General features: G+C 71.5%; 47 protein-coding genes, 1 tRNA gene, 1 other RNA gene and 3 pseudogenes (1 of these 52 running past the window's edge). 26 read left to right on the top strand and 26 right to left on the bottom strand.

Annotated elements, in window-relative coordinates:
* From ACFXHB_RS05920 to ACFXHB_RS05905, 4 genes are all read right to left on the bottom strand, one after another.
* Nucleotides 1–18 carry the 5' end (the start) of a DUF2087 domain-containing protein gene (locus ACFXHB_RS05920; RefSeq protein WP_380572437.1) on the bottom strand. It extends 282 nt beyond the left edge of the window, so the window shows 18 of its 300 coding nt (coding positions 1–18); it begins with the start codon at nt 16–18; the stop codon falls past the left edge of the window.
* A gap of 111 nt (nt 19–129) precedes the next feature.
* The gene (locus ACFXHB_RS05915; protein ID WP_380572436.1) at nt 130–723 is read right to left on the bottom strand and encodes an HhH-GPD-type base excision DNA repair protein; all 594 of its coding nucleotides are present in this window, start codon (nt 721–723) and stop codon (nt 130–132) included.
* Nucleotides 724–1,010: 287 nt separating this feature from the next.
* Nucleotides 1,011–1,499, bottom strand: a complete 489-nt coding sequence (locus ACFXHB_RS05910; protein ID WP_380572435.1) for a hypothetical protein — start codon at nt 1,497–1,499, stop codon at nt 1,011–1,013.
* Nucleotides 1,496–2,959, bottom strand: coding sequence for a tetratricopeptide repeat protein (locus ACFXHB_RS05905; protein WP_380572433.1), 1,464 nt, complete (start codon nt 2,957–2,959; stop codon nt 1,496–1,498). The genes ACFXHB_RS05910 and ACFXHB_RS05905 overlap by 4 nt, the downstream gene beginning before the upstream one ends.
* Nucleotides 2,960–3,610: 651 nt before the next feature.
* On the opposite strand from ACFXHB_RS05905, the gene ACFXHB_RS05900 reads away from it, so the two are divergent.
* From ACFXHB_RS05900 to ACFXHB_RS05870, 7 genes are all read left to right on the top strand, one after another.
* On the top strand, nt 3,611–4,918 hold the full coding sequence (locus tag ACFXHB_RS05900; protein ID WP_380572431.1) for a multiprotein-bridging factor 1 family protein: 1,308 nt from the start codon (nt 3,611–3,613) through the stop codon (nt 4,916–4,918).
* A 107-nt stretch (nt 4,919–5,025) separates the two neighbouring features.
* Nucleotides 5,026–5,838, top strand: coding sequence for a TIR domain-containing protein (locus ACFXHB_RS05895; protein WP_380572430.1), 813 nt, complete (start codon nt 5,026–5,028; stop codon nt 5,836–5,838).
* The gene (locus ACFXHB_RS05890; protein WP_380572429.1) at nt 5,835–7,775 is read left to right on the top strand and encodes a hypothetical protein; all 1,941 of its coding nucleotides are present in this window, start codon (nt 5,835–5,837) and stop codon (nt 7,773–7,775) included. The genes ACFXHB_RS05895 and ACFXHB_RS05890 overlap by 4 nt, the downstream gene beginning before the upstream one ends.
* Before the next feature lie 5 nt (nt 7,776–7,780).
* Nucleotides 7,781–9,064 carry a hypothetical protein gene (locus ACFXHB_RS05885; protein WP_380572428.1) on the top strand — a complete coding sequence of 428 codons (1,284 nt, stop codon included), beginning with the start codon at nt 7,781–7,783 and terminating at the stop codon, nt 9,062–9,064.
* 340 nt (nt 9,065–9,404) lie between these two features.
* Nucleotides 9,405–12,023: a germacradienol/geosmin synthase gene (locus tag ACFXHB_RS05880; RefSeq protein WP_380572426.1), complete on the top strand. Its 2,619-nt coding sequence runs from the start codon at nt 9,405–9,407 to the stop codon at nt 12,021–12,023.
* Nucleotides 12,024–12,280: 257 nt separating this feature from the next.
* Nucleotides 12,281–13,078, top strand: a complete 798-nt coding sequence (locus ACFXHB_RS05875; RefSeq protein WP_380572425.1) for a VOC family protein — start codon at nt 12,281–12,283, stop codon at nt 13,076–13,078.
* On the top strand, nt 13,078–13,629 hold the full coding sequence (locus ACFXHB_RS05870; RefSeq protein ID WP_380572424.1) for a DinB family protein: 552 nt from the start codon (nt 13,078–13,080) through the stop codon (nt 13,627–13,629). The genes ACFXHB_RS05875 and ACFXHB_RS05870 overlap by 1 nt, the downstream gene beginning before the upstream one ends.
* Nucleotides 13,630–13,664: 35 nt before the next feature.
* Here ACFXHB_RS05870 and ACFXHB_RS05865 read toward each other — a convergent pair whose 3' ends face one another.
* Complete coding sequence (locus ACFXHB_RS05865; protein WP_380572423.1) at nt 13,665–14,372, bottom strand: ArsR/SmtB family transcription factor; 708 nt, start codon at nt 14,370–14,372, stop codon at nt 13,665–13,667.
* Between the two features lie 113 nt (nt 14,373–14,485).
* Nucleotides 14,486–15,418, bottom strand: a complete 933-nt coding sequence (locus ACFXHB_RS05860) for a MerR family transcriptional regulator (RefSeq protein ID WP_380572422.1) — start codon at nt 15,416–15,418, stop codon at nt 14,486–14,488.
* 92 nt (nt 15,419–15,510) lie between these two features.
* Here ACFXHB_RS05860 and ACFXHB_RS05855 point away from each other — a divergent pair, with 92 nt between their 5' ends.
* Nucleotides 15,511–17,073: an alpha/beta hydrolase gene (locus ACFXHB_RS05855; protein ID WP_380572420.1), complete on the top strand. Its 1,563-nt coding sequence runs from the start codon at nt 15,511–15,513 to the stop codon at nt 17,071–17,073.
* A 169-nt stretch (nt 17,074–17,242) separates the two neighbouring features.
* Here the strand turns inward: ACFXHB_RS05855 and ACFXHB_RS05850 are convergent.
* Nucleotides 17,243–17,533 (bottom strand): annotated as a pseudogene (locus ACFXHB_RS05850) (carboxymuconolactone decarboxylase family protein); the annotation flags it as partial.
* 21 nt (nt 17,534–17,554) lie between these two features.
* Between ACFXHB_RS05850 and ACFXHB_RS05845 the strand changes: the two are divergent.
* Together ACFXHB_RS05845 and ACFXHB_RS05840 are read left to right on the top strand one after the other, a co-directional pair.
* Nucleotides 17,555–18,004: pseudogene (locus ACFXHB_RS05845) on the top strand (cupin domain-containing protein); the annotation flags it as partial.
* 64 nt (nt 18,005–18,068) lie between these two features.
* Nucleotides 18,069–18,227 carry a helix-turn-helix domain-containing protein gene (locus tag ACFXHB_RS05840; RefSeq protein WP_380572661.1) on the top strand — a complete coding sequence of 53 codons (159 nt, stop codon included), beginning with the start codon at nt 18,069–18,071 and terminating at the stop codon, nt 18,225–18,227.
* 89 nt (nt 18,228–18,316) lie between these two features.
* On the opposite strand, the pseudogene ACFXHB_RS05835 reads toward ACFXHB_RS05840, so the two are convergent.
* From ACFXHB_RS05835 to ACFXHB_RS05815, 5 genes and pseudogenes are all read right to left on the bottom strand, one after another.
* A pseudogene (locus ACFXHB_RS05835) lies at nt 18,317–18,583 on the bottom strand (TetR/AcrR family transcriptional regulator C-terminal domain-containing protein); the annotation flags it as partial.
* A gap of 88 nt (nt 18,584–18,671) precedes the next feature.
* Nucleotides 18,672–19,799, bottom strand: a complete 1,128-nt coding sequence (locus ACFXHB_RS05830; RefSeq protein WP_380572419.1) for an NADH:flavin oxidoreductase — start codon at nt 19,797–19,799, stop codon at nt 18,672–18,674.
* Between the two features lie 495 nt (nt 19,800–20,294).
* The gene (locus tag ACFXHB_RS05825) at nt 20,295–21,020 is read right to left on the bottom strand and encodes a hypothetical protein (protein ID WP_380572418.1); all 726 of its coding nucleotides are present in this window, start codon (nt 21,018–21,020) and stop codon (nt 20,295–20,297) included.
* A 94-nt stretch (nt 21,021–21,114) separates the two neighbouring features.
* Nucleotides 21,115–21,981, bottom strand: coding sequence for a hypothetical protein (locus ACFXHB_RS05820; protein ID WP_380572417.1), 867 nt, complete (start codon nt 21,979–21,981; stop codon nt 21,115–21,117).
* Complete coding sequence (locus ACFXHB_RS05815; protein ID WP_380572416.1) at nt 21,978–22,523, bottom strand: RNA polymerase sigma factor; 546 nt, start codon at nt 22,521–22,523, stop codon at nt 21,978–21,980. Before ACFXHB_RS05815 ends, ACFXHB_RS05820 begins: the two co-directional genes overlap by 4 nt.
* 86 nt (nt 22,524–22,609) lie before the next feature.
* On the opposite strand from ACFXHB_RS05815, the gene ACFXHB_RS05810 reads away from it, so the two are divergent.
* On the top strand, nt 22,610–23,521 hold the full coding sequence (locus tag ACFXHB_RS05810) for a serine/threonine-protein kinase (protein WP_380572415.1): 912 nt from the start codon (nt 22,610–22,612) through the stop codon (nt 23,519–23,521).
* A 557-nt stretch (nt 23,522–24,078) separates the two neighbouring features.
* Here the strand turns inward: ACFXHB_RS05810 and ACFXHB_RS05805 are convergent.
* The 3 genes from ACFXHB_RS05805 to ACFXHB_RS05795 all read right to left on the bottom strand — a co-directional run bounded on the left by ACFXHB_RS05805 (nt 24,079) and on the right by ACFXHB_RS05795 (nt 27,259).
* Complete coding sequence (locus ACFXHB_RS05805; RefSeq protein WP_380572414.1) at nt 24,079–24,804, bottom strand: PaeR7I family type II restriction endonuclease; 726 nt, start codon at nt 24,802–24,804, stop codon at nt 24,079–24,081.
* Between the two features lie 13 nt (nt 24,805–24,817).
* Nucleotides 24,818–26,398: an Eco57I restriction-modification methylase domain-containing protein gene (locus ACFXHB_RS05800; RefSeq protein ID WP_380572413.1), complete on the bottom strand. Its 1,581-nt coding sequence runs from the start codon at nt 26,396–26,398 to the stop codon at nt 24,818–24,820.
* 219 nt (nt 26,399–26,617) lie between these two features.
* A complete protein-coding gene (locus tag ACFXHB_RS05795; RefSeq protein ID WP_380572411.1) occupies nt 26,618–27,259 on the bottom strand; it encodes an HAD family hydrolase in 642 nt (213 codons plus the stop codon).
* 105 nt (nt 27,260–27,364) lie between these two features.
* On the opposite strand from ACFXHB_RS05795, the gene ACFXHB_RS05790 reads away from it, so the two are divergent.
* Entirely contained in the window at nt 27,365–27,844 is a 480-nt protein-coding gene (locus ACFXHB_RS05790) for a helix-turn-helix domain-containing protein (protein WP_380572409.1), read from the top strand.
* A gap of 31 nt (nt 27,845–27,875) precedes the next feature.
* Here ACFXHB_RS05790 and ACFXHB_RS05785 read toward each other — a convergent pair whose 3' ends face one another.
* On the bottom strand, nt 27,876–28,823 hold the full coding sequence (locus ACFXHB_RS05785) for a helix-turn-helix transcriptional regulator (RefSeq protein WP_380572660.1): 948 nt from the start codon (nt 28,821–28,823) through the stop codon (nt 27,876–27,878).
* A 63-nt stretch (nt 28,824–28,886) separates the two neighbouring features.
* Between ACFXHB_RS05785 and ACFXHB_RS05780 the strand changes: the two genes are divergently transcribed.
* The 3 genes from ACFXHB_RS05780 (at nt 28,887) to ACFXHB_RS05770 (ending at nt 32,277) form a co-directional block, all read left to right on the top strand.
* Nucleotides 28,887–29,843 (top strand): alpha/beta fold hydrolase, encoded by a 957-nt coding sequence (locus tag ACFXHB_RS05780; protein ID WP_380572407.1) that lies wholly within the window; start codon nt 28,887–28,889, stop codon nt 29,841–29,843.
* A gap of 416 nt (nt 29,844–30,259) precedes the next feature.
* Nucleotides 30,260–31,465: a PP2C family protein-serine/threonine phosphatase gene (locus ACFXHB_RS05775; RefSeq protein WP_380572406.1), complete on the top strand. Its 1,206-nt coding sequence runs from the start codon at nt 30,260–30,262 to the stop codon at nt 31,463–31,465.
* A 560-nt stretch (nt 31,466–32,025) separates the two neighbouring features.
* The gene (locus ACFXHB_RS05770; RefSeq protein WP_380572405.1) at nt 32,026–32,277 is read left to right on the top strand and encodes a hypothetical protein; all 252 of its coding nucleotides are present in this window, start codon (nt 32,026–32,028) and stop codon (nt 32,275–32,277) included.
* An 89-nt stretch (nt 32,278–32,366) separates the two neighbouring features.
* Here ACFXHB_RS05770 and ACFXHB_RS05765 read toward each other — a convergent pair whose 3' ends face one another.
* The 6 genes from ACFXHB_RS05765 to ACFXHB_RS05740 form a co-directional block, all read right to left on the bottom strand.
* Complete coding sequence (locus ACFXHB_RS05765) at nt 32,367–32,945, bottom strand: DUF5994 family protein (RefSeq protein ID WP_380572404.1); 579 nt, start codon at nt 32,943–32,945, stop codon at nt 32,367–32,369.
* 213 nt (nt 32,946–33,158) lie between these two features.
* Nucleotides 33,159–34,427, bottom strand: a complete 1,269-nt coding sequence (locus ACFXHB_RS05760) for an ATP-binding protein (protein ID WP_380572403.1) — start codon at nt 34,425–34,427, stop codon at nt 33,159–33,161.
* 388 nt (nt 34,428–34,815) lie between these two features.
* Complete coding sequence (locus ACFXHB_RS05755) at nt 34,816–36,474, bottom strand: hypothetical protein (protein WP_380572402.1); 1,659 nt, start codon at nt 36,472–36,474, stop codon at nt 34,816–34,818.
* Nucleotides 36,471–40,115, bottom strand: a complete 3,645-nt coding sequence (locus ACFXHB_RS05750; protein WP_380572401.1) for an AAA domain-containing protein — start codon at nt 40,113–40,115, stop codon at nt 36,471–36,473. Before ACFXHB_RS05750 ends, ACFXHB_RS05755 begins: the two co-directional genes overlap by 4 nt.
* A 227-nt stretch (nt 40,116–40,342) precedes the next feature.
* Nucleotides 40,343–40,912 carry a peptide deformylase gene (locus ACFXHB_RS05745; protein WP_380572400.1) on the bottom strand — a complete coding sequence of 190 codons (570 nt, stop codon included), beginning with the start codon at nt 40,910–40,912 and terminating at the stop codon, nt 40,343–40,345.
* Nucleotides 40,909–41,880, bottom strand: a complete 972-nt coding sequence (locus tag ACFXHB_RS05740; RefSeq protein ID WP_363648464.1) for a helix-turn-helix transcriptional regulator — start codon at nt 41,878–41,880, stop codon at nt 40,909–40,911. The genes ACFXHB_RS05745 and ACFXHB_RS05740 overlap by 4 nt, the downstream gene beginning before the upstream one ends.
* Before the next feature lie 143 nt (nt 41,881–42,023).
* On the opposite strand from ACFXHB_RS05740, the gene ACFXHB_RS05735 reads away from it, so the two are divergent.
* The 4 genes from ACFXHB_RS05735 to ACFXHB_RS05720 are packed head-to-tail and all read left to right on the top strand — an operon-like array spanning nt 42,024 to nt 46,001.
* Nucleotides 42,024–43,178, top strand: coding sequence for a glycosyltransferase (locus tag ACFXHB_RS05735; protein WP_380572398.1), 1,155 nt, complete (start codon nt 42,024–42,026; stop codon nt 43,176–43,178).
* On the top strand, nt 43,175–43,879 hold the full coding sequence (locus ACFXHB_RS05730; RefSeq protein ID WP_380572396.1) for a hypothetical protein: 705 nt from the start codon (nt 43,175–43,177) through the stop codon (nt 43,877–43,879). Before ACFXHB_RS05735 ends, ACFXHB_RS05730 begins: the two co-directional genes overlap by 4 nt.
* Nucleotides 43,876–45,111, top strand: a complete 1,236-nt coding sequence (locus ACFXHB_RS05725; RefSeq protein ID WP_380572395.1) for a glycosyltransferase — start codon at nt 43,876–43,878, stop codon at nt 45,109–45,111. The genes ACFXHB_RS05730 and ACFXHB_RS05725 overlap by 4 nt, the downstream gene beginning before the upstream one ends.
* Nucleotides 45,108–46,001, top strand: a complete 894-nt coding sequence (locus ACFXHB_RS05720; protein WP_380572394.1) for a glycosyltransferase family 2 protein — start codon at nt 45,108–45,110, stop codon at nt 45,999–46,001. Before ACFXHB_RS05725 ends, ACFXHB_RS05720 begins: the two co-directional genes overlap by 4 nt.
* On the opposite strand, the gene ACFXHB_RS05715 is transcribed toward ACFXHB_RS05720, so the two are convergent.
* The gene (locus ACFXHB_RS05715; RefSeq protein WP_380572393.1) at nt 45,959–46,459 is read right to left on the bottom strand and encodes an AAA family ATPase; all 501 of its coding nucleotides are present in this window, start codon (nt 46,457–46,459) and stop codon (nt 45,959–45,961) included. The genes ACFXHB_RS05720 and ACFXHB_RS05715 overlap by 43 nt on opposite strands.
* A 104-nt stretch (nt 46,460–46,563) precedes the next feature.
* On the opposite strand from ACFXHB_RS05715, the gene ACFXHB_RS05710 reads away from it, so the two are divergent.
* Together ACFXHB_RS05710 and ACFXHB_RS05705 are read left to right on the top strand one after the other, a co-directional pair.
* Nucleotides 46,564–47,481, top strand: a complete 918-nt coding sequence (locus tag ACFXHB_RS05710) for an FkbM family methyltransferase (RefSeq protein WP_380572391.1) — start codon at nt 46,564–46,566, stop codon at nt 47,479–47,481.
* 89 nt (nt 47,482–47,570) lie between these two features.
* Nucleotides 47,571–48,047 (top strand): NUDIX domain-containing protein, encoded by a 477-nt coding sequence (locus ACFXHB_RS05705; RefSeq protein WP_380572390.1) that lies wholly within the window; start codon nt 47,571–47,573, stop codon nt 48,045–48,047.
* Between the two features lie 689 nt (nt 48,048–48,736).
* Here the strand turns inward: ACFXHB_RS05705 and ACFXHB_RS05700 are convergent.
* A complete protein-coding gene (locus ACFXHB_RS05700; protein ID WP_380572389.1) occupies nt 48,737–50,218 on the bottom strand; it encodes a DnaB-like helicase N-terminal domain-containing protein in 1,482 nt (493 codons plus the stop codon).
* A gap of 337 nt (nt 50,219–50,555) precedes the next feature.
* On the opposite strand from ACFXHB_RS05700, the gene ACFXHB_RS05695 reads away from it, so the two are divergent.
* From ACFXHB_RS05695 to ACFXHB_RS05685, 3 genes are all read left to right on the top strand, one after another.
* Nucleotides 50,556–51,077 carry a helix-turn-helix domain-containing protein gene (locus ACFXHB_RS05695; protein WP_380572387.1) on the top strand — a complete coding sequence of 174 codons (522 nt, stop codon included), beginning with the start codon at nt 50,556–50,558 and terminating at the stop codon, nt 51,075–51,077.
* Nucleotides 51,078–51,404: 327 nt separating this feature from the next.
* Nucleotides 51,405–51,710 (top strand): helix-turn-helix domain-containing protein, encoded by a 306-nt coding sequence (locus ACFXHB_RS05690; RefSeq protein WP_380572386.1) that lies wholly within the window; start codon nt 51,405–51,407, stop codon nt 51,708–51,710.
* A 10-nt stretch (nt 51,711–51,720) separates the two neighbouring features.
* Nucleotides 51,721–52,965 carry a tyrosine-type recombinase/integrase gene (locus ACFXHB_RS05685; protein ID WP_380572385.1) on the top strand — a complete coding sequence of 415 codons (1,245 nt, stop codon included), beginning with the start codon at nt 51,721–51,723 and terminating at the stop codon, nt 52,963–52,965.
* A gap of 99 nt (nt 52,966–53,064) precedes the next feature.
* On the opposite strand, the gene ACFXHB_RS05680 is transcribed toward ACFXHB_RS05685, so the two are convergent.
* Together ACFXHB_RS05680 and ACFXHB_RS05675 are read right to left on the bottom strand one after the other, a co-directional pair.
* A complete protein-coding gene (locus ACFXHB_RS05680) occupies nt 53,065–55,281 on the bottom strand; it encodes a protein kinase (protein ID WP_380572383.1) in 2,217 nt (738 codons plus the stop codon).
* A 218-nt stretch (nt 55,282–55,499) separates the two neighbouring features.
* Nucleotides 55,500–55,587: transfer RNA gene (locus tag ACFXHB_RS05675), tRNA-Ser, on the bottom strand.
* Nucleotides 55,588–55,731: 144 nt separating this feature from the next.
* On the opposite strand from ACFXHB_RS05675, the gene ffs reads away from it, so the two are divergent.
* Nucleotides 55,732–55,822: signal recognition particle sRNA small type (gene ffs, locus ACFXHB_RS05670), an RNA gene on the top strand.
* Nucleotides 55,823–55,838: 16 nt separating this feature from the next.
* The coding region (locus ACFXHB_RS05665; RefSeq protein ID WP_380572382.1) for a DNA polymerase III subunit gamma and tau at nt 55,839–57,308 on the top strand (1,470 nt) is incomplete at its 3' end.

The raw sequence follows: 57,308 nt of genomic DNA, 5'->3' as shown, positions 1-57,308 counted from the left end.
GCGGTCGGTGTCGGTCATCCGTCGAGCCTCGCCCGGGCAGTGGTGGGCGGGCAACACGTTTTCGGGGCCGCGGGTACGGGGGCGGCGGTCGGTCGTCCTGGGCCGGGTCCGGCCCAGGACGACCGGGCGTCAGACCTTCGCAGTCCTGGCCTCCTTGGCGGCCGCCTTCACCTCCTGCTTGTGGACGCGCACCTTGTCCAGCGATTCCGGGCCGGTGATGTCCGCGACCGACCGGTACGCCCCCTCCTCGCCGTACAGGCCCGCGGCCTCGCGCCAGCCCTCGGGCCGTACGCCGTACTGCTTGCCGAGCAGCGCCAGGAAGATCTGCGACTTCTGCTTCCCGAAGCCGGGCAGGGCGTTGAGGCGGCTGAGCAGCTCCCGGCCGGTCGCGACATCGCGCCAGAGCGCCGCCGCGTCGCCGTCGTACTGCGCCACCAGGAACTGGCACAGCTGCTGCACCCGCTTGGCCATCGCCGCCGGGTAGCGGTGCACGGCCGGCTTCTCGGAGAGCAGGGCGACGAACGCCTCGGGATTGTGGACGGCGATCTCGTGCGCGTCGAGGTCGTCCCGGCCCAGGCGCTGCGCGATGGTGAGCGGGCCGGTGAACGCCCATTCCATGGGCACCTGCTGGTCCAGCAGCATCCCGACGAGCGCGGCGAGCGCGCTGCGCCCGAGCAGGTCGTCGGCCTCGGGCTGCTGTGCGAGCCGGACGGTGACGTTCATGGGCAAGCCCTCCTCGGATCGTGGAGACTCGGATCGCCGCCCAGTCTGCTGGACGGGGGAGGAGTGATCGGCGTCAACACGCCCGTAGGGGTGGATTGGTTGCGTTGGCGGGCCTTGTCCCGGCTGGTTGGTTTGTGTTCGACCCTTACTGGTCGGCCGGACCGCCGCGCCCCGTCACCCGGCGGCGGTCCGGGTCAACGGCCCTGTTCCTCACGGGCCGTGGGCCCGCGCCGGGCCGGGCCCGGCGCGGGGATCGGCGTGCCGTCGGCGCACCGGTCGACGACCGGTCAGCTCCCCGCGATGGCATGCGCGATGGCGAGGGCGGCCACCTCGACACCGATCCTGCGCGCGATGGTGAGGGCCCAGCCGCCGGCGGCCTTCAGATGGGCGAGCGCCCCGGCTTCGTCGCCCTGCTGGGCGGCCATCTCGGCCTGGGCGACGGCGCCGACGGCGCCGTCGTGCTCGGGAGTGGTCGCCTCCTCCTTCAACGCCGTGCGCAGGGTTTCGAGTTGGCCGGCGAGGGTGGGCAGGTCGACGGCGCCTCCGTCGGCCGAGCGGAGCTGGGTGAAACTCATCTTGCTGGCCTTGGCGTTCGGGCCGACCGCACCGGCCTGGCCGTCGACGTGGTAGGTGTCGCCCATATTGAATCCTCCTTCGAAGACCACCGCCGTCGGTCGCTGCACCGTCAGTTCGCGCAGCAGGGCGGTGAGATCGGTGGTGTCGTTCTCGCTGAGCTCGATGATGATGATCCTGGTGCGGTTGGAGTCGCCGGTCACCCGCGGTCTCCCGCGGCCCGCTCGCGTTCGATGGCGGCGACGGCCCGCCGGCTCGCGACGGTGGTGGGGTGCTCCGGCCCCAGGACGCGGGTGCTCTGCTCCAGGACGGTCCGGTGCGACGCGAGGGCCTCGGTGAGGCGCCCGGCCGCGTGGTAGGTGGCGGCGAGGTCGCTCCGGCAGGCCAGCGTGAGCAGATGCGTCGGGCCGAAGAGCCGTTCGTACTGGCCGAGGGTGGTCGACAGCAGCGCGAGGGCCGGTTCGAACCGGCCCGCGTCGCGGTAGGCGATCGCGAGGTCCCGTCGGGTGGCGAGGACGGTCGGCTGCGTCGGCCCCAGAACCTGCTCCTGGCTGGTCAACGTGGCCTCGTAGAGCGGGACGGCGCGGTCGAGGTCGCCGGCGGCCCGGTAGGCGCCGGCCAGGTTGGCGCGGGCGGCCAGGGAATCGGGGTGGTCCGGTCCGAGGATCCGTTGGGACGCGGCGAGGTTCGCTTCCAGCAGGGGGACGGCGCGGTGGAGGTCGCCGGCGGCGCGGTAGGCGCTGGCCAGGTTGTTGCGGCTGGTGAGGGTGGAGGGGTGGTCCGGTCCCAGGACGCGGTCGCGGTCGGCGAGGGTCTCCTCCAGCAGGGGGACGGCGCGGTGGAGGTCGCCGGCGGCGCGGTAGGCGCTGGCCAGGTTGTTGCGGGTGGTGAGGGTGTCGGGGTGGTGGCGGCCCGACACCCGCTCGAAGGCGGCGAGCGTGGACTCGAAGAGCGGCACGGCGAACTGCAGTGCCCCGGCCTCCTGGTAGGCGCTGGCGAGGTTGTTGCGGGCGGCCAGGGTGTCGGGGTGGTCCGGTCCGAGGAGCCGCTCGGACTCGGCGACGTTCTGCTCCAGGAGCGCGGTGGCCTGCTCCAGGTCCCCGGTCTCCTGGGCCGCGATCGCCTCGTTGTTCCGCAGCGACAGATCGCCGTCCGTCCCCCGTGCCGAGGGCCGCCCGGTGGTCTCCGGGGGGCGCGGCAGGGCCGCGCTGTCCCCGAACGCGAGGCCGGTGAGATGGCCGCTCTGGATGACGACGCCGTGGAACGTCCCGCCGGAGACGCTGTTCTGGATGGTGTGGGCGGCGATCGACCGGTCGCCCTGGGCGGTGATGGTCACCGTGCCGCTGGGCTCCGGGAGCAGGGCGGACCACTCGCGGTAGAGATCGACGTTGTCGCGGAGGGCGCGGCGGACCTGGGAGCGGAGCGCGGCCAGGGCGTCGGGGTCGTCCTCCTCGACGTCGATGTCCGCCAGCAGCTCCTCCAGCGTGGTGCGGGCGGCGGGCCCGAGGTGTCGCCAGACCGCCCGGAGGAGCCGCCGGCCGGTGTCCGCCGCCTGGTCGCCCGTTTCCTCGGCCTGGGAGAGCACTCGGTGACCGAAGGTGCTCAGGGCGGAGGACAGCAGGGGACCGGCTTGCAGGACCAACTCCGAGATTCCTGCGCCCACCTTCACCTCCCTTGTAGGGCAGGGCAGTTGGCGGAAGCGTAGCTGTTCGGCGCCCGCTGGGGTGCGGGGAATCCGAATTCGGTGGTGCGCTGCGGTGTCGTGCGGTGCGGTGTCGTGGGCCGCGGTCTCGCGCGGTGCGTGGTGCGCTGTGGCGTGGCGTGGCGTGGCGTGGCCTGGCCCGGTCGGTGCCGGCGGCGGCGGCCGCCCGGTCGTCCCGGAAGTCGCCCGCTCGCGGGTCGGGGCTCCCTTCTCGGGGATTCGCGGCGGCTCCGGCGTGCCGGTGGGTTCCTTTCCGTTTCCGCGGAACGGATCGCCCTCGAACAGGGTGATCGGAGCGGGCGGACAATCGCCGTCGCGGTGAAAGTCGCCCCGCCGCTTCCGGTGACTTCCGCCGGCTCCGGGGGCCCGGTGGGCGGCGCTCGGGAGGCGGGCAGTCGTCCTGTCATATCAGTGGACTTGTCGCTAACTCCCTTTGTCCTCAGGTCGAGTAGCCGCCACATCGCCACCGGTGAAAGAGGAAACGGGAAACAGCGCCATTCCCCGTTCACCCCCCTCGTCCGCATGCCAATATTCATGCCGAGACGGGGGGAGATTCCGTCTCGGGCCCACGACGCAGGAGCACGGGCAGACGGTTCCAGAGAGGGGGTTGGCATGCGCACGCCCAAATCGCCGGACGCGGCCGGCGAGTTCGGGCCGGAACTGCGCAGACGGCGGATCGCCGCCGGACTGACGCTCACCCGGCTGGCCGAGTTGCTCAACTACAGCAAGGGCCACCTCAGCAAGATCGAACGCGGCCACAAGACGCCGCCCCCCGACCTGGCCCGCCGCTGCGACGCCCGGCTCGGCGCCGGTGGCGAGCTGGAAAGACTGGTGCCGTCCGCGGCCCCCGAGCCTGGAACGGGGGTGGACGGCGCCACGGTCGACGACGAGGCATGGCTGCTCCGGGTCGGCCGCGACGGCGTCCGCTGGCCCGGGGGCCTCGGGCGGCGCCAACTGCTCGCCGTCGGCGCGACCTCCCTGCTGGGGGCGGGAGTCGCCGCCGCCGTGGTGCCGCGGCAGGCGGCCGCCGAGACCGCGCCGGTGGACATCTTCCGCCTGCAGTTCGACCAGATGCGGACGCTCGGCCAGACCACCGACCCCGGGGTGCTGCTGCCACTGCTCACCGTGCAGACCCACACCCTGCGCGAACTCGCCGTCCAGGCCGGGGCGTCCAGCCGCCCGACGCTGCTCGCCCTCGCCGCCCGCTACGCCGAGTACGCGGGCTGGATGGCCCAGGAGGCCGGCGACGACCCGGCCGCCCTCTGGTGGACCGCCCGCGCCGTCGAACTCGCCGAGGCCGGCGGTGACCGCGACCTCGCCTCCTACGCACTCGTCCGGCGGGCCCTGGTCACCCTCTACGCGGGGGACGCCGCCCAGACCGTCGAACTGGTCGCCCGGGCCCAGGAGGGCCGGCTGCCGCCCCGGATCCGCGGCCTCGCCGCCCAGCGCGAGGCCCAGGGCCACGCGCTGGCCGGCGACCACGCGGCGAGCCTGCGCGCCCTCGACCGGGCCCGCGAGCTGCTGGCCCGGGCCGCCGCGGAGGACGGTGCCGGCCCGCCCGTGCTCGGGACGAGCACCCTCGCCGACCCCGCCGCGATGGTCACCGGCTGGTGTCTGCACGACCTCGGCCGCCCCGCGCAGGCCGCCGAGGTCCTCGACCGCGAGTACCCGCGGATCCCCGCGCACGCCGTCCGCAGCCGCGCCCGGTACGGCCTGCGGCGCGCCCTCGCGCACGCGGCCACCGGGGAGATCGAGCACGCCTGTGCGCTGGCCTCCGAACTGCTGCCGCTCGTACCGGCGTTGCGGTCGGCGACGATCAGCACCGACGTGCAGCGGCTCGCCCGCGAGCTGGCCCGGTTCCGGGCCAACCGGGCGGTGCTCGACCTCCAGCCCGCGCTCGCCGCGGCGCTCCACCCGTAGGCCCCGGCCCGCCCGGTCCCGTCCCCGGTCCCGTCCCCGCTTCCTGTCCGGCCTTTCCCCGGCGTCCCCCCGCCCTGCCCCGCAACTCCCTGGAGAGGTGATCCGTCATGCCCGACATCTTCGTGAACTACCGCACCACCGACGAGGACACCGGTGCCACCCTGATCGAGCGCGAGCTGTCCCGACGGTTCGGCAGCGAGCGGGTGTTCCGCGCCAGCAAATCGATCAAGGTCGGCCGACGCTTCCCGCAGGAACTGCTGACCGCCGTGCGGCGCAGCAGCGTGCTCATCGCCGTCATCGGCGACCGCTGGGCCGACGCCCGCACCGCGGACGGCCGGCGCGCACTCGACGACCCCGAGGACTGGACCCGGCGGGAGATCGTCGAGGCCTTCGAGAGCGGTGCGCTGGTGGTGCCGGTGCTGATCGGCCGGGCCACCCGGCTCAACCGGCGCGACCTCCCCGCCGAACTGGGGGAGTTGGCCGACTGCCAGTACCGGCGGCTGGACACCCGCAGCGCCGATGCCGACCTCGCCCGGATCGGCGACGACCTGGCCGAGGCGCTGCCCCAACTCGCCGAGGCACAACGGCAGCTCGCGAAGAGCGAGGCGGAGCAGCCGGAGAGCCGCAACCGGGTGGGCCGGGTGGACGGCAGCGTCGTCCAGGCCAGGGACTACACGCACCGGCAGAACGGCGGCATCGGCAACGTGGGCGGCGACGTGGGCACCTTCATCAACACGGCGAACGGGCCGCTGCACACGGGGAGCGGGGAGCAGCGCAACGAGATCCGCAACGGGGGTGTGCAGTTCACCGGTGAGGGCGCGAACTACCTCGAACGCGGCGGCGTGAGGCAGGAGTTCGGCGACCGCCGGGAGCGCGAGGGGCGCGACGGCCGCGACGGGAATGAGGGCCGGCACCGGTGACCGAGACCCGCATCGGGGATGCGCACGGGCCGACGCACACGGGAACCGGGGACCAGCACTTCTACTACCTGCTGGCCGGTGAGGACCGCCTGGTCCGCACCGGTATCGATCCACTGCGGGTGGCGCTGGAGCACCGCCGCTGGCTGAGCAGCCGGTTCGTCCCGCCGCGGGGCTACGGCGACGCGGCCGAGCGGCTGGAGAAGCCCGGTACGACGGTGCTGCTGGCCGGGTCGCCCGGGAGCGGGCGCCGGACGACGGCCGTGGTGCTGCTGCACCGGCAGGGCGCCGACGCCGACCGGTTCCGCGATCTGTCGTTGGCGGACCAGCGCACCGAGGAACCCGAGCCGGCCGAGGGGGACCGGATCCTGCTCGACCTCTCGGGGGCGTCCGAGCAGGAGTTCGCGGGTGAGCAGCAGTGGCTCTCGGCCTACTGGGACAAGGTCGAGCGCTCCGGTGCGCGGATGGCGGTGGTGCTCCCCGACGGGTACGACCGGCTGCTCCGGTCGGACCTCCGGCCCCTGGTGGTGCCGATCGAGCGCCCGCGCGGTGATCGCGTGCTGGCACGGCACCTGGCGCGGGCCGGCATGGACGTCCCGGCGGCGGAGTTGCGGGAGTCCGCGCTCGGCGAGTTGCTGGAACGCTCCGCCATGCGGGACGTGCAGCGGCTCGCCGAGCTCATGGAGCAGGCCCGCTCGACGGGCGGCGACCTCGCGCTCTGGGCGCGGAGGGCGGCGCAGGCGCTCCGGGACCGGAGCAGGGAGGTGGCCGACCAGGTCGCCGGCCTCGCGGAGGGCCGGCAGCGGGCGCTGCTGCTGGTGGCGGCGATGCTGAACGGGGCGCCGGCCGACGTGGTGTTCCACCAGGCCGAACGGCTGCTGGCGAAGCTGAAGCACCCGCCGGAGGACAAGCCCAGGCTCGACCGGACCGACCTCACCGAGCGCCTGGACGACCTGCGGGTGGCGGTCGACCGGGACGGGCGGATCCAGTTCGACGCGCTGGCCTACGACGCGGCGGTCCGGGCCCACTTCTGGACGTACTACCCGGACCTGCGGCCGGCGTTCGGGCAGTGGGTGGGGGAGACGGTCAGGTCGGGGCGCCTCGGCCCCCAGGACCGGCGGCTCCTGGTGGCCCGTTTCGCGGAGCAGTCGCTGCGGGTGGGCAGGACGCGGCCGCTGTTCGAGCTCGCCGAGTTCTGGGCGGCGGAGACGAGGCTGCTGCCGGAGGCCATCGAGGTGCTCGCCTGCGGGCTCGCGGACGAGCGGTTCGGCCCGGCCTTCCGAGCACGGGTCTACGACTGGGCGACCACGGCGCGGCTGGACCCGAACCTCGTCCGGGTGCTGGCGCGGATCTGCCTCGACGTGATGGCGCCCACCCACCCCGACCAGGCGCTCGTCCGGCTGCACCACCTCGCCCGGGGGGCCGCCGAGGGCGGGCCCCCGGACGCGCGGGAGGCGCTGTTCGTCCTGGTCCGGCGGGACCGGCGGCTCCACGCGAAGCTGATGGCCCGGCTGTGGGACGCGATGGAGACGCGGCGGGTGGACTCGGCGGACGTCGGGATCTTCCTCGGCCTGATGGACCCGTTGTCGTGGGCGCCGGACCGGTCCGTCGTCCGCGGTTGGCGGGCGGTGCTGGCGGTGGCCCCGAGCGGGCGGTGGGAGCCGGTGGTCGGGCGGTGGCTGTCCACGGCCCTGACGGCGCCGGCGGCCCGGGGCGAGCGGCTGATGCGGGTGCTGGTCGAGGCCGCCGAGGACCGGGCCGATCTGCTCAGCCGGCTGTACCTGGTCGGCTACGACTGGGCGGCCACCGGCGGGGACTCCTCGCAGCGGCCCGGGCGGGACGACGTGGCCCGCCGGTTCTGGCAGTTGATCGATCGTGCGCAGGGCATTGAACCGACGGACCCGCCCCGGGCGCGTCCGTCCGAGGAGAGGATCGCGTGAGCCCCATGAGCAACGCCCGTGTTGCCGCCCTCGCCGTCGCGGCGGGCGCCGTGCCCGTGGCTGTCGGGCTGCTGGCCGAGTGGCCCGTCTGGTTGTGGGCGGGGGCGGCGGCCGCGGTCGCCCTCGTGGTACGGCGGTCCGCCGGGCGCCGGGGCGCGCCGGTGGTGGAGACGCCGCGCGGGCCGTACCCGCCGTCGGCGCCCCCCGGCCACCCGCCGGTGGTCGAACTCCCCTACCAGGAGACCCGGGTGGAGGGCGTCGCGCTGCCCAGCGGGGTGCCGGACTACGACTTCCTCTTCTCGGCGACGGTCTGGTGGCGGCCGGTGCAGAACATCGGCGGCCTCGTCCACGCCAACCCGGCCGGCCTCGCGGTGGAGACCGTCCTGGCCCGGGCCCGGGCGGTGACCGAGCGGGAGCACCCCGGTCGGCTGGACCTCGTACGGCACCGGTTGGAGGGGACGCTCGGCACGCAGGGCCCGGACGCCTCCGGGCTGCTGGTGGCGATGGGCGGCCGGGTCGGGCTCGGCCTCCCGGAGGCGGATCGGGAGCGGCTCGGCAAGCTGTCCGAGGTGCGCAAGGCCGAGGAGGTGTGGGAGCACGAACGGCGCTACGAGCGGAGCAGGCGGGCCTACCTCGGCGAGGACGTGCTCAAGTCCCCCGGCAGTGCGGTGGTCTGGTGGTTGGCCCGGCACGACGAGGAGGCCAGGGAGGCGGTCGGCATGATCGGCCCGCTCGCCCAGCTGTCGGCGGCGGCCAACGACCGACCGGTCGACGACCTGTACGAGCACCTGGTCACCCGGCCGGCGCGGCAGTCGCTGCCGTTCCTGGACGCGGTGGCGCCGGGCCTGGTCTCCGCGCTGCACCACCCGGACGTGGACACCGGTCGGGTGGCGACGGGACCGGTGGCGACGGCGGACGGGCCGGGGGAGCCGGAGCGGCGCGGTCCGGCGGTGGTCGGCCCGCTGAACGCCCTGATGGACGACGCCGACCTCGACCGCGCGGAGGGCGAGCGGACCGTCTACGCGCTGCGGGTGGCCGGGATCACCGAGGCCATGGGGCACCCGGAGGCGGCGGCCCTGATCCGGGCGAGCCTGGCGGAGCCGCCCGAGGACGGTGCGCCGGTGTCCGGCGCGTTCGTGCCGGGACCGGTCCGGCCGGCGGACGGGACGGGCTCGGCGGGCCCCGGGGCCGAGGTGCCCGCGCCGGGCGGTCCGGAGGAGCCGGACGAGTCGGTGCCGGCGGCCTGGGAGGTGTACATGCGGGACTCCGTGAACGGCAGCGGGGGCTGAGCGGGACGGCGAGGCCCGCGGGGCGGTGAGGACGCCGGGGAACTCCTTCGGCCGTGCTGTCACACCCGGGCCGCGTTCGTGGTGGAGCCGCTCGCCGCGTACGGCGTGCCGGGGCGTTCCGGGGGCCGGCCCGGATCCGTACAGATGAACCAGAACGGTCCGTCGAGTCGGGCAGGAGTTCGATCCAAGTGGGTTATCTCATACGACTGTTCCGGTTCTCCGGTGAAGATCGCGGGACGGGGGTAATGCTGAGCCGACCGGGTGGTGGGCGCGGTGGACCGAAGGCTCCGCTCCGCCGTGCCGGTCGGCCTCCTCGACACGTCCAGAAAGGCTCACCCCGGTGACTCAGCCGTTCGAACTGCCCTCCTTCTACGTGCCGCACCCGGCACGCCTCAACCCCCACCTGGACGAGGCCCGTGCCCACTCCACCGGCTGGGCGCGGGAGATGGGGATGCTGGAGGGGTCGGGCATCTGGGACCAGGCCGACCTGGAGGCGCACGACTACGGCCTGCTCTGCGCCTACACCCACCCGGACGCCTCCGCCGAGGCGCTGTCCCTGGTCACCGACTGGTACGTGTGGGTCTTCTTCTTCGACGACCACTTCCTGGAGATCTACAAGCGGACCAACGACCGCGAGGGCGGCAAGGCCTATCTGGACCGGCTGCCGCTCTTCATGCCGGCCGACCCGGCCACCCCGGTGCCCGAGCCCGTCAACCCGGTCGAGGCGGGTCTGGCCGACCTCTGGCGACGCACCGTGCCCTCGATGGGCGAGGACTGGCGGATCCGGTTCGCCGAGAGCACCCGCAACCTGCTCAACGAGTCGCTCTGGGAGCTCGCCAACATCAACGCCGGGCGGATCGCCAACCCGGTCGAGTACATCGAGATGCGCCGCAAGGTCGGCGGCGCGCCCTGGTCGGCCGGGCTGATCGAGTACGCGGCCAACGCCGAGGTGCCGCGGGAGGTTTCCGGCTCCCGGCCGCTGCGCGTCCTGATGGACGCCTTCTCCGACGGCGTCCACCTGCGCAACGACATCTTCTCCTACCAGCGGGAGGTCGAGGACGAGGGCGAGCTGAGCAACGGCATCCTCGTGCTGGAGACCTTCCTGGGCTGCACGACGCAGGAGGCCGCGGAGGCCGTCAACGACCTGCTCACCTCGCGGCTCCAGCAGTTCGAGAACACCGTCGTCACCGAACTGCCCTGGCTGTTCACCGAGACCGGGCTCGACCCGGCGGGCGTCGCCCGGGTGCTGGCGTACGTCAAGGGGCTCCAGGACTGGCAGTCGGGCGGCCACGAGTGGCACATGCGGTCCAGCCGGTACATGAACGGCGGCGGCACGGCCGCCGCCGCGGCCAACTGGTGGGACCCGTACCGGATCGGCGGGATCGGGACCTCGGCACTGGACCTGCTCCGGGTCGGCGCGGGCCGCGCACTGCCGGGCGGGCTCGGTGAGTTGGGCTCGCTGAGCGGGGTCGACACGCTGGACGGCACACCCGGCTCGCCGGGCGGCGTCGACCCGGCGGTGCGGCGGGCACGGTCGCACAGCCACCTGCCGTTCCAACAGGTCGGGCCCTCCCTGCTGCCGGAGTTCGAGCTCCCGTTCACCGTGCTGCCCAGCCCGCACCTGGAGGCCTCCCGCCGGAACACCCTGGAATGGGGGGCCCGGATGGGCATGCTGGAGGCGCGGCCGGGCGTGCCGGGCTCCGGCATCTGGACGGCCGAGAAGCTCGCCGACTACGACTTCCCGCTCTGCTCGGCGGGCATCCACCCGGACGCCACCGCCGAGGAACTCGACCTCACCTCGGCCTGGTTGACCTGGGGGACGTACGGCGACGACTACTACCCGGTGGTCTTCGGACGGACCCGCGACCTGGTCGGGGCCAAGCTCCTCACCGAACGCTTCTCCGCGTTCATGCCGGTCGACGGCGGCCCGACACCGGTGCCGGTGAACGCCCTGGAGCGAGGCCTGGCCGACCTCTGGGCACGGACCAGCGCCCCGATGACGGCGGACGCCCGGCAGAAGTTCCGCGCCGCCGTCGAGGACATGACGCTGAGCTGGGTCTGGGAGCTCAACAACCAGGCGCAGCACCGGATCCCCGACCCGGTGGACTACATCGAGATGCGCCGGAAGACCTTCGGTTCCGACCTCACCATGAGCCTGTGCCGGCTGTCCCACGGCCAGGCCGTCCCGCCGGAGGTCTACCGGAGCGGGCCGATGCGCTCGCTGGAGAACGCGGCCGCCGACTACGCGTGCATGATGAACGACCTGTTCTCGTACCAGAAGGAGATCGAGTACGAGGGCGAGGTGCACAACGCCGTCCTGGTGGTGCAGAACTTCTTCGACTGCGACTACCCGGCGGCCGTCCGGATCGTCGACGACCTGATGCACTCGCGGTTGAAGCAGTTCCAGCACGTGGCGCAGAACGAGTTCCCGGTGCTCTACGACGACTTCGAGCTGGGCGCGGAGGCCCGGGAGCTGCTGGACGGGTACGTGAAGGAGCTGGAGAACTGGCTCGCGGGCATCTACGTGTGGCACCGGGACTGCCGGCGGTACGGCGAGGCGGACCTGCGGCGGCACTTCGGGCGGGACGAGGCCTGGGCGGCACCGGTGGCGCCTTCGGTGCCGGTTCCGTCGGTGCCGGTGGAGCTGCCGGTGCCGTCGGCGCCGGTGGCGCTGCCGGACGGACCTGCGGAGGGGACCTCGCCGGCCGCGCCGGTGCCGGTGGAGCTGCCGGTGCCGGCCGGCGCGGGCGCCGCGCTCCCGTTCGGCGCGTCCGGACTGGGGACGTCGGCGGCGCGGCTCGCCCTCGTGGCGGCGCCGGGGCAGGCGGCCGCGGGCGCGGTGGAGCAGGCGCCGCGCCCGGGGCTCGTGCCGACGGGCCCGGTCGGCTTCGGGACGGCGGCTGCGCGGCCGCCGCTCGCGGGGGCGGTCCCGGCGGCGCCGGGGGCGGGACAGGGGTGAGCGGATAGCGGCGGCCGGCCGGTCCGGTCCTGTGGCGGCCTGCCGGGGTGCTCCGGCGGGCCGTCGTCGTTCCGGGGCGCGTTCCGGGGCGCGTTCCGGGGCGCGGACGGGGGCCGGGTGAGGCTCCGAGTGGGCGAGGCCCCGGGTCGGCGGGGCGCGGCCCCCTCCGGGCGGGGTGCGGCCGCTCGGGGCGCGGGCGGGCGGGTCACTGACTACTGTGACGAATCGGGACAAACCGCTACCTGGAGGGCAGGATCATGGCCGTGCTACCCGAGGGCACGCCCTGTTGGGCCGACGCGATGTTCAAGGACCTGGACGCCGCGAAGACCTTCTACGGGGCGGTGCTGGGCTGGACCTTCGGCGAGAGCGCGTCGGAGTTCGGCAACTACACGACGGCGTACTCGGACGGCAAGGCGGTGGCCGCCGTCGTCCCACCGATGCCCGAGGAGGAGGTGAAGTCGGCCTGGTGCCTGTACCTCGCCTCACCGGACGCGGCCGCCACCGTCGAGAAGATCCGGGCCGGGGGCGGCGAGGTGCTGATGGGCCCGATGCGGGTCGGCGACTTCGGCTCGATGGCGATCGCCAAGGACCCGGGCGGCGTCACCTTCGGCGTCTGGCAGGCCGATCGGCACGAGGGCTTCGAGAAGCAGAACGAACCGGGCTCGTACACCTGGGCCGAGGTGCTGACCCGTGAGCCGGGCAAGGCGGACGCCTTCTTCCCCGCCGTCTTCCCGTACACCACCAAGCGGATGGACGCCGACCAGGTCGACTACAAGATCTTCCAGATCGACGACCGGCCCGCGCTCGGCCGGATGAAGGTGGGCCCGGACGACCTGCCGCCGGAGGCGCCGTCGTACCTGAGCGTCTACTTCGCGGTGGACGACTGCGACGCGACCATCGCCAAGGTGACCGAGCACGGCGGGCAGCTGTTCTTCGGTCCGATGGACAGCCCGTTCGGCCGGTTCGCGGCGGTCGGCGACCCGCAGGGCGCGGCCTTCGGAGTGATCGACCTGGGCACGACCGCCGGCGACATGCCCGTCCTGGCGGACGCCTGATGAGTGACGTGGACCGGGTCGGCGGCGAAGACGGCGGCGGGGAGCGGGCGGGTGGGGAGCGGGCCGGTGGGGAGCGGGCCGATCTGCTCCAGACGCTGGACAAGCACCGCGGCTTCCTCCGGTACACCGTCCGCGACCTCGACGACGAGCAGGCCGCCCGCCGGACCACGGCGAGCGAGTTGTGCCTGGGCGGCCTGATCAAGCACGTCACGGGCGTCGAGGAACGCTGGATGCGGTTCGCGGTGGGCGGGGCGGAGGCGATGGGGCGGGAGTCCGTCGACTGGGAGGGCCAGTTCCGGATGGCGGACGGCGAGACGCTGGCCGGTCTGCTCGCCGGCTATGAGCGGGTGGCGCGCGGGACGGGCGAGCTGCTCTCGACCCTGCCCGATCTGGACCTCGTCCACCCGCTGCCGCAGGCGCCGTGGTTCGAGCCGGGCGCGGTCTGGTCCGTGCGCCGGGTGCTGTTGCACGTCATCGCGGAGACCGCGCAGCACGCCGGGCACGCGGACATCATCCGGGAGTCGCTGGACGGGGCGAAGACGATGGGATGACCCCACGGTGGGGTGAGGGTGACGGGCCGAGCCGGTCACCCCGCCGCCGGGTCGAGGGCCACCCCGAGCAGCTCGCGCAGCGCCCGGTCGCCCGCCGGCGTCACCCGCAGGGCCCGGCCGGAGCCGATCCGCTCGACCCAGGCCCGGTCCAGCGCGGCCCGGCAGAGCACCGCGCCGAAGACACCGCCCAGGTGACCGCGGCGCTCCGTCCAGTCCAGGCAGCCGCGGACGAGCGGCCGGCCGCCGGGGCGCCCGGCGTGGACCGGAAGCCCGACGCCGAGGCCGGCCAGCCACTCCCGCCCGGCCGTCGTGACCGCGAGGCCGCCGTCGTCCGCCACCAGCCCGCGCGCCAGGACGGCCTCGGTGACCGCCACCCCGAGCCGGCCGGCCAGATGGTCGTAGCAGGTCCGTGCCCGGGCCTCGGCGCTCAGCCGGGTGGACTCATGCAGCGTGCGCGGTCCGGGCCCCGCCGGGCCGGTGCCCGCCGCGAAGGCGGCGAGGTCCTCGATCAGGGTCGCGGCCGCCGGGTCGGCCAGCCGGACGTACCGGTGCCGCCCCTGCCGCTCCTCGGCCAGCAGGCCTCCGGCGACCAGCCGGGACAGGTGCTCGCTCGCGGTGGACGGGGCGACGCCGGCGTGCCGGGCGAGTTCACCGGCGGTCCAGGCCCGACCGTCGAGCAGGGCGGTGCAGAACGCGGCGCGGGTCGGGTCGGCGAGCAGTCCGGCGAGTTGGGCGAGCGACATGACCCCATGGTGCCCCCGGGACGGTTCGGCGGGTGCCGAAACGTCCCCGGGGGGCGGCGTGACGGCCCCCGCCGGCGTGACGGCCCCGGGGTCCCGGGTGCCCGGCCGCCCGCTCAGGCCGCGGCGTCGGCGAGTTGGCCGGCCAGGGAGGTGCGGAGCCACTCGTGGGCGGAGCCGGGTGTGATGGCGGGCGGGCCGTCGGCCGGGGTGGCGAGTTCGGTGGCGAGTTGCCAGTAGCGGTCGATCACCGGGTCGGCGGTCTGGTCGAGGACGTACCCGAGGTGGTGACGGAACTCCGAGGTGTCGCGCAGGCCGTTGGAGTCGGCGTGCGCGGCGACGAAGCAGTCCAGCGATTCGCCCGCGTGCGACGCCCCCCGCGCCATCTCCGCCGCCGCCAGCTCGTACGCGAGGCCGAGGCCCTGGTAGAGCACCGCCGGCCGGTAGTGCGCACCGGGGTCGCGGAGATCGGGCCGGCAGACGTCGATGCTGAGCCGGCCGGGGGCGGTGAGCGCGTGCATCCGGGCGAAGGTCAGGACCTGGGCCGGGGTCGGGTCGTCGGGGGGCGTCGGGACGGCCGCGTCGACGACCGCCGCGAGCAGCCCGGCGGGGAGCCGAGGGGGCAGCACGCGGCGCCAGAAGCGGGCCATCACGGTGGTGTCGGGCGGGCCGGCCACCAGGCCGATCAGGCGCAGCCGGTCGGCGCGCTCGGCGGGGGTGCAGTCCTGGAGCAGGTGGAGGGCGGCCTCGCGCCAGCGCAGGGCGGCCAGCTGCGACCCGACTTCGGCCAACTGCCGGGCGACGGCGTCCTCCAGGGCCGACTCGTGCTCCAGGACCCGGCCCACCTCGGGGACGGGCAGGTCGAGCGTGCGCAGCGAGCGGATGAACTGGAGCCGGTCGAGCGCCTCCGGTCCGTACCGGCGGTGCCCGCCGGAGCTCCGGCCGGCTTCGGGCAGCAGGCCGCGGTCGGAGTAGAAGCGGACGGTCTTGACCGTGACGCCCGCGCGTTCGGCCAGTTCCCCGATGCTCCACATGACGTCGGGCGACAAGACTTGAACCTCCCTCAGGGGGAGTTCCTACCGTACCTGTGTGCGGGCGGCCGGAAGTCGTCCGGGCGGACGATGCGGGTAAGGAGACGATCATGACGACGTTCGTGCTGGTGTCGGGGCCCTTCACCGACGGCCGGGTCTGGGGTGAGGTGGCCACCAGGCTGCGGGAGTCCGGGGCCGAGGTGCACCCGGTGACGCTCACCGGCCTGGGGGACCGCCGTCACCTGGCCGGTCCGGACACCGGCCTGGAGACGCACATCGACGACGTGGTGCGGCTGATCGACGCGGTGGACGCGCCGGAGGTGGTGATCGTCGGTCACGACTACGGCATCCACCCCGTGCTGGGCGCGGCCGACCGGCGCCCGGAGCGGATCAGCCGGATCGTCTACCTGGACGCGGGCCTGCCCCAGGACGGTGACGTCGCGCTCCAGCTGGTCCCCGACGAGGAGGTGCGGGGCCGGCTGCTGAGCCCGGCGGGCCCGGACGGGGACGACGGGTGGATCGCGCCGCCGGCCGCCGACGGGTGGCAGCGCTGGGGCAGCACCGCCGGGCTCACGGAGGAGGCGCTGGCCGACCTGACCCGGCTCGCCTCGCCGCAGCCGAGCGCCACCTTCACCCAGCCGCTCAGGCTGTCGGGGGCGCTCGCCGCCCTCCCGACCTCCGGCATCTTCTGCACCGCGGGCGGTATGAGCATCGCCAAGCTCGAAGGCCTGATGACGCTCGGCATGCCGCAGTTCAAGGCGCTCGCCGACCCCCGGGTGGGGTTCTTCGACCTGGACACCGGCCACTGGCCGATGCTCTCCCGCCCCGAGGAGCTGGCGGACACCCTGCTCGGCGCCGCCGCCGGTGAGGGCCATCGGCTGGCCGCGCCGGCCGAGGAGCTGCCCGGCTACCTCCGCCCGTTCGTGGTGGACGTGCCCGAGCAGACCCGCGAGCGCGTCGGCCGGCTCGACCTCTACCTGCCGTCGGACCTCGCGGGTGCGGTCGCCGGTGCGGGTGCGGACGCTGGTGCGGACGCGGGCGCGGTGGAGCCGCGTCCGGCAGTGCTGTTCGTGCACGGCGGCCCCGTCCCGGAGAGCGTGCGGCCCACCCCGCGGGACTGGACGACGTACGTCGGCTACGGCCGGTACGCGGCGAGCCAGGGCGTGATCGGGGCGACCCTGGACCACCGGCTGCACTCGCTGGCCGACTACCCGCTCGCCGCGGCGGACATCGCCGAGGCCGTCGAACTGCTCCGCGCCGACCCGCGCGTCGACGGGGACCGCGTCGCCGTCTGGTTCTTCTCCGGTGGCGGTCTGCTCTCGGCGGACTGGCTGTCCGCGCCCCCGGCCTGGCTGCGCTGCCTCGCCGCGACCTACCCCGTCCTTGCGCCGCTCCCCGGCTGGCCCACCGTGGAGAGCCGGTTCCGTCCGGCGGACGCCCTGGCCGGGGCCGGCCGGTTGCCGGTCGTGCTGACCCGGGTGGGCCTGGAGGTTCCCGAGATCGCCGCGACCGTCGAGGCGTTCGTGACCGCGGCCGAGGCGGAGGGGGCGGACCTCGAAGTGATCGACGTCCCGCACGGCCATCACGGCTTCGACACCGTGGACCCGACGGACGAGTCCCGTGCGGCCGTCGAGCAGGCCTTCCGCGCGGTCCTCGGGCACCTGCGCCCCTGACCCGCTCGGCGCGGCGCCCGCGGGGCGCGGTCGAGGACCCGGCCCCGCGGGGGTGGCGCCGGGTCCTCGACCGACGTCGGCGGGTCGGGTGCCGGGCCTGTCTGGCCCGTCGGCGCCGCAGCCCCGCGTCAGTGCCCCGGTGTCAGTGCCCGGTGTCAGTGCCCCGGTGTCAGTGCCCCGCGCGCTCGTCGGTGCCGGGGACCTTGGCGGTGCCGAGGGCGATCCGGTTCCAGGTGTTGATGGTGAGGACCAGTGCCAGCAGCCGGGCCAGTTCCTCCTCGGTGAACTGGGCGGCGGCCCGCGCGTAGACATCGTCCGGCAGGCCGGCCTGCCCGATCAGCGTGACGGACTCGGTCAGCGCGAGGGCGGCCCGTTCCTACTCGGTGAAGAAGTGCGCGGCGTCCTGCCAGACGGCGACCAGGTGCAGCCGCTCCTCGCTCTCACCGGCCTTGCGGGCGTCCTGACCGAGGCGCTGAGCTCGATGCGGACGGGGCAGCCCACGTCCGTACGCACCGAGGGCCGCGCCCCCTGGGGCCTGTGTCTCCCCCCGGTCGCCGGTGCCGGGTTCCACGTGGTGCTGTACGGGACGTGCTGGCTGGTCCCGTTGGAGGACGCGCCCGGCGCGGAGCCGATCGCGCTCAGCCCCGGCGACGTGATCTTCCTGCGCGACGGCCGCGGCCACATCCTCGCCGACGACCCCGCCACCCCGGCCGAGGCGGAGCGGCCCGACCAGTACCGGCCGGGCTCGCCGATCGGCATGGTCACCCTCGGCGGCGACGGCCCCCGCACCAGCCTGCTGTGCGGCAACTACCACCTGGACCAGGGCCGGCCGCACCCGCTGGTCCGCCAACTGCCCGAGGTCATCCACCTGCCGACCCGGCACGGCCGGCACCCCGAGCTGAGCGCGGCGGTCCAACTCCTCGGCACCGAGCTGGAGAAGCCCCGGATCGGCTCGGCGGGCATCGTTCCCGCGCTGATCGACTCGCTGCTGGCGCCTGACCGCCGCCGCCACCCTCCTGCGCGAGTCCGAGGCCCCGCTGACCACCGTCGCCGCCCGGACCGGCTACGGATCCGAGTACGCCTTCGCCAAGGCCTTCAAGCGGGAGTACGGCCAGCCCCCCGGCAGCTACCGCCGCACGGCCCGCGCCGCCTGAGGGCTCCGGGGCGCCCCGCCGGGTCGCACCGGTCGCGGGGCCGTCGGGGCCGTCGGGGCGGCACACCGGACTCACCGTCGAGCGGGCGGCTACCGGCCGCGGCCGGTTCCCTCGGTGGTCCGCAGGCGTTCGAGTCCGTCCAGGAGCAGGTCCAGCGCGAACTCGAACTCGGCCTGGTCGTCGCAGGTGCCGACGGTCGACGCCGCGTCGTGTCCGACGGCTCCGGCCAGTTCCGCGATGTGGGGGTAGGCGCGCGCCGGCTGCCGGAGGAGCGCCGGGTCGGGGGCGGCGGCGGTGTCGTCGAACAGTTCCTGGCTGAAGCCCAGCAGCCGGCTGCCCATCGCGTGCATCGCGTGGTCGTCGCCCGCCGGGGCGCCGCGCCGGCGGGGAGACGACGAAGGCCCGGAGCGTCGCGACGCTCCGGGCCCGCCCGCGCCGGAACCCCTAGCTCAGGGTCTGCAGGGCCGCCGGGTCGTACGACCGCAGCTCGTCGAACCGGCCCGCCAGCACCTTCGCCGCCCACCGCGGGTCCTGGAGCAGCGCGCGACCGACCGCGACCAGGTCGAACTCGTCGCGCTCCAGACGGTCGAGGAGGTTGTCGATGCCCTGGACCGGGGCACCCTCGCCCGCGAAGGCCCGGAGGAAGTCGCCGTCGAGGCCGACCGAGCCGACGGTGATGGTGGGCCGGCCGGTGAGCTTCTTCGTCCAGCCCGCCAGGTTGAGGTCCGAGCCCTCGAACTCCGGCTCCCAGTACCGGCGGGTGGAGGCGTGGAAGACGTCGACGCCGGCCGCGGCGAGCGGCGCCAGGACCGCCTCCAGCTCCTCCGGGGTCTCGGCGAGCCTGGCGTCGTAGGCCTCCTGCTTCCACTGCGAGTAGCGGAAGATCACCGGGAAGTCGGGTGCGACGACCTCGCGGACGGCGGCCACGATCTCGGCCGCGAACTTCGTGCGGTCCACGTGGTCGCCGCCGTAGGCGTCGGTCCGCCGGTTGGTGCCCGCCCAGAGGAACTGGTCGAGGAGGTAGCCGTGGGCGCCGTGCAGCTCGACGCCGTCGAAGCCGGTGCGCTCGGCGGCCGCGGCGGCCTCGGCGAAGGCGCCGATGACGTCGTCCAGGTCCTCCCTGGTCATCGCCCTGCCGGTGCCCTCGGTCCCGTCGATGCGCAGGCCCGAGGGGCCGACGGCGGGGGCGTCGGCGAACGGCGGCTGGCCCTGCTGGCGGACCATGCCGATGTGCCACAGCTGCGGCACGATCGTGCCGCCCGCCGCGTGGACGGCCTCGGTGACCTCCGCCCAGCCCGCCAGCTGCTCCTCGCCGTGGAACCGCGGGATCCGGTCGCTCTGACCGGCCGACGCGTGGCCGACGTAGGTGCCCTCGGTGATGATCAGCCCCACCCCCGCGGCGGCGCGCCGGGCGTAGTACGCCCGCACGTCCTCGCCGGGGACGCCGCCCGGGGAGAAGCTGCGCGTCATCGGCGCCATCACGATGCGGTTCGGGACGGTCAGGCCGTTCAGCGCCAACGGCCGGGCGAGCAGCTCGGCGGCGCGGGAGGCGGAGGACGCGGTGGTGGTCATGGAAGTCCCTCGTTGCCAGACGATATGTGCACGTGCATTGAATGTCTGAAGGTGCAACCACTTCGCCCCCCACGGCATTTCGCCCGTCCTCCGGGCCCCCGTGTGATCCCGGCCACGCGCTCGATGTCCCGATGCCTCGATGTCCCGGGGGCGGAGACGACCCCGGCCCGGCCCTGTCCGGAGATTCGCTGTTCGCCTTCGGCCTCCATCGGCACCTGGACGGTTCGGCGGCCCTTGTCGCGGCCACGGGACCAGGCCCTGCGGCGAGTTCGTAACGCCGTTCACCACGGCGAGCGGCGCGACCGGGCGAAGGGAGTGGAGGACTCCCGGGGGAGCTGCCCCGGGCTCGACGCCGGCGGTGGTCACGCCGGTGGAGTGCGCGTGCGGAGTGCGCGTGCTCACCACCGGCCCTCGGGCGCACGACCTCCGGCCCGTGCGGCCCCGTCGACGGTCGGGGCGGCTCCGCCCGGCGGCGCGGGCGGAGCCGGACCGCCGTCAGGAGGAGAGGCGCTTCAGCGCTGCGGTGACGAGGCCTTCGACGGAGCTCGGGGCGGCGGTGGGCCGGCCGGTGAGCTCGACGACGGCGACCCTGGTGCCACTGCGCAGGACCGCGACCGCGCCGCCGGCGCTGCCGTCGCCGCCGTAGGACGGGTACCAGCGGGCGGTGCCGCCGGCGGCGGTCAGGGTGTGGGCCGCGCCGTAGTGCCAGTGACCGGCGGGCTCGTCCTGGCAGTCCTCCACGAGCGCGACGAGCTGCTTCTCCCAGGTGGTGGCCAGGCCTCCGGCAGGGGCACTCGCGGCCGACTCGATCAGCAGGCCGTCGGTGTCGAAGGTCCAGTTCACCGACGCGTACGCGGTGGCCTTGTCCTTGGTCAGGTCGCGCATCGTCTGCTCGCCCGAGCACGCGGAGAGCCCCTGGCGCCCGGTCAGCGTGACGGTCGCGCCGACCGGGTTCAGGCCCCGCTGGAAGTAGTCCTCGCTCTGGACGAGGGCGGCGGAGCCGAGTCCGGGCGCGGCGACCGCGGCCGGCGTGGCGGTGACCGGAGTCGGCGTGGCGGTGACCGGGGCGGCGGCGACCGCGGTGCGGTGCGCGGCCCCGTCGGCGGTGGCCGACTGGGTGCCGACGACGCCGACCGTGACCAGTGCGGCGGCGAGGAAGGCCGCGGCGGCGACCCGGTCGCGGCGAACGGACTTCTGCTGGACGGCCTGGTTCTCGGTCATCTCATCCCCCTGCTGGTCGGGACGCCCGCTGCGTCCTCGTACAACCGGGGAGATGCCGCCGGCGGAGGGAAAGTTGGAGCCCCGACCGGCTGTTTCACAGCTGTGACAGAGCGGTCCTGACGACCCGGTTCATCGCGGCCGTCCCCAGGCACGCGTGGACCTCCAGCACCCCGTAGTGGGTGCCGCTGCGCAGCACGGCGATGCCGCCGCAGGGCTCCGTGCCCTCGGGGGCGGTGCCGGTGGTGTTGAGGGACCCCGGGTAGGCGCCCATCCAGCTCGCGGTGACGTCCGGGGCGAGCCGCAGCGTCGTGGTCCGTCCGTAGACCCAGTGCCCCGGCACCGCCTCCTGGCAGGGCACCTCCTCCAGCAGCAGGCGGTCGGCGAAGTTCTGCGCCAGGGAGGCGCTCGGGGCCTCGGCGGCGACCTCGCGGGCGACCTGGTCGACGCTGTTGTCGGCCAGCGTGGGGTCGTCGCGGTCGGTGCGGGTGCCGGTCGTCAGTCCGCGGAAGTGGGCACCGGGCCCGCCCAGGGTCTGGGTGAGGGTCTTCTCGCCGGAGCAGGCCGCGTTGGCGTACGCGCCGTCGCCGTACCGGTCGGTGATGTGGATCTTCCCGATGCCGGCCTCCGGGCCGAACGCCGCGGCGTCCAGCAGACGGGCGGTCGTCACCGGCCCGGTCGCACCCGCCGGTGAGCCGGAGGCCGAGCCGGACGGCGACGACGCGGCCGAGGACGCGGGCGTCGGGAAGGACGCGCCGGCCGTCGCGAGCGGGGAGGCGCCGCCGGAAGCCCCGTCTGCTGCGGCACCCGACGGCCCTGCCGGCCGCGCGCTGGCGCCGGGGGGCGGTGGCAGGACGAAACGGCCGGCCGCCAGCCCGAGCGCGGCGGCCGCCACCAGGGCGGCGACGGCGGACCGGAGCCGGACGACGGCGTGGCCGCCACCCGCCGCGGGGGTCCCGTTCACAGAACGCCGACCAGGCGCTCGCGCATGAAGCGCCGCGCCTGGTGGATGCGGTCCTTGACCGTGCCCAACGGGACGTCCAGCTCCTCGGCGACCTGGACGTAGGTCAGGTCGCCGAGGTCGCGCAGCACGAAGGACTCCACCAGGGTGGGGTGCCGCTGCTCCAACGCGGCCAGCGCCTCCATCAGGTCGAGCCGGGTCCCGGCGATGACACTGGTCGTGCGCGGGTCGACGGACTCGGGGAGGTCGGCGTGGCTGTCCTCGGCGCGCCGGCGCATCGAGCGGTAGGTGGATCGGGCGGCGTTGGACGCGATCACCGTCACCCAGCCCAGGAAGGAGCCGCGACCCCCGTACTCGCCCAGGTGCGTGCTGATGGACAGCAGCGCGTCCTGCGCGGCCTCCTCGGCGTCGGCGTGGTGGGGCAGGAAGCGCGAGCAGCGGCGCAGCACCACCGGCCGCAGCTTGGCCAGCAGGTACGCCAACGCCCCCGGGTCCCCCGCCTGCGCGGCCACCACGAGCCGTTCCAGCTCGCCTTCCTCGAACACCCGGAGCCCCCCGTTCCGTTCCGTCGGCCTGCCACGCGTCGAACGGGAGTTTCGCCCTCCCCCCGACTCCGGCAGAATGCTGCCACATGCGCAAGCTCGGTCGTTACCTTCTCGTGGAGCGGATCGGTGCCGGCTCCTTCGCGACGGTCTGGAAGGCCTACGACCCGGAGCTCGACACCGAGGTCGCGGTGAAGGTGCTGGCCGAGAACTGGGCCGCCAACGCCGATGTCCGCGAACGGTTCCTCGCGGAGGCGAGGCTGCTGCGCCGGATCGCCAGCCCGCGGGTGGTCCGGGTGCACGACGTCGGGGTGCACGAGGACCGGCCCTACTTCGTCATGGACCACGTACGCGGCGGCACGCTGGCCGACCGGGTCGGGCAGTGCGGGCCGCAGGAGGCGCTGCGGCTGGCCGCGGAGGCGGGCCACGCGGTCCAGGTCCTGCACGAGGCGGGCGTGGTGCACCGCGACATCAAGCCGTCCAACCTGCTGCTCGCCGCCGGCCCCGATCCCGCCGGGGTCCTGGTGGCGGACCTGGGCAGCGCGAAGCAGCTGGCCGACGCGTCCGGACTGACGGTGACCACGGGCACGCCCGCGTACATGGCGCCGGAACAGGCCTTCCAGACCGGCGGCTTCGACGGGCGGGCCGACGTGTACGCGCTGGCCGTCGTCACCTACGAGCTGCTGACCGGCCAGAAGCCGTTCGGCCCGGGCGGCCGCGCCACAGCCCTGATGACGGACCAGCCGGCCGCGTCGACACTGCCGGCGCTCCCGGCGGGCCGGGAGCTGCCGCCGGGGGTGGACCTGCTGCTGCGCTCAGCGATGTCCGTCGACCCGGCCGACCGACCGCCGACCGCCCGGGCCTTCGCGGAAGCGCTGCTGGCCCCGGCCCCCCAGCCCCGGCCCCGGGCACGCCCCGGGCGGCTGCCCCTGCGGGTGGTCGTTCTGGCGTCGGGCGCGGTGTTCACGGCGACGACCCTGCTCAGCTGGCTGTACCGCTGAATCCGACAGCGACCGGGTGAGCGGCCCGCGGCAGGGCCGGTGCGTGCGGTCGTCGACGATGACGACGGTCCGCTCACCGGTCCCGCCGGCCACGCGCACACGAACGGGACCGGAACCGGGACCACGAGACGACGAAGGCCCCGACCGCCAGGAGGTTGGGACCTCGTGCTGCCATGGCCGACAGAGGCGGAGGACACGAGATTCGAACTCGTGAGGAATCGCTCCCAACACGCTTTCCACCTGTTCGTCCGGTTGTCCGGTGGGGTCCGGGAGCGCCCTGACCTGCGGCGGAGCGTCTCTCAGGTGGGACTTTGGACGGTGCTGAACGGACACGAATGCAATTGGAACTGCAACTGCCCCGGAGTCTGTCGGTCCTGGCCTGAACTGGGCATTCATCGACCTCCGGCCGATCCGGCAGTGCCGCGCCCGCTGCGCTCCGTCCGAGCTGGCGAGGTGGATTGCCCTCTGCCCGTCGCTGTGGCTTCCAGCCACGCGGACCCCCGGCGGGGGCTCCTCCGGACCCTGCCCCCGCCGGCACGTTCAGCCCCCGAGGCCGCTCAGCCGGGCAGGCCGAGCTCCTTCAGATAGGTGAGTCGGGCGTTTATCCCAGCTGCGAAGTGCCTCCAGTCGAGGCTCTCCACCAGCTCGATGGGCTTCGGATCTTCGGCGGAGGATGTGACGTAGCAGGCGGAGTCGTAGAGCTGTTCGCCCAGCAGTCGCTCGCAGAAGATGCCGAAACGGTCCTGGTACGAGGTGCCGTGCCAGATCTCGTCGGCGGGCAGGGCCCCCTCGGCGATCCTGACGGGGCGCCGAGAGCCTTCGCCGTCCTGCATGATGAAGAAGTAACCGAGCCAGGGCTTCTCCTTCGGGAACAGCTCTGCGAGGGCGGCACGGCGGAGGTCAACCGCACTGCCGAGCGCCTCTTCGACTCGGTTGTTGTAGTTGTTGCCGTAGGACGGTCCCCCGAGCGCCTTCATTTCGAAGGCCGCGACCAGCACGTTCTCGTGGACAACGACGAGGTCCCACTGCTTCTGCGGGCGGTAGTAGCCGGGCAGCTCCAGGCCCTGGCCCTTGGTGACGCGAATGCTCTCCGGTGGGTAGCCAGCCTCCAGGAAGAACTTCGACAGGAGGATCGTGATCGCATCGAAGTGCTTACCGCTGCGCACTGACCCGGCGGTGCCGGCGCCGACCGCGTTCTTGATCGCAGACTGCTCGTCCTGCAACTGCTTGACACCCCAGTACGCCGCTATGGCGTCCTCGAAGTCCTGACGGGTAACCGTCAAGGTCTGTTCCTCTCTAATCCGGCAGCTCGGTGAGTCCATAGACGCGAAGGGCGGCCTCTGTGGCGGCCTTCACGTCACGCTTGTCGAATGCGTCGGCAAGGGCGGCCCGGTCACTCTCGCGGATGGTCGCAGGGTCGGGCACGCGAATCTTGCGCAAGTACTGCGCCTGGAACCGCAGGGTTCCCCCGCGCATCTTGACCGCGTACGCCTCTACGAACGCCCCCGCGACCTTGGACAGGAGCAGGCCCCCGAGCACGCGCATGTCCCAGACATCCGAGACGATGAAATACAGGTTGTGGTGAGGGTACAACCCACCCTCGTCGATCACCGGATGGATCGTCAGCTTCATGTCTGGGAAGAGGAGTTTGGGCCTAGCCGTCAGCCGGTGGTCGACCTTGTCGATGGTCTTGTACCACCGCTCCGGCTGCTTGACCGCCACGTATCGCTTGCGCAGTGCGCCGCCGTGCTTGCGGAAGTAGGCCGCGAGCAGGGGGTAGCGGGTGAGGTCGACCAAGTCACCCTGGGTGTTCCACGGGTTGACCAGATACGAGCCGTTCCAGTGGATGGTGCCGCTGGTGGTGTCGCGGACCATGGCCATCGGCAGAAGCCGGTCCTCCTCGACGAGCTTCTCGTCATCGGTGATGAAGACCTTGTCCGCGCCCGTGGCGATGCCGATGCCGACACGGGTTCCTGTCGTCTCGTCCTCCAGCAGGCCGAAGCGCTCGCTGAGGTCTTCGAGGACGGCGAGCCTGGCCGGTGAAGCAGAGGGCCACGAATCCTCTTGGGGGAACCAGTGCGGCAGGCGGGCGGCCTGCAGAGCGTTGGTCGTGATCGGTTCCGGGGAGCCGCCTTGATACCAGGAGAGGAACTCGCGAGATTGGGCTTCCCCGAAGGCACGGGTCGTGTCGGCGGCGACAGCTCCGCCCTGCTCTCTGCGTGAGATGACCGTAATCGCCGGGTAGGCCGAGACCTGATCCTGGAACGCATCCACGTCGTGCATGACCAAGGACAGGTCCATGCTGAAACGGCGCGTGACCAGCTGTCGCAGCTTGCGGCCGTACTGGTTCCGCATCCAGCGGTCGGCGCAGATGAATCCGAGCTGGCCGCCGGGCTTGAGGCTCCGCAGGGCCACCTCGTAGAAGCCGATGTAGATATCGGCTCGACCACCCATTGTGGAGCAGGAGTTCCGGTAGGCGTCCATCCGCTCGCTGGGGACATCCTCAAGCCGGATGTAGGGCGGGTTACCGACGACGATGTCCGCGAGGTGCGCCGAGTCCGGCTGAAGCAGGTAGTCGCCCGGCTTCACCCAGCCGGTCGCCACCTGCCGGGCATCCTTACGCCCCCAGCCGTCGGCGTACAGCTCCTGCTCGACGAGCCTGCGGCTCAGTGCGACATTGCGGTCCAGGAGGTCAAAGGCCCGGAGCGCCCCCGCTGCGTCGGTGATCGGGCGTCCGCGGGCTCGGCAGGAGGCGCTGATCCGTGAGGCGATCACGCCGAGGAACGCCCCCGCTCCGCAGGCGGGCTCGACGACCGTCAGTTCCGAAAGGTCCTTGTCGGACGTATAGCCGAGAAGATCAAGGATCAGCTCGACCACCCAGCGCCGCGTGAAGACCTCACCATGCTCGACTGCCTCCGACGGGAGGTCGGGGAGAGCCGTAGGGTCGACGCTGAAGAGGGATAGAGCTGTCACGACTCGACACTACAGGGGCTCCTGTGGTGCCGTTCTGGCCAGACACGAATGGGTGGCCCGCCGCTACCAATCTCGACGAGCGGCTCCCGGGCAGCTGGGTCCCATGTGCTTCGAGGGCGTCGTCTACGAGAGCAGAGGAGCCAGATCGGTGATCGAGTCGACCTGCCAATCAGCGTTGGCCTTGAGAGCTGGGTCGTCTGCCTGGAGGTATCCCCAGGGACCTCGGCGGAGGTGCGCGGTACGCAGGCCGCTGGCCTTGGCGGCGATGATGTCGTTGTCGCGGTGGTCGCCGACGTAGACGATCTCGTCCGGGCTGCCGGGTGCCCAGTCGACGACGCGGGCGAAGAATCCCGGGTCGGGCTTCGCCACACCCCACTGGCCGGAGGTGGCGATGGCGTCGACCGGGAGGTCGAGATTGGCGAGGAGCTCCGCGGTGCGTGCGGTCTGGTTGCCCGCGATGCCCACCCAGAGGCCGGCGGAACGCAGGGCGTCGAGGCCGGGGCGAGCGTCGGGGTAGAGGTCGGCCTCGCTGATGGACTCACCCTTGCCAGCGTCTTCGCGGGCCTGACGCTCGGCGACTAGGTCGAAGCCTGGCCGGACGAGTCGCAGGGCCTCGGCGTTGTCCTGGCCGAGAGCGGTGACCGTGCCGACGAGGACGGCGAGCGTGTGCCGGGGGACACCCAGCCAGTCAGCCCAGGAGCCCCAGAAGGTGGTGTCGTCCATGAGCGTCTCTCCGACGTCGAACACCACTGAACGGATCGGCATGTGTCACTCCTCTCAGATTGCGGATGGCGTCAACTAGGCCCGGCCGACGCGCTTCTGGGGCGAGAATACGTGGCACGCGACGTATCGGTCGGGCAGGAGTGCCATGTGAATGCATCCACCGAGCATCTCGGGCAGCGCTTACGCGAGCTGCGGAGCCTGCACGAGCTCACCCAGCAGGAACTGGCGGATCTCGCCGGGGTGTCGAAGTCGCTGGTGAGCAAGGTCGAGTCGGGTCAGCGGCCGGGGAGCTGGTCGCTGGCGGTCGCGGTGGCCGGTGCCCTGAGGCTGGAGGTCTCCGTTCTTCTCGGTGAGGGGCAGGACGGAGGGGCAGTGGCGAGCCGAGGTGGGGCATGCCTGCCGGAACTGCGGCGTCTGGCGGCGGTGTACGACTGTCCGCCGGAGCTTGGGCGCGAGCTCCGGCCGCTGCCGGAGCTCGCGCGGGATGTCGCGCGGGCCGGGCATCTGCGACTGCAGTGCCAGTACGGAGCGCTGGGCGAGATCGAAGGCGCCGTCGAAGCCGTCCGCCCCGTGCTCGACCTACCCCGCGTCCTCCAGCCGATCGGCCCGGCCGAGCCCCGGAAGTGATCGGCCTCGAATCAGCTCGGTGGATCCGGGCTCAGCGGTAGCGCTCGACGAGCGCGTCGCCGATCGAGGCCAGGCGGGCCCGCACGTTCGGAGGGCCGGTCACCTCAAGCCATTCGACGAGCCCGGCGAGCTCGCCGGCGAGGGTGTACTCGTCGCGGCCGCGGATGACGACCTCGATGCGGCCGTCGGTCGCGGTGCCTCCCACTTCGAGTCGATCGCCGAGTCCGATCCGGAGTATGCCGATGCCCTGGGGCGTGCAGAGCGCCTGGATCTCCAGGGGAGTTCGCCTGCGTTCGACCTCCTCGGCGATCTCGCGCCAGCTCCCGGCGAGGTTGAAGTCCTCGGGCCGGTCCACCGGATCGTCGGTCGGATCGGCGGACGACACGCGGTCGATCCGGAAGGTCCGTCGGCCGGTCTCGGTACGGGCGACGAGGTACCAGGCCGGGCCTTTGGCGACGATGCCCAGCGGGTGGACGGTTCTGTTCGTTCCGGCGCCTCTGCCGTCGACGTATCCGAGCCGCACCTGGACGCCGCGGATCACCGTGTCCTGGAGTGCGTCGAGGAAGCGGGGTGGTGGGTGCTCGGCCCGGTTCGCCCCCCATTGTCGTGGGTCCGTCACCAGTGATGCCGCCGCCGCTTCGGCCTGCGCGCGGAACGGCTCCGGCAGGGCGTGGACGAGTTTGCGCAGAGCCGCTTTCACCGCCGGTGCCGCGGCCGAGGCCGGGCCGGCGAGCAGGAACAGGGCACGGGCCTCACCCGCGGTCAACCCCGACAGGTCGGTGCGGGCGCCGCCCACCAGGCGCCAGCCACCGCCTCGGCCTTGCATGGAGTAGACGGGTACCCCGGCCATGGCCAGGGCGTCGAGGTCGCGGCGGGCGGTGCGCTCGGAGACCTCCAGTTCCCGGGCGACCTCCGCTGCCGTCACCTGCTCGCGCCGTTGCAGCAACAGGAGGATGGCCACTAGCCGGTCGGTCCGCACGCCCATAAAACTCCCACGCAAACCGGTCACGAGGTGACCGGTTTCGGGACACAGGATGGCGGCATGACCTCAAGCGATTTCCCCGAACCCACTCTCGTCCCGGTCAACGGCGTGGAACTCGAAGTCTTCGAAACGGGCCGGGAGAACGCGGGAAAGCCCATCGTGCTCTGCCACGGCTGGCCGGAGCACGCCTTCTCCTGGCGCCACCAGATGCCCGCCCTCGCCGCGGCCGGCTACCACGTCATCGCCCCGAACCAGCGAGGTTACGGCCGCTCGTCCCGCCCGGTCGACGTGGCGGACTACGACATCGCACACCTGTCGGGCGACCTCGTCGCGCTCCTCGACCACTACGGCTACGAAGACGCCACCTTCGTCGGCCATGACTGGGGCGCGTTCGTCGTCTGGGGCCTGACGCTCCTGCACCCCGACCGGGTGAACAAGGTGATCAACCTGAGCCTGCCCTACCAGGACCGCGGAGAGAAGCCCTGGATCGAGTCCATGGAAGCCGTGCTCGGCGGCGACTTCTACTTCGTCCACTTCAACCGGCAGCCGGGCGTCGCGGACGCCGTCTTCGACGACCACACCTTCCAGTTCCTCCGTAACCTGTACCGGAAGAACGAGCCCCCCGCGGAGCCCCGGCCGGGCATGGCGCTGATCAATCTCGCCAGGGCGGAAACACCACGCGGAGAGCCCGTCATGAGTGACGGCGAACTGGCCGTCCTCGTCTCCGCCTTCGAAACTTCCGGGTTCACCGGCACCATCAACTGGTACAGGAACCTAGACCGCAACTGGCACCTGCTTGCGGACGCGGACCCGGTCATCCACCAGCCCATCCTCATGATCTACGGAGACCGGGACCTGGTCGCGAGGGCCGAGAACCTGGCCGAGTTCGTCCCCAACGTGGAAGTGGTCAGCCTGGACTGCGGCCACTGGATCCAGCAGGAGAAGCCCGAGGAAACGAACCGGGCGATCACGAAGTGGCTGGAACATCAGGACCGGCCGAGCAGGCGGACCGGCTGAGCCGAGGCCTCAGCCAATCCAGACGCCACACGTGAAACCCCGCGCGCGAGGCATCGGCCGGCGGAGGATACGGGATTCGAACTCGTGAGGGATTGCTCCCAACACGCTTTCCAAATGTTCGTCCGGTGGTCCGGGAGTGTCCGCAGGCATCCTGACCTGCGCCGGAGCGTCCCGCCGGTCGATGACCGCACGGTGCTGGACGGGGGTGAATGCAACCGGAACCGCAACCACGGTAGGGCTCTGCCCCGCCCGACCCGGCGGGCGACCCGGCGGGCGTACCGGCGGGCGACCGGGGGCGCGATGCACTGCTGTCGGGCGTAATGGAAGGACCCGCCCCGGCGAACGGCACAGGGGTTTCGGGGTCGATCGAGCCGGTGCCGAGTGCCGTGACCGGAGGAGGACGGCGGTGAGCGAGGATGCGCGGTGAGCGTTCGTCCGGCGCGGCGGGGCCGGACCGGTCGGAGGGGCGCGGCGAGTGTCTGCTGGGCGCGCTGCTCGATCGGGCCCACGAGCTGCAGCCCCAGCTGATCGCCCCGCTGGTCGCCGACGTGGTGCGCGGGCTCGGCGGTCGTGACTCGGCGCTCCTGCTGCAGGACTACGGCCAGCTGGCGCTGGTGCCGCTGCCGGAGCGGGGGCCGGCGGCCGGGGAGCCGGTGCCGATCGACGGCTCCCCCGCGGGTACGGCCTTCCTACACGGTGCCCTGGTCGAGGAGCCGCAGGTCGACGGGGTGCGGGTGTACCTGCCGTTGCTGGACGGTGGTGACGAGGTGGGGGTTCTGGCCCTCACGCTGGACGCCGTCGATGACGACGACCGGCGGTTGTTGCGGCGCCTCGCCGCCCTGGTCGCCGATCTGCTGATCACCAAGAGCGGCTACACCGACCGGATCTTCCAGGCCCGGCGCCTCGAACCGATGAGCGTGGCGGCCGAGATCCAGTGGTCGTTGTTGCCGCCGATGTCGATGACCGTCCAGCGGGTCGCCGTGGCCGGCATCCTCGAACCCGCCTACCAGGTGGCCGGTGACAGCTTCGACTACGCGCTCAATGACGACCTCCTGCACGTGGCCACCATCGACGCCATGGGCCACGGGCTCGACGCCGCGACCATGGCGACCGTCGCCATCGGCGCGTACCGGCACGCCCGGCGCGCCGACATCGGGCTGGCCGAGATCTACGCGTTCATGGACCGGGCCATCGCCGAACAGTTCGGTCCGGACCACTTCGTCACCGCTCAGATGATGCGCCTGGACACCCTGACCGGCCACCTGCAGTGGGTCAACGCCGGCCATCCTCAGCCGCTGCTGATCCGCGACCACGTCGTCATCGAGCGGCTTGAGAGCGAGACGACCCTGCCGGTCGGTTTCGGCGGCGAGGAGCCGGTGATCAGCGAGCGGGTGTTGCGGCACGGGGACCAGGTGCTGTGCTTCACCGACGGCCTGATCGAGGAGCGCGAGCCCGGCGGGGAGCAGTTCGGGGAGGAGCAGCTCATCGACTGGGTCAACCGGGTCGAGCGCTCGCAGGCCGGAGTGCGGGCCGTGGTGCGGGCGCTCTCCAACGTCCTGAAGGAGAAGCGGGGCGGGCGCACGAGCGACGACGCGACCCTGTTCCTGATCGAATGGCGCTGAGAGGGGCGGCACCCCCGCGCCGGCTCTCCTTGCCGGTCGGCAGGCCGGATCGGCGAGGTGCGGCGGACTACCGTGGGGACATCGGGGCGGTCCAGCTGCCGCTCCCCGACCGTCGGCCCTCGTTCGGTGGGGCTGGTGTGTGTCCACACACAGGTGGCGAGCCATGTCGGACGAAACCGGCGTGAAACTCTCGGCCGACGCCGGGGCGTCGGCGGAGCCCTCGAAGGGGCCGCTGGACCTGCGGTACGAGGACGGCGCGGACGACGGCGTCACCTTCGAGTACGACCTGCACGCCGGCGGCGCGCTGCGCATCCTGCGGGTCTTCGAGGACACGCCGCACCGGATCGAGGCTTGCTCAGCCCGGGGCGTGGCTCCAGGTCGCGGACACCTACCTGCGAAGCGGCTCCGAGTACTGACGACGATCCGTTCCGCGGGAACCGCAGGCCCCGGCGGCGGTTCCCGGGACGGTCGGCGGTGGCCGGGCGGATCACCGGTCGCTGTTGATCGGCCCCGCCCGTACAGTCGTGTCCGGGGGCGGGATCGTCGTCGCGGGAGGCCAGATGCGGCACTACCGATGGGTTCTGGAGACACAGGACGACGACGGCCGGTGGTCCCGGCAGGACGGGGCTCCCCCGCAGGACCCGCTGGAGTACGACGGGCCGCCCCAGCAGGCGGCCAACCACCTGCGGGAGGTGTTCGTGCGCACGCTCTCCCGGCCCGTGCCCGGACCCCGGGCGATCAGGATCCGCCTCTGGGACGGGGCCGACATCGCCGGCCGGCCCCTGGCCGAGGCCGAATGGTCACGCGAGTGACACACCCGGCCCGCGGCCGTAGGGCCTGTCCGGCGGCGGCTTCCGTTCCGCCGGGCTACGCGGGTGTGGCCGGCTCCCGTTCCGCCGGGCTACGCGGGTACCGGCCAGGAGGCGGCCCGGCTGCGGGCGACATCCGCCCGACTGCCCGCCTCACCGGCACCCTCGGAGGGGGCGACGGCCGACGGCAGGAAGTCGGAACGGGACCGCGACCCCTGCGTGCCGCCGCCCGTCTCCACGGCGAGTAGACCGCTCGCGGCCGTGGTGTTCGCGGGGCCGGCGGCTTCGGCCATCAGTCGGGCGGCACTGACGGCATCCGTCTCCGGCGGGACGACCAGCAGGTTCAGCCGGCGCGGGGCGTACGAGAACACCGCGATCGTGTGCTCGTCCTGCTCGGTGGTGAACCAGCCCGCGTGGACGGTGTGCCCGGTGACCGGGATGCGCGGGGGGATGACGGGCCACTGCGCGGGATTCACGGTGATCCGGGTGACCCGGCCCCACCGCTCGTCGATGTCGGCGGCCAGGGCGGGGAGTTCGAGGAGAAGATCACGCGAGCGGGGCCACCAGGCTCCGTCCAGGGGGCCGGGCCGCACGCCACTGGGCGTGAGCGAGAGCCGTGCGGTGGAATCCCGGGCGGCGGGCGTCGTCGCACGATCGAGCATCGTGGTCATGATCAAGAAACCTGTCCCCGGGCCCGGTCCACGAGACCGGGTCCGGTGTCGCCGTGCGCCGGAGACGACGCCAGTATCCGGTGCCGGCATGCGAAGTGCCTTCGGTGATCTCCAGGTTACTCTCGCTCCGGCCCGGGCCCGGTACGGTCGCGGCGGTGAGGATTCCGCCCGACTCCTCCGGACGGAAACGGCGGAACGGGTGAGGGCGGCCGCTCAGACCCGCCCGTAGCGGACCGCCTGGTCGGCGAACTCCCGGGCCATCTCCTCGGAAACGGTCGGACGGGTGCGGTGGATGGCGTCCAGGTAGTCCTGGGTGCCGGGTTGGGTCCGTTCCCCCGTGTCGAGGGTCTGCTCGAAGGTGATCTGGGCGACCGCCATGGCGACCTGCCTGATGTCGGCGGGAGTGAAGCCCCGGCTGGCTTCGGCGAGCACCGCCGTGTCGGCGGCGGTACCCGTCTTCGCCGTGTAGCCGGCCCACAGCGCGTCACGGGCCGCGGAGTCCGGTGGCCCGACCGGCAGGACGTAGTCGAACCGGCCGTGCCGCAGGAACGCCGGGTCCAGGGCGGCCACCGAGTTGGTGGCGCAGACGAGGAGCCGTCCGTCGCGGTCACGGAACCGCACGATCGACTTGAGGAGTTCGTTGACCACGCCGACCGCCGCGGGGGCGGCGAGGCTGCGCGTACCGGCGACCTCCTCGACCTCGTCGATGAAGAGCAGCACGTGGTCGAGTTGCGCCACCTCTTCGAAGCGGCGGCCGAGTCCGGTGGCCAGCCCGTCCTCGGACGCGATCCGGGAGGGGAAGAGCTCGATGAACGGCCAGCCGAGCCGGCCGGCCACGGCCTTGGCGAACGTGCTCTTGCCCGTGCCCGGCGGACCGAACAACACGACCGCGCGGGGAGGTTCCACTCCGTGGGCGTCCGCCAGCTCGGGGTTCGCCAGGGGCAGCACCAGCCGCCGCTCGATCAGCCGCTTCTCGTCGGCCATGCCCGTGAGCCGCTCCCACAGGCGGGCTTCGGGCATGACCGCGCCCAGCATCGCCAGGACCGTCGGGCCCTGGGTGCCGACGACCTCCGACTTCTCGAAGTACGTGAGCCCGCGGTGGGGGTGGAACCCGGAGTTGACCAGCGCGGTGGCGCCGGTCTCCTCATCGGGCAGCACCGCTGCGACGATCCGGGCACCGGCGTCCCGCAGACGGCGCTCCAGCGCGGACAGCAGGGCGGTGCCGATGCCCAGGTTCCGCCAGCCGGGATGCAGGGCGATGCGCAGCACCCAGGCCCGGTCCCCGTCCACCCGGCCCACCGCCGCGCCCACGAGACGCCCGTCGGCCACCACGACGACGCTCGGATCACGTGCCTGCAACGCGGCGACCACGTCGGAGAGGCGGAAGACGGCGGCGCGGTCCGTAGTGGCACTCTCCGTGTCGAGTCGGACCACCGCTTCGAGGTCGTCCGGTGTGAAGTCCCGGACATGCCATACAGCCATACGCCGCCCTCGAACGTCGTGGGCCCCCGGATCTCCATCATCGGTCGGCCCCGGTGCGACCGCCTGCCCGGAGGAGCGGGGGACCGGAGCACGACGAAGGCCCCGACCGGCGAACCGGTCGGGGCCTTCGTGCTGCCATGGCTGGCAGAGGCGGAGGATACGAGATTCGAACTCGTGAGGGATTGCTCCCAACACGCTTTCCAATTCTCACGAACGGGGTCCGTCGGAGTTCATGCCCGTTCTGACCTGCGGCGGAGCCGATCGAGGCTCAGACTCTGGACCCGATTGAACGGGGGTGAATGAGACCAAAACTGAGACCAGTACCCGGAGGGGTACCCGCGCCAGGAGCCTCCCTCGTCGCCGTGGTGGCGGCGAGGGATGATCACTCTCATGGGATGGTCAAGGTCTCTGGGTGGCGGATCACCGCAGAGATGCCGCGGATGCCCGCTGCAGACCCGTTCTCGTGCCGACGTGCGCCGCCAATCCGCAGGGCGTTGGCTTGGGAGCCCTGCAGGACCTGGGCGTGTTCGTCGTCCACAATCAGCTCGGCGAGGACCTGGTCCTTCAGAAGGTCCCCTCGAGCCGCAGAGACGGCGGTGTCGTCCTGGCAGCGGTTTGCCACGCGCCGCCAGCGGTCGGCGGAATCTTGATCACCGCTCCACGTCCACAGACCTGCGGCTGCCCGTGCCACTTGGGCCATGAACTCGGTTCCGCCAATGTGGACGGAGTGTGCCCGCTCCGGCCCCTGCGACCCGACCCACGCGTAGTTGCCGATGATTGCTTCGAGTGCCCCGTCCCTCCCATCGAAGATCAGAAGGCCGGCACCGCTGCCTGTCGGTCCCTTGGCTGGCTTCAGGAGGTCCCTGCCCAGACGTTCCGCAGCGTGGTAGCCGATCCGGTTAAGCAGGTCGACGACATCCTGCGGGCTGGTTCCGTCGTCCGTGTCGCCATAGAGGACGTCCACGCGCACCCCGCGCGTCACCGCAGCCTGGATGGCGGTTCCGAGCCTCGACAGGCTCTCCACATTCACTGTGGGTGAGGCGATCAGGATGTGGTTCGCCGCTGTGGCCAGTGCTTCAGTGAGGAGGATCTGGTGGGACTCCTCGCCGGACACCTCCGAGAACAGGATCGCTTCGGTCGACTGGTCCGTGAGGCCGTCACCGCTGCTTCCGACAGGATCAGCTTCCTCCAGCCATGGAAAAGAGGCATCCGTCTGGGCCGCCGCCGAGGTCCCGGGTGCGGACGCCGATGGCTTTCGCCCCGGGATGCTCAGTGGTGTCGGCCGGTGCCCGGGGCCGGCGGTGGGCATCCGAGCCGAGACCAGGGGGGCCTCCTGTCCGGCGGTCGCCTGTCGCGCCGGCTGGAGGTCTGGGGCACCCTCCAGCTCCTCGTTCCTGGACTCTGCCACTTCCAGGATCTCGGCCGACAGAGCCTGGTGCCAGCCCCGAGGAAGTCCCCTTATTTCCCGGTCGGCCAAGTCGACACGAACGGGGAGGTAGCGCCTGAACGTCACGAGCCTGGGCCGTCCGATGCTGCGCACCCACTCTCCGCTGGCCCGTGGCAGCAGTTTCTGGATCTGGGACTCGTCCAGCGTGGCGCGCAGGATGCGCACGGGAGTAGTCGGGTTGAGATCCAGCCGTGCGTCCTGCTTCGAGACCGTTTGCACTTCACCACGCCTGGCCAGCTGTCCCGCCGTCCGATCGAAGACCACGGTGCAGGGTGCGGCCGGAGCCACGACGACCGATGCCGGGTCCTTTCCGGACGAACACGCCTGTTGCCCTTCGTCGGTGAGGACGAACGCGGCCTCCCGGCCGCTGGTGACGGCGACCCACCCGGCACCGACCAGGGTCACTACGGCTTCTACCATCAGCCGTTCGTGGACCCGGAAGGTGTCGCAAAGCGAGGTCAGGGTCGCGCCCTGGTGGGGGGCGACACCGGCCCGGGCGGCGATCTCCTCCAAGACTCGGCGTTCCAGACGGCTGTACGGGCGGCCCCGCGCCACGCTGAAGTTGATGCTGAACATGCTCACAGGTACGAGGACGATCACGAGTTCTCCCTGAGGTCAGCTGGGATTCGCACGGCCCTTCCGTCCTGGAACCATTCGTTGAGCAGGGTGACGATCTTCTTGAAGGACCACAGGGGCTGGGACTCGTCCGCGAGAGGTACTGCTTGCACCTGGTGGATGAAGAAGTCCCAGGATCCGACGAGAATCAGCAGGCGCTCCGCCCGCGAGAGGAGGACATTCATGCGGCCCGGGTCGTCCAGGAACCCTAGGCCGCGGCCGATCTCCTCCTCGTTGTTGCGGACCAGGCTGATGGCGACGATGTCCGCCTGGTTGCCTTGGAAGGAGTCAACGGTGTGGGTGGGGAACCGGTTGCCGTCGATCGCTTCGGCTTTGAGACCGAGCTGGACCTGCAGTCCGGCGGGCAGGGGCGTGCCCCGCAATTGCTGGCCAAGCAGACTCACCTGCCGGGCGTACGGGGCCAGCACCGCAAGCGTGCCCTCACACCCGCCGTCCGGTCCCAGAGCCCGGAGGAAGTTGGCGAGCGCGCGCGCCTCCGCCGGATTGGTATACGGCGACTCGCCGCTGTTCGGGCCTACCTCACGGGTGGTGGCGTCGTTGCGGCACCACGGTACATCGAGCCAGACTACGGCCCGGTCACCGATGCCATGCGGGGTGTGGAAGCCGTGGCGCACGCGCTCCAAGGGTTCGTCGTTCTTGTCCAGGGTGCGGTTCACCAGTCGCCCCTGGTAGTAGGCCTCGGAGATGAGTCGGCCGATGTCCGGGTGCATGCGGTGCTGGCCGATCAACTGCCCCGCAGATGCTCCCTTCGCCTCGGTGTCTGTGACGAGGCGGTCGGCACCCGCGGCCACGGCGCAGTACTCGTACAGGCGGTGGAAGGTCTTCAGCCATTCCTTGGCGTACTCGCGGAACTCATCCCGCTCCGTCTGACTGCGCCGCTCCCACGAGTCGAGCCAATCCTGGTCGAGCATGCCGGATGCCCTCGACTTGAGGCGGCTGAGTGTCTGGGCCACCGGGTCCAGCTTCTCGATTCCCTGCTGGTAGTCCTCATACCGGTAGGGATCCAGTTGTTTGTGGTCGCCGATCAGCAACCAGCGGTGACCTGCTTGCAGCGGCAGCGCGAGGTCAAACGCGTGCGCCTTGCCCGCCTCCTCGACGATCGACCAGTCGAAGGCCTGACCTGCGGCGAGGGCGACCAGGTCGCCGGCACTGGTGGTGCAGTATGTGAGGTTCGCGCCGCGTTTGACCAACTCGACGAAGTCCGACGAGCGGTGGCCGAGCTCGCCCTGCTCCTGCATCATGTTGATCTCACTGACCATGGCCTTCGCGTCCTCCAACCAGGCGAGCTGCACCTCGCTGGGGGAACTCATGGCACTGAGCTGGGAGATGCTGCGCTGGAGCACCTGCCTGGCCACGCCCTCGACGCCGTCCTCCGGCAGTATGGCTCCAGCCTTGTGGGGCCCCCGCAGCCGGATCTGCAGTGGCCTGTCGGCTTCGGGTACGTCCTGGAACGCCTCACCCACCTTCGACCGCAGCACGTCGACGGCTCCGTGCGCCTGGGCCGTGACAAGTACCTGGACGACAGGATCCTCCGTGAGGATCTCGCGCAGCAGCCAGGCGACGAGGGTGGTCTTGCCCGTGCCGGGAGGCCCTTGCAGCGTGTAGATGGGTCGCACTCGGAGGATGTCCTCGATGCTGGCCCGTTTGGGTTCGTCGACCAGTTCGAGGTCGAGTTCGACGGGAAGTTCGGAAGCCCCCGTATCCATGCGGACGTGGCTCGGCATGGCCAGCGACCGCAGGAGGTATCCGTGCTGATCGAGGGCGTCGATGGCCTTCTTGCGACGCCGGAACAGGCTGATCTGCCCGGGCATGCCGGCGCTGCGAAGGAACCCCTCCTTCTCCAGCTTCACCCGACCTTTACTCAGGCCGGGGCGGCTGAGTGTGACGAATTCGGTCGCCTGGTCCATGGCATCGACCTGCCAGACGTTGCCGTCGTCGTCGGACTGGGGGTCCCGGGGTGGGAGTTTTAGGCGGTCGCCGCCGCGGGCTCCCGACAGGATGACCCTGGACCGGTCGCTACCCCGTACCTCCTTCTGTAGAAAGTCGATCAAGTCCACGCGGAACGCCTCGAAGACTTCGTGTCCTTCGGGACGCTCACGCTCCTTGACCACGGCCCACTCCACGCCGTCCTTCAGCCACGGACCCTGGACGACCTCGTACGGGAAAATCTGCGAGTCGAGGAGGAGCAGCTCGATCTGGTTGCTCACACGGACGAATTCGTGGAACCGGCTGAGCTCGCGTGAGATCTGCGCGCTGCGGTCGATCTTCGGCAGTACGGGCTCCCACGATGTGGCGTTCTGCGCAATCGTACGGTCATGGGCAACCTCGTCCTTGGCGTAGGCGAACACGCGGCCGGGCGGGAGTTCGCGGAAGCTGTCGTCGCCCTCACTGAAGATCAGTGGCTGAGCGGATCGGCAGTCCGCGATCTGCCAGCTGGACGTGCCGTCCTTCCCTCGATGTGCCGTGATCTTCAGGCTGAGCCTGCCGCCGACGAGGATGAAGTACGACATGCCGGGGACGGCATACAGAAGAGGCTTCTGGAGGTCCTGGCGGACGAACTCGCATGCCTCCCTCCGGTGAACCGGATCCCCGGGGATGAAGGTCCCCAGGGGGTCAAGCTGAAGGTGGTCACGCAGCCCGCTGTCCATCAGGTGATCGATGAACTCGTGCCGCCGCAGATCGAGGGCCAGGACGTACTGTGCGTCCTCCTGCTGCGTGCGCAGGGGGTTCGCCAGGTCCCGCGTGATGTCCTGGATCCGACTGATGATGTCGTACGGCGTGGTCAGGCGCTCCAGTGGGTCCTGGGCGACGAGGTCCAGCAGCAGCTTGCGCTCGGCCTCGGTCAGCTGTTGCTTGGCGGTGTCGATGCTCTTGAGCACCCGCACGTGCCGCTCGTGCGGGGGATTGGGGCTAAAACGTTCGAGGTCGAGCAGCAGCCGTGCGCAAAGGATGCCGAAGGCGAACCAGTCGTCGTCCTGACGCCACGCTGTCATGCCTCCAGTGGTGCGCTCCGGCGGGACTGGCCAGCCAGCGAGAGGCTGTGTCCCTACTGGACGACCCAGCTTGACGGACCATTCGAAGCCGCCGAGTCGAAGGGATTCGGCGCCGAGGTCCGCGTCGAAGAAGAGGGAGTCGACATCCACGCCACGGTGCAGGACTTGGCGTTCGTGTAGCAGGTTCAGCCCTGTGGCGACGCGACGTAAGCCGCTCCACAGCTGTTTGCGTGCGTCACTTCCCCGGTTCGAGAGCCACGGGTAGCGGGCCCGGCGCCTCAGTGCGTCAGCAACGCGCTCATAACCCGGCGCCTCCAGGACCATGACAAAGCAGTTGTGTTCCCGGTCGAGCCCTGCGTCCTTGAGTACGACCAGCGCGTCGTCCGACCTCGGGCTACTTGCGACCTTGTACAGGGTGCGCAGTTCCTGGTCCCACAGGGCGCGCTGCACCCGGTCCGGCTGCTCGCCCTCGTACGTCCACGTCTTCAGGAGGTAGGTGTAGCCGTCGCTGAACGCCTCCCATGCCTGGGATTCGCCATCACCTGCGTGTGGACCGCTGGTGATTTCGTACCTGTTCCGCAGAAGAAACGTCCCGATGGAAGGAGTTGTCATCCATTCACCTTCACGAGCTGGAGAGCGGGTGATGTAGACACCGCGGCGGCCCGACCCGGCCACGGATCAAACGTGATCCTACTCACGTTCACTGAACCGCTGTGGCTGTTCCAGACACACGCTCGTGCAACTAGGTACGGAAAGCCCCTGCGGCCCGGAGTTCCTCCATCCGAGCAGCATGCCGGGCGGCGGTAATTGCTCACGGCAGGCGGAGGGGCTCGATTCCGCTACTGCTCGTAGGCCCATGCCCTCCCGGTCAGCCGGTACTGCTCGACAGGGATGGGCTCGACGCCGGCAGCCATGCGTGCGGTGTAGAGCAGGCCGTCGAGGTGATCGATCTCGTGGTGGATCAGGCGGGCGAGGCCGCGTTCGTAGGTGGTGGTGGCCACCTGGCCGCCCAGGGTGGTGGTCTCCACGGTGATCTGCAGCGGCCGGGGGACCAAGCCGCGAACGTCGAAGAACGACAGGCAGCCCTCGAACTGCTCGTCCATCTCGTCGGAGCGGTCGGTGATCCGCGGGTTCAGCAGGACGATCGCCGGAGCGTCCGGGGAAGCGGGCTGGACGATGGCGGCGGCCCGGCCGATGCCGATCTGTGGTGCCGCGATGCCCATGCCCTTGGCGAAGGGGTGGACCTGGCCGATGCGCTCCATCGCGGTGAACAGCTTCTCGATGACCTGCTCGGCGGCCTCGCGCTCGGTGGGCAGGTCGAACGCTCGGGCGGGCTCGGCGAGTACGGGCTCGCCCTCCTGCACGACGCCGAGGTCACGCATCTGCTCGCTGGGCCGCACCTGGATCACCTGAACTCCCCTTGGGTCGTGTCGCGTTCGGGTCGGGCCCGGAACCGCCATTCGAGACGGTACCGGGCGTGGAGGTCCGGCGTGGACGTGCTCCAGGAGAAGACGCGCATGCCGCCCTCCTCGCGCCGGATCGGGGCGGTCCGAAGCGGTGCCGCTTCGGCGGTCATGGACGTCTCCATGCCCCACACGGCGGGGTCGAGGGCGGCGGGGAAGACGAGTTCGACTTCGAGGTGTTCGGTGGGCAGGCGGACCGCGCGCTGGAACCAGCGGCCCCACTTCTCCTCGCCGACCGAGTAGGCGTACTCGATCCAGACCTCCTCGCCGGGGTAGAGCGGGAAGCGGCCTTGCTCGTTCTCGAACAGCAGCCACACCTCCTTGAACGCGTCGCGGTCGTGCTTGGTCTGCCAGTTCATCGCCTCCCCGCGGCATGTCGCGGTCAGCGCGAGTTCGTCCCAGGTCAGCGGGTGTTCGCGGTAGTGGGCGTTGGAGCGCTCGGGCTCACCGGGGTAGCGGTCGACGCTGATGCGGATCAAGTAACGGGTGATCGGCTCGCTGCCGGTGTTCCGCAACAGCCGGCGCATCGTCAGCCGGTACTGGGAGCCGTCGAAGTCCAGGCGCGCGCCGTCGTGCGCCACGATGATCGCCGAGCCCGTCGCGTACGGCTGCTCGGGGCGGCGCGGGGCTGGCGGAGCCGCAGCCGGGGCTGCTCGGTTCTTGGCGGCCTCATAGTCCAGCCAGCGCTTCCAGACGGCCTTGCCCGCGTTGAGGGTCTCCTCCGAGCGACGCGCGAAGTCCTCGGTCGGCTTGTGCCGACCGGATTCCACGTGGCTCACGTACGACGGGTCGAAGCCCATCTTGAGGGCGAGTCCCCGCTTGGACAGGCCGCGCACCTCGCGCCAGTACGAGACCTCCGCTGCGAACGCCTCGGCGGCTTGCTCAACGGTCGGGCTGTCGTCGCGCTCGTCCATCAAGGCCCCCGCCCTGGCTGCTGGATGAGATGAATGAACCGTGAGTGATCTCGATTCATCATTCTGTCACGCTCCTGGTCGCCGGTTTCCTTCTTTTGCCAGCCCGGGTCGACACCCGGGCCGAGAGAGGGAGGGCCCAAGCGATGCGCCTGCTGTACCTGCTCAACGTCTCCAACTCCAGCCAGCTGACTGCCGACTCCGGCTACACCTTCGCCGACATGCTCACCCCGGCCCTGGCCGATGCCGGGGTCGAGGTCACAGTGGCCGCTCCCGTCCCGGCCGGCGACGACCGCGTGCAGTTCGTGCGGACCACGTCGCCCTCGACCAAGTACCGGGCCCGCTTCAACCCGGGTGTCGGCGGCCTGGTGCGGCTGTTCCGCCGCCAGCAGCCCGAAGTGGTCGTGGCCAACCAGATCGAGGCCGCCCCCGCGATCCGCGCCGCGCTCCTGGAAGCCGGAGCGGACGCGCGGATCGCTGGCTACTGCCACTACCTGCCGTTCTCCTTCACTGACACCGGCCAGCTGGAGCTGGACCCCGCGATGGACGACGGCGGGTTGGGCCGCAGCGTGCTGCTGGCCTTCGCCGCCGGTCTCGCGGCCTGCGACCGCGTCCTGGTCCACTCCGGCACCGCCGCCTCGTGGACCGCCGCTGCCGCCGCCCGCACCGGCGTCGAGCTCACCGACAAGTTGCACGTGGTCCCCGCCCCCAGGGACGTGCGCCTGGTCCGCGACCCTGCCGAGATCACCCCGCCGGAGGGACGGGCGGTCGGCATCTACAACCACCGCCTGTACGCCCACTACGGCACCGCCCGCTTCACCCAGCTCGCCCGCCACCTCGTCACCGAGGCCCCGGTGCGGCTGACCGTGATGGACCTGTTCGGCACCCGCAGCGCCGAGCGGATCCGCCTGGATCCCAGCCCCGAGCGGAACCTGGAGGAGCTGGCGGCCGTGGACGGCGTCGCCATCGCCTCCGACCGCGGCGACCGGGTCCGCTACCGCAACCTGCTGGTCGGCGCCCACTTCGGCATCGCGCCGTTCCGGCCCGGCTGCCCCTGGTCCATGTCGGTCATCGACTGCCAGGCGATGGGCCTGCCGGTGATCGGCCCTCGCATCGGCTGGCTGGCCGAGCACCTCGACCCGGAGCTGGTGTTCGACACCGACGACCAGGCCGTCCGGATCGCCGAACGCCTCGCCACCGACCCCGAGTTCTACCTCGTGCACGCCAAGCGCGCGCTCGCCTCCACCACGGACCTGACGCCCGCTGCGGTGGCCGCACGCTACCTGGAGGCGATCAAGTGACCGGCTTCGACGCGGTCCTGCTCTCCTACGACGAGCCGCTGGCCGACTCCCTGCACACCCGCCTGGCCCGCGTGCTGGGCGGAACCGTCAAGCGTCTGCACGGGGTGCGCGGGATGCGCCGCGCTTACCGGCTCACGGCCGAACTCGTCGACACCGACCAGTTCTTCCTCGCTGACGGCGACTTCGCCATCGACCCCGCCTTCCCCGCCAGCGCGGTGGAGCCGCTGGCTGACGGGGTGTCGATGCGGGTCTGGCGGGCCGTCAATCCGGTCAACGGGCTCACCTACGGCTATGGCGGCCTCAAGCTGATCCGCACCAGCGCACTGCGGGAGATGGGCCAGGCCGTCGACGTGCTGGCCGCGCTGCCCGGGCGGGTCGAGTTCAGCCCGCACACTGCCGGGACCACCCTGTTCAACCAGACCCCGTTCCACGCCTGGAAGGCGGGCTTTCGGGAGTGCGCGATGCTCGCGCGCGGCAGCGAGTACGGCATGACCGACGCCTCCGCCCAGGAACGCATCGACGCCTGGACTGCCAGCAAGGACGGCGACTTCGCCGACTACGCGGCAGCCGGGGCTCGTGACGGCTTGGAGTTCGCCCGCACTGCAGCCCGCGACCCCAAGCGCTTCGAGGCGCTCAACGACCCGCCTTGGCTGCACCGGCACTTCATCACGCTGCACGGCGAGCAGGCGGTCGCCGGATGAGCACCCGGTTCGAGCCGCTGGTCCTGATCGAGCCGCAGGCGCACCTCGGCGGCGGGCACCACCAGCGCACGCTGACGGCGCTCGCCGCCGCCCGCCCAGGTGCCGTGGTCATCACCCCGCAGGGGATCGCAGACGGCCCCGGTGCGCTGCTGCGGTCCGGCGCCTTGATCGCCGCCGGACCGGTGGGTCCGGCGGCGAAGGCCCTGCTGGCCGCAGCGCGCGCGGCGGAACGCGTTTCAACCGCTGGCAAGCGGGCCTTCCGCTCACGGCGCTGGCCGTTGCCGCTCCGCCGGCTGCCGCACCAGGTCACCCTGATCGCCCGCTGCCTGACCGAAGCCGGATGCCTGCGTACCGCCCGCCGCCTCGCCCCTCAGCCGGCGGCCGTGGTGATCCTCAGCGCGAGCGAAGCCCTGCACGGCATGGCCGCCCTGCTCGGCGGCACCCCGCACCTGCGGTTCATCCACGAACTGGTCACCACCGAAGACTCGCCGGTCCGGCTGCTGGGTCGGCTCGCCCGGCGGAGCGAGAAGCACGTGGTCGCCCTCTATCCGACCACCGCCGTCCGCGACCGGCTCTCCCCGGCCTTTCCGCGCCTCTCGGGCCGGGTGCGGGCGTTCGCGGTCGACGACGGCCGGCCCCTCACGGCCGCCGAGCGCGAGGGTGCCCGCGCCGCCTTCACCATCCCCGCCTCGGCGACGGCGGTCTGCCTGGTCGGCGGCTGGTGGCCCTACAAGGACCTCACCACCGTCGACTCCGCCTTGGACCGCCTCACTGAGCCGCTTCACGTCCTGGTCTGCGGCACCCCGCTGGACGACACCGTCCTCGAGCGCTGGCACCGCCTTCCCCGTGTCCGGGTCCACACCGTGCCCGGCCCGGTCAGCGAAGACGTCCTTCGGCTCGTCTACGCCGCCGCTGATGCCGCCCTGGTCGCACGGCGTCCCGGCACCGGTAAGGAGTCCGGGCTGGTCATGGACGCCGCCCGGCTCGGTGTCCCGCTGATCGTCTCCGACCACGACCCGGACCTGACCGAGCAGCTGGCCGGGCAGCCGTGGACCCGGCTCTTCCAGGCCGGCGACCCGGACGCCCTGGCCAAGACCCTGGGCCAGCTGGCGGACAGGCCGCCCGCCCGGCCAGGACTGCAGGCCCCCGCAGTGCTGGACATGCTCCCGGCCTCCGAGCAGGCCGCCTACCTCATCGACACCTACACGGACCTGGCCAAGGAGTACCGATGACGCCCGCCCCGCCCTCGCTGGTCGCCGTGATCGGCCCGGTCGAACCGGCCCTTCTGACCGCCTGGACCGCCCACTACCGCGCGCTCGGCGTCGAGCGCTTCCACCTCGCCTTCCACTTCCCCGACCACGTCCACGACGCATGGCGCCGCCAGCTGCTGGACACCGCCCGACAACTCGACCTGCCCTTCGGCCAGGTCACTACCGGCCCGTGGCACGAGCACACCAACACCGAACTGCGCGACGCCCTGCGGGAACAGGCCGGCGCCGGCTGGCACCTGCTCGCCGACTCAGACGAGTTCCACACCTACCCGGCCCCGCTCGGCGAGGTCACCGAGGAGGCCGAGGAGAACGGCCGGGCGGTGGTGGGCGGGCTGATGCTCGACCGGGTCACCGCCGATGGCCGCCTCGCCCTCTGGCGCCCCGAGAGCGGCCTCGACCGCGCCTTCCCTCTCGGCGGCCACCTCACCCACCGCCTCCTGCACGGCGACCCCCGCAAGATCGTCCTCGCGCTCTCCGACGTCACCGTCGCCTCCGGCAACCACCGTGCTCCCGGACGCAAGCCCGACCCGCACACGCTCGCGTGCGTCCACCACTTCAAGTGGCGCGCCGGTGTCCTGGACGACCTGCGGCGCCGCGTCGACCGCTTCGCCTCCGGCGCCTGGGCCGAGGACAGCCCCGCCGTCCGCAGCGAGGCGTCCCGCCTGCTCCAGCACGTCGACCGCCACCACGGCCGCATCGACGTCTCCGACCCGCGACTCGCCTTCCGCCAAGTCACCCTCGACGGCCTGCCCAACGGCTGGGCCGCCGAAGCCGCCAAGATCACCACCGCCTGGCGCCCGCCGACGCCTCAAAGTCGGTCCGGCTCCACGATCTCCTCGCCCTCGCCCTGAGGCGCCTCGAACCGCGCGAAGAAGTCGTCCAGCGCCTCAGGGGTCACGATCAGGGCATTCGCGTCGCCGCGCTGGTTGCGCTCGGCCAGCCTGCGCAGCAGCTCGTCCCGCTCGACGGGGAAGTAAAGCAGCCGCCACCGACCGCCGGCCGACTCCACCAGCTCCTTCATCGCGTCGCGGTCCTTCCGCTGCCACAGTCCGTGGTCCCACACCACGTCCCGGCCCTCGGAGACCAGCTCGACCAGCCGGGAGTGCAGCTCGGCGACGACCGGGGCCTCCTTCTCGAAGTAGGTGTTCTCCGGATAGTCGATCCCATACCGGCCGTGCCGCTCGTGGACGGCCTCGTCCACCGACAGCCGCACCGCATTCTGCGGCTCCAGCTCCCGCTGGGCGTAGGTCGTCTTCCCCGAACCGGTGAGCCCCACCAGCAGGAACACCACCGGACCACTCTCGGCCACCGACAACTCCCCTCACCACCAACAGCGTTCACCGGCAAGTCTGCCACCGCGGCCGGCTCCGGGAACCGCGTTCCGCACCCTCCGCCACCTGAAGGAGTACACGCGTGCCCGCCTCCGCCCTCGCCCGTCTGCTGCGGGCCTACGTCCGCCACGCGCCCGGAACTGTCGGCAAGGCCCAGCTCGTCGACCGTTTCCTCGACGACCACCTGCGAACCCGTCCCTTCCACACCACTGCCCGGTTGCGCTCGGGGGACCAGGTCACCGTCACCACCAGCGACGTCATCCAGCGCTACCAGTACCTCTTCGGCGCGTGGGAGCCGAACCTGAGCGCCTTCCTGCGCGACCGCCTGCGGCCCGGGGACACCTTCGTCGACGTCGGGGCCCACCGTGGCGCGTTCAGCCTCCTGGCCTCCCACGCAGTCGGACCGACCGGCCGAGTCGTCGCCATCGAGCCCACCCCGCTGTTCCATGACGACCTCACCAGCGCGGCCATCGCCAACCACCGGGTCAACATCCGCACCGTCTGCGCCGCCGCCTCCGACCTCACCGGCACGCTGACCCTCTACCTGGAGGACCCGGCCAACCTCGGTCACACCACCGCCATCCGACCCCGCCACTTCCACACCACCTTCCACGTGCCGGCCGCACCGCTCACCGAACTCCTCGGCCAGGCCGAACTCGACACCGCCCGAGTCATCAAGATCGACGTCGAGGGCGCGGAAGCGGCGGCGGTCAGGGGACTGCTGCCCGCGCTCCCGCACCTGCGCGGGGACGTGGAACTGGTCGTGGAAGTCACCCCCAAGCTCCTGGCCAAGCAGGGCGAGAGCGCCGCCGGCATCATCGACGCCCTGCACGAGCACGGCTTCCACCCGTACACGCTCACCAACGACTACGACCCGGCTACCTACCCCCAAGCCATGCTCCGACCGAAGTCGCCCGTCCGGTGCACCGAGACCCCGGAGCACATGACCGACCTGGTCTTCTCGCGCACCGACGCCGACCGGCTCACGCTCGGGCGCTGAGCACCCACGCCGCCCTAGCTGCGGAGCCAGTCCCAGCCACCCGGCCGGACCACCGAGATCCTCCGGCACTTCAACAAGGAGTGGGCACCGTGACCACGACCAGCGTGATGAACAGCCGAAATGCGGTCAGCGTGATCGTTCACGACAAGGACACCGACGCGGTCGCCGCCGTGCTTTACACCGCTCGCAACTGGTCGCCGCAGCCGGCCTGGACCATCCCCGGTGGCAAGGTCGAGCCCGGTGAAGCCCTGGACGTGGCCGCCGCCCGCGAGCTCAACGAGGAGACCGGCCTGCTCGTCGACCCGGCCGATCTCGAACTCGTCCACGTCATCCACGTCGAGCAGGGCTTTGACCAGGCCGGGCAGCTCGTCCTCTTCGTCTTCGCCACCGACAGGTGGACCGGCGACCTGACCAACACCGAGCCGGACAAACACCTGGCCGCCCAGTGGGTCGAGGCGGATCGCTTCCCCGAGCCCACGTTCCCGACCTCCGTGCAGGCGTTGGCCGCCTACCACGATGGAGGTCCCTCCTTCTCCCGCCACGGATGGCCGGTCGCCACGGTGTGAGGGGGCGAAGTTGGTTGGACATCCCCCGCTCGGAAGCCGCCACCGAGCGGGAGGACGCGGGTTCCCGCATGGCGGCCGGCTGCGTTGCCCTCGCACCCCTGGGCGAGGGCAACTGCTCCCCCAAGGGGAGCGGGTGGGGTAAGGACTCCTTGCTCCGCCTTGGCGGTGCCGGGGCTAAGCAGCGCTTACCCCACAACTTGCTCCGGCTCCAGACGGCTTGACGGAGGCTTGGACGATGAGGCGTCCACGCCGGTGCGTACACGCGAGCCCCCTTCTAAAGGGGGGCTCGCGCGTGAACGCTGGGTCGAGTGGACGGCGTGTACGACTTCGTGATCGCTTCACCTGCGGTTTCTGCGCTCCGCGTGGACGCTGTGAGCGGTTGTCGCCACGCTCAGCGCGAGAGGGCTGCGTGGACGGCCCCGTGAACGGGAGCACGTCCCGCCACTGCCGCCTGGGAGCGTTGGTGATCCGCCGCTGACCGGCGGCAAAGGCTGCGACTGGTGCGGTCGGCTGCGCCGGTTGCCACGTTTCGCAGGGGCGCTGACCGATGCGGTCACTCCGGTCAGTTCGGTCAGTGGGAGTGACCGACTGACCGACCCGCCGGTCACTGTCCCCGGTCAGAACGACGGACTGACCGGGGACAGCGGTCAGTGCACTGTCCCCGGTCACCTCGGTGACCGCTGCGGCGGTCAGGAGACGGCGGTGATGTGCCGAGCGGACGGGCAGTATCGAGCCTGCTGACCGCCTCCGACACCACCAGCGGTGCCCTCGCTCTTGACCGCCAGTCCGCCCTTGACCAGGCGGTCCAGGTGGCGGCGGGCCTTCTCGATGTCGGCGCGGTCAGGGTTGGCCTCGCCGGTCAGGGCGGTCGCCAGGTCACGGGCGGTCAGTCCGTCTGTCGCGGCGCGGAGGAGGGTGACCGGGTCGAGGGTGGGTTCGACGTAGGTGGTGCCGCGCTGGTGGTCGTGGATGACCGGCAGCGGTCCGATCTCGCCGGTTACGGTCTTGAGGTGGTGGATGGTGACCGCCGGGTCGCCGGCCTCTCCGGCGATGAACAGAACGCTGCCTGCTCCGGCGGTCAGCCACGTCGAGCCGTAGACCCGGTCGAGCGTCGGCCGCATGCCGCGCGGCGCGTCGGCGGCGGCCTTGCGCTGGTGGTGGAGCTCCATGATCTGGACTCCGGAGCGCAGGGCGCGCATGCGGGCGTTGTTGAAAGCAACGGCCAGGGAGTCGTCCACCAGGGTGCTGACCGCGTCCTTGAGGCTGTCGATGACGATGGTGTCGGCGCGGTGGGCGGCGGCGAGCTCGGCGAGGAGGTCGGGTTCCTTGTCGAGGGTGGCGGGGAGTGGTCCCTGCCACACGGCGAGGCGGTCGCGAAGGAGAGCCTCGTTGTCGGGGGTGATGCGGCGGGCCATGGCACGGGCGATCTGCTGGGGTCGGTCCATGGCGAGGTAGAGGACGCGTTCTCCCTCAGCGACGGGCAGGTCGAGGACAGCGGCCTGCAGACCGAGGCGGGCGAGGACGACCTGGTGGGCCAGGGTGGTCTTGCCGACGCCCGGTGCACCGACGATCATCAGGCTCTCGCCGGAGGCCCAAGCGGTCTGCTCGCGGGTGCCCCACAGAGGTTCCTTGTCCGCGCCGGTCTTGGTGACGAAGTCCCAGCCGTTGACGATGTAGCGGGACAGGCGGCTGCTGCCGGACGCGAGAGCGCGCTCGCGCTCGTCACGGATCTCCGTCTCGACGGCCGTGCGGATCTCGTCCGGGTCGGCGCCCGGGGTCAGCGCCTGGTGGACGGTGCGGAGGCCGGTGGCATGCAGGGTCCGCAGTTGGGCGTCGCGGCGCACGATCTGCGCGTAGTAGTCGGCGTTGTCCGTCGAGGGCGGCGCGACGGCGACCAGGGTGTGGAGGTAGGACGAGCCTCCGACGCGGGAGAGATCTCCCATGCCTCGCAGGTGGTCCGCGAGGGCGATGGGGTCGGTCGGGGCGTCCTCGGCGCGCAGGGCGAGGATCGCGCGCCAGATGGTCTCGTGGGCGGGCCGGTAGAAGTCGCTCGCGTCCAGCGTGCCCCGGACCTGATCCACCGCCTGGTGCTTCAGCATGCAGGCGCCGAGGACCGCCTGTTCGGCGTCGATGTTGTGCGGCGGTTCCCCGAAGGTGGTGTCGACGGGCACGGGGTTGGGTTCCGGCGCTCGGTGGTCCTTTCGCCGGTCGTGGGCTGACGGGCCGGGCGGCGGGGCCGTAGGCTTGTCCACAGCGGTGTCCTCACTCGGAGGATTCGGGCGGCTACCCGGTTCCTCCGTTGTCGACTGCTCCAGGGATGGGCGGTTCGAGGTTTCTGCTGTGGCCCCCGGTGTTCGTAGCACTGGGGGCCTTTTTCGTCGGTGGTGACGGGTGGCTGGCCCGACTGGCCAATGCGGCTCGGCTTAGTTGCGATTCACCGTGCATCACGTCCACGTCGTGCTCGGCGCATTGCAAATGGGCTTAACGACGATGCATGGAGGGTTGATCGTGGCTGACGAGGACCGGCGACAACGGCTGGAAGGGGAGGAGAACGTCGCCCGGCGCATCAAGATGGAGCGCGAGGCGCGAGGGTGGAGTACCGCCACGCTCGCCGAGCGCCTGACCGAAGCTGGCTACCCGCTCAACCAGTCGGCGGTGTGGCGCATCGAGAGCGGCGAGCCGCGGCGCAGGGTCAACCTGGACGAGGCCATCGGCTTCGCCAAGGTCTTCGACATCTCCCTGGACAACCTGGTCGGACCCCCCGAGATCGCCGCGAACGCTCACGTGAAGCGGCTGCTGGCGGAGTTCGCCGAGGCCTGGCAGAAGTCGGTCGCCGCCCGCAAGGAGACGGACCGGGCCCGCGAGGCGCTCGACGCCTACGGCCATGCCCACCCGAACCTCGAAGAGCTCATCAGAGCGATGATCACTCGGGTTGTGGCGGACGTGGCCGGTGACGACTACCGCTCGCCGGACTTCCCGCCCGGCTCGCCCGCCGCTGAGGGTCTTGCCGACCCGGCAACCGAGGCATAGCCGCCACAGCCGGGGCTGCTTGGCCGCCAGAGGGCACCCTGCTGCAGTTGCTGGTTCCGCACGTCGTCCCTTCGCCGACCCGATGATGACCGGCATCATGCCGGGCCTCCGGCGGTTTGGTGCGGCCGTAATCTGCGGCTAACGTCCCGTCCCGCCGGTCCGACCAGGGGCCTTGCCAGCCCGTGGGCCCTCGACCAGCCATGCCCTCCGCAGCCCCTCGGCGCTACGAACGCCGGGGGCACGTGGACTCGAACAACCCAATCGCCCATCCCTGGAACATCGACAACGGCGGCGCATAGCCGAAAGCGCCGCTGGGATAGGACACCCATGTCCGAAACATCGTTCGAGCTTGCCCGAGTGGCGCACGCCCTCGGTACCACCGAGCAGGTGCTTCTCCGCCTGATCGCTGGTCAGGGCGGTTCTGCGGCTGACCCCACTCTGGTCGCGCTCACCGTCGAGGAAGCTGCCCGCCGACTGAGCATTGGTCGTACGACGATGTACGCCCTGGTTGCCTCCGGCGAGGTCCAGTCGGTCACGATCGGCCGACTTCGCCGCGTTCCCGCCGAGGCGCTCCAGGAGTACGTGGCTGCTCGTGGTCAGGTCGTCACTTCGACCGTTGCCCTCGCGGCCTGAGGGGGAGCGGATGGCGAACACTCGCAAGCCCAACGGCGATTCCTCGATCTACGAGGGCAGCGACGGCCGCTGGCACGGGCGCGTCACCGTCGGCGTCAAGGACAACGGCACCCCCGACCGTCGTCACGTCAGCGCCAAGACCCGCCCCGAGGTCACGGCCAAGGTCCGCAAGCTGGAGAAACTGCGCGACAACGGCACGGTCCCGAAGGCCGGTCAGAAGTGGACCGTCGGCAAGTGGCTGACCCACTGGATCACGGAGATCGTGCCGGGCACCGTCGGCGAGAACACCCACGCCGGGTACGAGGTGGCGGTCCGCGTGCACCTCGTCCCCGGGCTCGGCGCCCACCGACTGGAGAAGCTGGAGCCAGAGCACCTGGAGCGCTTCTACCGGAAGATGCAGGACACCGGGAGCGCCGCTGGAACCGCCCATCAGGCCCACCGCACCATCCGTGTCGCCCTCGGCGAGGCCGTGAGGCGCGATCACCTCGTCCGCAACGTGGCCACCATCGCCAAGGCACCGAAGCTCGAAGAGGAGGAGGTTGAGCCGTTCGAGATCGAGGAGGTCCAGGCGCTCATGGAGACGGCGCGTAGGCGCCGGAACTCCGCCCGCTGGCTCTTCGCGCTCGCCCTCGGCCTGCGGCAGAGCGAGGTGCTTGGGCTCCAGTGGAAGGACGTCGACTTCTCCCGCGGCGTCGCCTGGGTCCGGCGCGGCCGGCTGCGGCCCAAGTACCAGCACGGCTGCGGTGACCGCTGTGGACGCAAGCCCGGCTTCTGCCCACAGAAGGAGCCGATTCGGCGCGAGACCAAGGACACCAAGTCCCGGGCCGGGCGACGCGCGGTTCCGCTGCCCGAGCAACTCGTCCTGATCCTCCGGCAGCACAAGGAGGAGCAGGACCGGGAACGGGTCCTTGCCCGGGACCTCTGGACGGACAAGGGCTACGTCTTCACCTCGGAGACCGGCGAGCCGCTCAACCCCAGCACTGACTACCACCACTGGAAGCGGCTCCTGCGCGAGGCCGGCATCCGTGACGGCCGCCTCCACGACGCCCGCCACACCGCCTCGACCGTCCTGCTCCTGCTCGGAGTGCCGGAGCGGATCGTGATGGCGATCATGGGCTGGTCCTCGACCTCTATGGCCCAGCGCTACCAGCACGTCACCGAGCCGATGTTGAACGACGTCGGCAAGAAGATCGGTGAGGCCCTGTGGGGTGAAGCTGGACTTGCCTCACAGAGGTCCAGCGAAGACGCTGCCTGAGCAGAACGCTCCAACTGAGCGGAGGAGTCCTACTGCATCGCAGCTGGACTCCTCCGTACGCTCGTTGACTCTGCTGGTCCCGTCAGGGAATCGCTCGGTTCAGAATCGGCTGCGGTTGACGGCAGCCTGAATCTGATGACGAATGCCACTGTCGACATTGCCATCCTGGGCGAGTTGACCGAAGTGCCCTGCTGAGCTGGGGTGGTCGTGGAGCGCAGCGGCGACGACATTGGCTGCATTGCCGGAGAGGCTGCGCAGCCATGGGGTGACTTGGTCCTGGGCACGCCACTGGTCCCATGCGCCGTCCCAGGTGAGCATGCAGCGGATGGCTTCGTCGAGGAGGTCCCATGCTTCTTGGTCGGCCGCTGCTGCGGCGATACGGCGGAGCCACATCACGGCGCGGGCGGCTTCGCCAAACTGGACGCGGCGGCTGCCATCGCCGTCGACCAGTCGCGTAAACGAGCCGAGCACGACAGTAGCTCGCGCGGGGTTCGCAGAAAGGTGTGCGGCCACGGCTTCAGGGCGCAGGTCAGTAAGGAATTGGAGGTGAAGGTCGTAGTGGCTGGGGTGTTCGACGGCGAGGCCGGTGAGTGACTCAATGGCACCTTGGTTGCCCTGCTGGGCTTGGAGCCCGAGCGTGCGGGCTCTGTCCTCCAGGGTGGCTGGGGGGCCTGCGAGTTCGGTGTCGATCAGGCGTAGTAGGCCCTGAACGTTCTGCGGGCGAAGTTGCGGATCGAGTTCGGTCGTGCGCCGCACGATGGTGCGCCAGGGGCCCGGTGCAGGGAAGAGCTGGCGGTTGGCTTGGGGTTTCTCTCCAGTCAGAGCCCAGGCGATCACCCGTCCGATGCTGTAGATATCGCAGGCTGCAGTGGCGGCATGGGGTGTGGTGGACAGTTCTGGGGCGGCGAAGCCCTCAGTGCCGAGGGAGAAACGGGTGCGGTCGACCTTAGTGGTCTGCCCGTTCGGGCGCCGGACGAGGCCCCAATCGGCGAGAGTCCACCGGCCATCGAGCAGGAGGATGTTGTGCGGTGTGATGTCGCGGTGGAGCCACCCGTGACGGTGCGCGGCAGAGAGGACGTCAATGAGGGCGTTGATGAGTTCGAGGAGGTTCCTCGGGTTTCGCAGGTCGCCCTGGCATTCGGCTGCCGTGGCCTGGGCAATCGGCATGATGAGCCATCCGTCGTCCGCGTTCGCGTCGAGGATCGGCATGAGGTGAGCGTGACCCTCAAGGAGTTGGGAGACCTCGATCTCGCGGCGCATTCGGGCGGTTGGGTCATCCAGCTGGGAGGTGCGCCGCTTATAGACGACTCGGGTGCCCGATGTCTTGTGGGTCGCTTGGAAGATCTCGGCCTGCCCACCGCGGTTCCACCGCTTCGCGTCGACTGCGTAGTCTCTGCGGTTCCCTCGCGCACGGCGGCGGACCGCCTCGTAGCCTGTCGAGTTTGCGTCGGACGTCTCGACGGTTCCTGGATTCGAGGCGGCCCCACGCTCGGCAACGGAGATCGGGATCGAGACTGGGATGCGACGGCCGGCGTAGACGGGGTAGCCGCTGATGTTGTCGACGGCGACGATGGTGAAGCTGTCGCGGCCCAGGGCATCGTTGAAGAGTTGGAGAAGGCGCTCGACCTCCTCTTCGTCTGGGCGGACGACTGGGTGGACCGCCTCCGCGAGGAAGCGGAGGAAGACGTCGTCAGGGCCTTGGATCAGCTCGAAGCGTGGGTCTGTGAAGACCCAGTCGTCTTGCCAGTCGTCGTTGTTGAACCGGTGCTGGACAATGTCGCCTTCGGCGGACTTGAAGCGTGGGTCTCCGCTGGGCAGTTGATCCAAGTCGTAGATGCGCTGGAGGAAGTCAACGTCGCCGAGAGCGCCAGCCCAATGCAGGTTCTGAAGTCGTAGCGCGTCGAAGATGCGTCGTCGAGTGACCTCGGTGATCCGGTTAGTGCGAGCGCTCGGGGTAGGGGCCGTTGCGGTCGCGAGTGACTGGCGCCAGTCAGCAGTCGGCTCTGGCAACAGGGGGCGGACCTCGATCTGGTTGACCGCACCACGGTCGTTCTGCTTGCAGACCTCGACGAGCACAGGCAGGACGTGCGCCAGAACCTCGTTTGAGAACGTCGGGCGGTCAATTTCCTCGACGTAGAACACGGCGGCCCAGAAGTAGTCGTGCCAGTCGGACTCTGTGACGTAGCCGTCATCGGTCTGTCTGAAGTCGAGCTGGCGCACTGCGCGGAGCAGAGCGACCATGCCGAGGTCGCCGCGCGCGGAGAAGAGCGCTGCGGTTTGGGCCAGGATCCGCTCGCCGCCACCCAGCTCTTCCACGACGATGCCCCCTTCTGCTGAGCCAGCCGAACACGCCGTCGGCCTGCAGCACATTGTGCCAAGCCACCTGTGTGTCACGCCGGGGTTTTGGCGGCTCGGCGCGTGAGCGGGCGCGGGTGCTGGGGGCCAGGGCTCAACTGAGACCAGAACTGAGACCACGCAACGACGAAGGCCCCGACCGCTAGGCGGTCGGGGCCTTCGTTATGGCTGGTCAGCCATGGCGGAGGATACGAGATTCGAACTCGTGAGGGATTGCTCCCAACACGCTTTCCAAGCGTGCGCCCTAGGCCTCTAGGCGAATCCTCCGTGGGAGAGCTTAGTACATGTTCGGGGGTGGTCGCGACCACCTATGTCGAGGGTGGTCCGGGTGTGTGGCCTGCGGATCGTGGAGTGGGGGCGGGGAGGCGGGGTGGTGGAGGTGGGGGCCGCGGATCCGGTACTGTGGGGGCCAGCCCCTCGTGTGGCGTTATCTCTCTGAACCCCCCCAGGGCCGGAAGGCAGCAAGGGTAGGAGGGCTCTGGCGGGTGCACGAGGGGTCTTCGCGTTCCCGGGGCCGGATGGGGCCCGGTCGAGGGGCGACGCGTTTGTCGGCTCGTCCCGATATCGTCGGTGGTGTGTCCCTAGCCCTGTACCGCCGCTATCGCCCCGAGACTTTCGCCGAGGTCATCGGGCAGGAGCACGTGACCGCTCCGCTCCAGCAGGCCCTGCGCAACAACAGGGTCAACCACGCCTACCTGTTCAGCGGCCCGCGCGGCTGCGGGAAGACGACGAGCGCGCGCATCCTGGCCCGCTGCCTGAACTGCGAGCAGGGGCCGACGCCGACCCCGTGCGGTGAGTGCCAGTCCTGCCGGGACCTGGCGACGGGCGGGCCCGGTTCGATCGACGTGATCGAGATCGACGCCGCCTCGCACGGTGGTGTGGACGACGCCCGTGAGCTGCGTGAGCGGGCGTTCTTCGCGCCGGTGCACAGCAGGTACAAGATCTTCATCCTGGACGAGGCGCACATGGTGACCTCGGCCGGCTTCAACGCGCTGCTGAAGGTGGTGGAGGAGCCGCCCGAGCACCTCAAGTTCATCTTCGCCACCACGGAGCCGGAGAAGGTGATCGGGACGATCCGCTCCCGGACGCACCACTATCCGTTCCGGCTGGTGCCGCCCGGCACGCTGCGGGACTACCTGACGGAGGTCTGCGGCCGGGAGCGGATCGCGGTCGAGGACTCCGTCTTCCCGCTGGTGGTCCGGGCCGGGGCCGGCTCGGTGCGTGACTCGATGTCGGTGATGGACCAGCTGCTCGCGGGGGCGACCGAGGGCGGCGTGACGTACCAGATGGCGACCGCGCTGCTCGGGTACACGGACTCCGCGCTGCTGGACGAGGTGGTGGACGCCTTCGCCGCGCAGGACGGGGCGACGGTGTTCCAGGTGATCGACCGGGTGGTCGAGGGCGGGCACGACCCGCGCCGGTTCGTCACGGACCTGCTGGAGCGGCTGCGGGACTTGGTGATCCTGGCGACCGTGCCGGATGCCGGGGAGAAGGGGCTGATCGACGCCCCGGCGGACCGGGTCGCGGTCATGCAGGCGCAGGCGGACGGCTTCGGGGCGGCCGAGCTCAGCCGGGCCGCGGACATCGTCAACACCGGGCTGACCGAGATGCGCGGGAACGCGGCGCCGAGGCTGCAGCTGGAGCTGATCTGTGCCCGGGTGATGCTGCCGGGCGCCTACAGCGACGAGCTGTCGTTGCAGGCGCGGCTGGACAAGCTGGAGCGCCGGGCGGCCGCCGGTGGGTTCGCCGCTGCGCCGCAGGCGCCGGCCGCCTACGACGCACCGGTGCCGACGGCCCCGGTGCAGGTGGCTCCCCTGCAGGCGGCTCCCGTGTCGATGGCCCCCCCGCAGGCGGCCCCGGTGCAGGCCCCCCCGGTGCAGGCGGCCGCGCCCGCTTCGGCCCCCGCTCCCGCCGCGCCGGCCGGGCCCGCGCCGGGCGCGTGGCCGATCCCGCGCAGCTTCCCGCCGGGCGGGGGCGCTCCCGCGCCT

The sequence above is a fragment of the Kitasatospora sp. NPDC059327 genome (assembly GCF_042752535.1).
Lineage (GTDB): Bacteria > Actinomycetota > Actinomycetes > Streptomycetales > Streptomycetaceae > Kitasatospora.
Note: the sequence above shows the minus strand (reverse complement) of the source record. Positions and strands in the feature narration are given on the sequence as shown.

Bases quoted from the DNA above. Each gene is read 5' to 3' on its own strand.
- ACFXHB_RS05915 (WP_380572436.1), bottom strand. From the start codon at position 723: ATGAACGTCACCGTCCGGCTCGCACAGCAGCCCGAGGCCGACGACCTG.
- ACFXHB_RS05900 (WP_380572431.1), top strand. From the start codon at position 3,611: ATGCGCACGCCCAAATCGCCGGACGCGGCCGGCGAGTTCGGGCCGGAA.
- ACFXHB_RS05895 (WP_380572430.1), top strand. From the start codon at position 5,026: ATGCCCGACATCTTCGTGAACTACCGCACCACCGACGAGGACACCGGT.
- ACFXHB_RS05885 (WP_380572428.1), top strand. From the start codon at position 7,781: ATGAGCAACGCCCGTGTTGCCGCCCTCGCCGTCGCGGCGGGCGCCGTG.
- ACFXHB_RS05875 (WP_380572425.1), top strand. From the start codon at position 12,281: ATGGCCGTGCTACCCGAGGGCACGCCCTGTTGGGCCGACGCGATGTTC.
- ACFXHB_RS05870 (WP_380572424.1), top strand. From the start codon at position 13,078: ATGAGTGACGTGGACCGGGTCGGCGGCGAAGACGGCGGCGGGGAGCGG.
- ACFXHB_RS05865 (WP_380572423.1), bottom strand. From the start codon at position 14,372: ATGTCGCTCGCCCAACTCGCCGGACTGCTCGCCGACCCGACCCGCGCC.
- ACFXHB_RS05855 (WP_380572420.1), top strand. From the start codon at position 15,511: ATGACGACGTTCGTGCTGGTGTCGGGGCCCTTCACCGACGGCCGGGTC.
- ACFXHB_RS05830 (WP_380572419.1), bottom strand. From the start codon at position 19,799: ATGACCACCACCGCGTCCTCCGCCTCCCGCGCCGCCGAGCTGCTCGCC.
- ACFXHB_RS05825 (WP_380572418.1), bottom strand. From the start codon at position 21,020: ATGACCGAGAACCAGGCCGTCCAGCAGAAGTCCGTTCGCCGCGACCGG.
- ACFXHB_RS05810 (WP_380572415.1), top strand. From the start codon at position 22,610: ATGCGCAAGCTCGGTCGTTACCTTCTCGTGGAGCGGATCGGTGCCGGC.
- ACFXHB_RS05795 (WP_380572411.1), bottom strand. From the start codon at position 27,259: ATGCCGATCCGTTCAGTGGTGTTCGACGTCGGAGAGACGCTCATGGAC.
- ACFXHB_RS05780 (WP_380572407.1), top strand. From the start codon at position 28,887: ATGACCTCAAGCGATTTCCCCGAACCCACTCTCGTCCCGGTCAACGGC.
- ACFXHB_RS05775 (WP_380572406.1), top strand. From the start codon at position 30,260: ATGCGCGGTGAGCGTTCGTCCGGCGCGGCGGGGCCGGACCGGTCGGAG.
- ACFXHB_RS05770 (WP_380572405.1), top strand. From the start codon at position 32,026: ATGCGGCACTACCGATGGGTTCTGGAGACACAGGACGACGACGGCCGG.
- ACFXHB_RS05765 (WP_380572404.1), bottom strand. From the start codon at position 32,945: ATGACCACGATGCTCGATCGTGCGACGACGCCCGCCGCCCGGGATTCC.
- ACFXHB_RS05760 (WP_380572403.1), bottom strand. From the start codon at position 34,427: ATGGCTGTATGGCATGTCCGGGACTTCACACCGGACGACCTCGAAGCG.
- ACFXHB_RS05750 (WP_380572401.1), bottom strand. From the start codon at position 40,115: ATGACAACTCCTTCCATCGGGACGTTTCTTCTGCGGAACAGGTACGAA.
- ACFXHB_RS05740 (WP_363648464.1), bottom strand. From the start codon at position 41,880: ATGGACGAGCGCGACGACAGCCCGACCGTTGAGCAAGCCGCCGAGGCG.
- ACFXHB_RS05735 (WP_380572398.1), top strand. From the start codon at position 42,024: ATGCGCCTGCTGTACCTGCTCAACGTCTCCAACTCCAGCCAGCTGACT.
- ACFXHB_RS05725 (WP_380572395.1), top strand. From the start codon at position 43,876: ATGAGCACCCGGTTCGAGCCGCTGGTCCTGATCGAGCCGCAGGCGCAC.
- ACFXHB_RS05720 (WP_380572394.1), top strand. From the start codon at position 45,108: ATGACGCCCGCCCCGCCCTCGCTGGTCGCCGTGATCGGCCCGGTCGAA.
- ACFXHB_RS05690 (WP_380572386.1), top strand. From the start codon at position 51,405: ATGTCCGAAACATCGTTCGAGCTTGCCCGAGTGGCGCACGCCCTCGGT.
- ACFXHB_RS05685 (WP_380572385.1), top strand. From the start codon at position 51,721: ATGGCGAACACTCGCAAGCCCAACGGCGATTCCTCGATCTACGAGGGC.